Below are 57,671 nucleotides of genomic sequence, written 5' to 3' on the forward strand. Positions count from 1 at the left end.
AAAACTGGATTCACGATGATGTTCTTCATCAGCATAAGAAAGGCCAGTTGGTTTATGTGGAAAGTGGATTTCAGTACATCACCATTGAAGAAAAAATCTACCTTCTTCCTCAAAATCATGCGGTTTGGATCCCTTCAAATGTCATTCATAAAACCAATTCCCATTCTGAAAAGATCAAGCTGATGATTATGTTTGCAGAAACAGATAATAGGAATTCTTTTTACGATGAGGTGAACGTATTTTCTGTTCCTCCAGTTCTAAGGGAGATGATAAAATATGCAGAAAGATGGTCCCAGCTCCTAAAAAAAGATCCTGATGAAACGGTATTCTTAAAGGCACTCTTCAATGAACTTCCTCATTTTGTAGAACATTCTCTTAAGCTTCACATTTGTCTTCCAAAAGATAAACGTCTCACTAAGATTATTGAACATCTTCATAATCATTACAATAGAGAAGTCATCATAGAAAATTTAGGAGATATGGCCTTGCTGTCTTCTCGTACGCTGGAACGTATTTTCAAGAAAGAAACCGGGCTAACATTGAGTAAATACCAACAAATGCTTCGCATCATTAAAAGTATGGAACTTCTCAGTTCAGGGAATCTTACCATTTCAGAAATCGCCTATGAAGTAGGGTACAAGAGTGTGCAGGCATACACAAGAAGCTTTCTGTCAGTCATGCAATTCAGGCCTACAGATTTTATGAAAAATATTAATACAAACTCAGCAAAAAGGATTTATTAATTAACAAAAACTCATATATCCCTTTATAGAGAAGCATTTCCGCTATTCAAAACATGAGATATTTCCTATTCAAAAAATTTGAATTATTAATATCAAATCAATAATTATTACATTCAAGAAAACAAAAAGGTCTTCACGAATGAAGACCTTAAAAAAACACAAATGATGAAAAAAAATTATTTCGATCCACAAATATAAGCAAAATTTATATTATGCAGAACATCATATGTGCATTTTTTTTAAAAATTATTTATTTTAATTAAAAATAATTATTCTGTAACATATTTTGATTTTTATTAATATTTTGAAATTTATTAATTTTCATCATAATTCCTGCAATGAAATAATTCCTGCCGGATCTCAAACCCATAATGTAAAATATTCTTTCAACAAGTTTGAAAACATTATTTGCTTTTTGATCTAGATCAAAGTTCTAAGGACGTCAGATTTTTAATTTCGCGGCTTAATATAAAGCTATGGTAGAACTTGAAAAAATCATCTGGATATCCATTATTTTAATCATTATTATTTCCGTGAAAGACAGGTTCAAACTGGCACTTCCTCTCTTGCTTGTGATAGCAGGACTTACTTTAAGTCTCACCCAGCTTGTCCCTTCTATTGATATGAGTCCGGAAATGATTTTCTATGTGGTTCTGCCTCCAATCCTGTTCGATGCAGCCTGGAATACATCTATTCCCGATTTCAAAAAAGAACTTCCTAAAATTTCCGTTTTGGCAATAGGACTGGTCTTTCTTACAACGACCATCATTGCTTTGATTGTTCACAGTATGATACCGGGATTCACCTGGCCTCTTGCCTTTGTTGTAGGGGCTATTGTCTCTCCTCCTGATGCTGTGGCAGCCACCAGTATTACAAAAACACTTCCTCTTCCCCAAAAACTAACGACCATACTTGAAGGAGAGAGTCTATTGAATGATGCGTCTGCCCTTATTGCTTATAAATGTGCGGTTATAGCCATTACCAGTGGGGTATTTTCCTTTTGGAGTGCAGGAATACAATTTGTGAGTAACAGTTTTGGCGGGCTGGTTATTGGGATGATCATGGGCTTTGCTTTTTTACAATTACACAGATACTTTAATGGCAAAAGTAGTGTAGAAACATTTGCCGTGGTGCTTCTTCCTTTTGCAGCTTACAGCCTGGCAGAACATTTAGGGTTTTCTGGAGTACTGGCAGTGGTTATTTTAGGAATGTTCCTTTCATGGAATTCAATTTCACTGTTCAAAACCGAAAGCAGAATGCAGATGAGCCATTTTTGGGATGTTGTGATCTTTGTTTTAAACGGGTTAGTATTTCTGATCCTTGGAATGCAGCTTCCGACAATTATTTCAAATATCCCTATAACTGAAATACCTGTCCTTATTTTTTATGGACTTTTAATTTTTATGATCCTTGTAGTGATAAGGCTGGCTGTACTTTCTTTATTTCCTGTTTTTTCAAATAATGAAACCGAAAAAACAAATGGTTTTCTCACCCAATCCAAAAAAGAATATATCATCCTTTCCTGGTCCGGAATGCGTGGCGTTGTTTCGCTGGCTGCTGCACTGGCATTACCGATCAGGGATAATCATGGGGCTATTATAGAACAAAGAGATACCATACTATTTATATCTTTTGTAGTTATTATTTTCACTTTGTTAATTCAGGGATTAACATTACCCAGATTAATCCGTTTGGTAAAACCTTCTGCACCGGACAAGCAGGAAGAAAAAGACCTTAACAAACTTCTTCTAAAAGAATCTGTTTCATTTTTATATGATTTTGCGCCCGATAATAATATTACAATCAATGCTGTAGAAAGTATGATTAAAAAACTTGAAAGAGAACAGTCTCAGCTGTCAAATAATAATACAGAAAAATCATTATTGCATCACACAGAATGGAAGAAGTCTTATTTTGATCTGGAACTTAAATTGGCGGAATACCAAAGACAATCATTGATAAAAGCTTACCATATGGGAGATTTCACCCTTGAAACCATACGTAAAAAAGAGATGGAACTTGATTTCTGGACAACGACTATTTATCACGAAATAGAAACCATAAATCAGTATTCCGAATAACCATCACTTTGCTTTGCTTTTTTGATCTAAATCAAAGTTTGATGTTTACCAGAAAAGGATATTTGCACCTGAATATTTTAAACAAAATATATGAGTACAACATTAGAAAAAGAACAAATGACAACGAAAAAAATACGTTCTGTATTTACCATTAAAGATAAAAAATTTCTTACCCCTCATCTTATTCGTATTGTATTGGACATTGATGACAATCAGACAGAATTATTAGCCAATGTACAATCCGGATCCAATAATAAAATATTTATCCCGACTGTTACAGAAAAGGATCGTGAACCTATTGTAAGAACCTATACCAACCGTAAAATAGACCTCGAAAATCGTGAATTAATAATAGACTTTGTATCTCATGGAGATAATGGTCCGGCATCAGCATGGGCACTACAAGTTAATAACGGAGATACCCTGGAAGTAGGGATGAAAGAAAGCACAAGACCTTTGGTTCCGGATGCAGACTTTTATCTTCTTGTGGGAGATGCAACAGCATTACCTGTGATCTGTGCAATCCTCGAGCAATTTCCATCGTATGTAACAGCAAAAGTGTTATTGGAAGTACATGAAAAAGAAGATGAAATTATATTGTGTTCCGCTGCCGACATCTCTGTTGAATGGCTTCATAATCCTCAGCCGGAAAAAGGAAGCAGATTAGCAGAACGTGCCCAGCAGGTGGAAATTCCATCAGGTCTACTGAAAAGATATGTTTATATTTCTGCTGAATATAGTACAGTTCGGGACCTGCGCAGTTATTTTAAAGCCATTTTAAACTGGGATCCGAACGGATTGTATGCCTGCTCATACTGGAAAGCCGGACAGGCGGAAAATAGATAGCAATATAGAATAAAAGTAGTAAGCAAAGCCTTTTATCATTAATTTTGCTTACATGCAGGAACTCTTAGCTTCATATATTAAAAATAGAATATCAGTAACGGATAAAGATTTAGAAACTATTCTTTCCTATTTCAACCTTATTCAAATTAAAAAGAATGAAATGCTTCTTGCCAACGGACAAAACAGCCAGCGTACATTTTTCGTGGTGAAAGGCTGCCTCCGTATATTTTTCATCAATGAAGAGGGGCAGGACTCTACACGATATTTTGCATTTGAAAATCAGTTTGCGACAGCACTCACCAGTTTTATAACTTCTGAGCCCTCCGAAGAATTCATTGAGGCAGTGGAGGATTCAGAAGTATATTATATCACTCATAAAAATTTTTATCATCTTCTGGATATTATTCCTCAATGGGAAAAATTTTACAGGATATATCTGGAAACAGCTTATGTTAATAATACGAAAAGGCTAATGTCTTTCCTTGTTCAGGATGCTCTTGAAAAATACCGTCAGCTACTGGATGAAAATCCTGTTGTTGTAAGGAGACTTTCTAATAAAATGGTGGCTTCCTATCTTAATATTTCACAGGAAACCCTGAGCAGACTGAAATCCAGGCTTTGATCTACTATTTATAAGAACAAACTTACTGCACAATAGAGCAAGAGGATTCCCATGATGATATTCACCACTTTGTAGTGCCGGTTCAAAAATTTGTGAAGTTTCTCTCCGGCTACTGCCCAAATCCAGGTAGCCGAGTTTCCGATAAAAGAAAGGATAAAAGCAAAAATAAGAATGACCCATAGTTGCTTGAACTGAGGAAAGATGAAGCTGCTAAATGCTGTTATTCCATAAATAATAATTTTAATATTTACTAGCTGCAATAGAAATCCTTTCCAGAAATTTCCTGCAGAACTGGAAAGGGGTTCATCCTGCTTGAAATCAATCTCAGAAGGCTTTCCGGATATTACAGACCATGCAAGGTAGATAAGATAACCCGCTCCGACATATTTGAGATAATTGAGAAAGAAGCCATACGAATTCAAAAGAAATTCTGTAAAAAAAGCAGTCAATAGCATGACTACTGTAAACCCCGAGTAAATCCCAAAAAGCAATGTTTTACTCTTTTGGTATCCTAATTTCATGCTGCTGTTAAGAGCAAGGATATTATTAGGACCGGGAAGAAGTGCCGTCAGGACACTGTAAATAAAGAATGAGAACCACATATTTTTTTTGACAAAATTAATGAGGTTAAACACTTCAAACAATCGGAAATATTTATACTTTTACTTCGAAAATATTAAAGTATGGATATTCATCAGCTCAGAAGTTTCAAAACCATTGTGGAAAAAGGCAATTTTCAGGATGCTGCGAAAGAACTCAACTATTCTTTATCGGCGATCAGTTATCAGATTCAACAACTAGAAAATGAAGTAAAATTCCCTTTATTTGAGAAAATAGGTAGAAGAATGCTTCCAACAGCACAGTCTTTGAAGCTAATTCCGCACATTAAAAAAATAGAGGAAGAAATAGAGCAGATTAAACAGTTGAATTCAAAAGACAGAAAAATAGAGGGAAACCTCAATATTTCAGTTTCTGACAGTTTGCTAACTTATATTCTGCAGCCTGTCCTCAAGCAATTCATTGAAACAGCTCCTGATGTAAAACTCAAATTAAAGGTGAGAAATTGCTATGAAGTTCAGAAAGAGATTATTCGTAATGATATTGATCTTGGGATTCACTATCAGGTACATGGATATGATGATCAGATTAAAGTAACAGAGCTTTCATCTTTCACAGTAGGAGTTATGGTCTCTCCGGAATTCCTGGACCGGGAAAAAAATTTCGATAAAAAAGATCAAATAAAAGCGTGTTCAGTGATTAATAATGACCCAAATGGTGTTTATCAACAGTATTTCGAAGAATATCTTAAGAAAAAAAATATAAGAACCGGACAAAATATTGAACTCTGGAGTATTGAAGCCATTAAAAAAAGCGTCATGAATAATCTGGGAATCGCGTGTTTACCTCATTTTGTTGTTGAAGAAGAGATTCAAAAAGGGGAAATTGCAGAGATTACTATTAAAGGATTTCAGCGTACTATTACCATGATTACTGCTCATCATTCTAATAAATGGATTAGTCCTGCCATGGAGCTCTTTTTAAAAATTCTTAATCAGCAAATGACTGATACGTCCGAATAAATGGGAGAAATTAAAATAAAATTAACATCAGAGTCTTTTTAAAAAAAATTTAAGCCTTATATTTGCCCTAATGTTAAAATGGTTCTCCATATTATGCTCGATGATGTATGTGCTAGCTACCACCAATGCGGGGGAAGTAATGAAAGTGCCTATGTTTGTGGAACACTTTATGGAATACCACGGAAATTTGTCAGAATTTGTCATGGAACATTATGACAATCACAAAAAAGACTCAGACTGGGATTTAGACCAAAAGCTGCCGTTTATCAATCCACCCATTGTATTAACAGTGCATGCCCAACTTCCGGAACTTACCTTTGAAATCAAAAAACCTAAGGAAATCAAGATTCCTCAGAAAAACAGTATTTATCAGGAAAAGGACTTCTCAAACCTTTACCTTTCCAGAATTTTTCAGCCTCCACGGCTTTCATAATTGATTTTAGATTGAAAATTAATGCTTTAAGTTCTTTACTCGAAGCAGTCAATTCTTATTACTTATCAATAAATCTGTAGCGCTTTATTATTCTGCTTACATTTTGTAATCACAAAACCTTTATTTAAACCATTTACAACGCTGTAATAAGTTTAAAATAATCCAGTATGCAATTCACCTAATAAGAATCAAAGTGAGCTTCATGCGTACAAAACTTATCACTTAAATACCTTAAGTGTATCAATTTTTTTGTGATTCAAGTCCAAGGTTTAAGCAGTATTCAAAGCACTACCGTTAGCAAATAATATATTTTTCATGTTAAACAAAATCATTGAGTTTTCTGTAAAGAATAAGCTCATCATTGCTCTGTTCACCATAGGACTTGTCCTTCTCGGAGTCTATGAAACTACTAAACTTCCCATTGACGCACAGCCTGACATTACCAATAATCAGGTCCAGATTATCACTACAGCACCATCTTACGGAGCCGCAGATATAGAGCGTCTTGTCACATTCCCCATTGAGCAGTCTACCAGTAATATCAGTGGTATTACAGAACTTCGAAGTCTTTCAAGATTTGGGCTTTCATTGGTAACTGTTGTTTTTGATGATAAAACAGATGTGTATTGGGCCAGACAACAGGTTCAGGAGCGTTTACAGCTTGTACAGGACAATATTCCTGCAGGAATTGGGAAACCGGAGCTTGGACCTATTTCCACAGGACTGGGAGAGATCTTCCAATATGTGGTAAGAGCAAAAAAGGGCTATGAAAATGTGTATGACGAAACAGAACTCAGAACCATTCAGGATTGGGTGGTAAGACGTCAGTTACTAGGAACCAAGGGAGTGGCTGATGTCAGCAGCTTCGGTGGAAAACTGAAACAGTATGAAATAGCCATCAACCCAAATAAGCTTCAGGCATTCAACATCAATATCAATGATGTATTTGCCGCTCTGGAAAAAAATAACCAGAATACCGGAGGAGCTTATATTGAGAAGAAAGAAACCGTTCTTTTTATCAGAAGTGAGGGGCTTTTGGGAAGTACAGAAGATATCGGAAGCATTCAGGTTGCAGAAACTAAGGAAGGTATTCCGGTTCACATAAAAGATGTGGCATCCGTAAAGATAGGATATGCAACAAGATATGGTGCTATGACTTATAATGATACCGGAGAGGTATCGGGAGCTATTGTTTTAATGCTTAAAGGCGAAAATGCCAACGAAGTCATTACCAATATCAAGCAGAGACTGGAAAAAATTCAGGAATCCCTGCCTGAGGGTGTTGTTATTGAACCTTTCCTTGACCGTGCTAAAATGGTGAACAATACCATCAGTACTGTAAAGACAAATCTGATGGAAGGTGCATTAATTGTAGTTTTCATTTTGGTTTTATTTTTAGGAAACTTCAGAGCCGGACTATTGGTTGCCTCTGTTATTCCTTTAGCCATGCTATTTGCCATTATCATGATGAACATCTTTGGAGTTGGCGGTAACCTGATGAGTCTCGGAGCCCTGGATTTTGGTCTTATTGTGGATGGCGCAGTGATTATCGTTGAAGCCGTTCTTCATCAGCTCGCTCACAAAAAACACTTCGGAAAAGATAATATGCTGAGCAAAAATGAGATGAACGAGCAGGTTTCAAGCTCTGCTACCAAAATGGTAAACAGTGCTGTTTTCGGGCAAATCATTATCCTGATTGTATACCTTCCGATTTTTACTCTTCAGGGAATTGAGGGAAAAATGTTCAAACCTATGGCCCAAACTGTAGCTTTTGCCTTAATTGGTGCATTTATCCTTTCACTTACCTATATCCCTATGATGAGTTCTCTGGTATTGAGCCGAAAGAAAAAGGAAAAAGACAATATCTCTGACAAAGTAATGACCAAGGTGGAAATAGGACATCAAAAGTTCCTGATGAAAGCTCTTAAATACCAAAAAACAATCATCCTTGGAGTATTGATACTTTTTGCAGGAGCCGTTTTTACCCTTTCCAGAATGGGCGGAGAGTTCATACCGTCACTGGAAGAAGGTGATTTTGCAGTTGAAATGAGAATTCTTCAGGGAAGTAACATTAATGAGACCAAAAAAGTAACCACTCAGGCCTCCAGTATTCTTTTAAAACAGTTTCCTGAAGTACAGAAAATCGTTGTAAAGATAGGAAGTGCCGAAATTCCTACAGAACCAATGCCAATGGATGCTGGGGATATGATTATTGTTTTAAAACCTAAAAAAGAATGGACCTCCGCATCGTCATTTCCGGAGCTGTCTGAAAAGATGAGTAAAGCATTAAGTGTTATTCCGGGGCTAACAACCAGTTTTCAGTTTCCTGTACAGATGCGTTTCAATGAATTAATGACCGGAGCCAGACAAGATATAGTCTGTAAAATTTATGGTGAAGATCTTGACAGTCTTACGACCTACGCCAAAAAACTGGGAAGTGTTATCAATTCAGTAAAAGGAGCTCAGGACCTTTATATAGAACCTGTTGTAGGGGCTCCACAAGTGGTCATTGACTATAACCGTTCAGAATTATCAAGATACAATATTTCTGTAGCAGAAATCAACAGAGTGATCAATATGGCTTTTGCAGGCCAAACGGCAGGAGCTTTATATGAGGGAGAGAAAAAATTCGACATTGTTGTTCGTATGGATAATGAACATAAAAAAGACATTACAAGCATTCAGAATTTATTGGTTCCTACAGCTTCAGGTGAACAGGTTCCTTTATCTCAGCTGGCTAAGGTAGAACTTAAAAACAGTCCGAACCAGATCCAGAGGGAAGATACCAAAAGAAGAATCATTGTTGGTTTCAATGCAAAAGGAAGAGATGTACAGAGTATTGTGGAAGAGCTTCAGCAAAAAGTAAATAAAAATATTAAGTTCTCACCCGGATATACTGTTTCCTATGGTGGAACCTTTGAAAATTTAAATGAAGCTAAAGCAAGACTGGGAATTGCTGTTCCTATTTCTTTGGTGATGATTTTCCTGTTGCTGTTCTTTGCGTTTGGTTCTGTAAAACACAGCTTATTGATCTATACTGCAATTCCTTTATCAGCAATCGGAGGAGTATATTTTCTTGCTTTAAGAGGAATGCCTTTCAGCATCAGTGCAGGGGTTGGGTTCATTGCCCTATTTGGAGTTGCCGTATTGAATGGAATTGTTTTGATATCAGAATTTAACCGATTGAAAAACAACGGGATAACCAACACCAGCAGAATTGTACTCATGGGCACAAGAATCAGACTTCGTCCGGTCTTAATGACTGCTTTTGTAGCTTCTTTAGGCTTTCTTCCTATGGCCATAAGTAACGGAGCAGGAGCAGAAGTGCAGAGACCTTTGGCGACGGTAGTTATTGGCGGGCTGATGCTGGCAACACTTTTAACCTTATTTGTGCTTCCTATTCTCTACGTCTTATTTGAACATATTAATAAAGATAAAATGAAATTCTCTAAAAAAATAAACTATAAAAAGTTATCTGTTTTCTTGCTATTGGTTTCTTTCGGAAGTCTTCAGGCTCAGGAAAACATCACTTTTGAACAAGCTCTGGAAAAAGCAATTCAGCAAAACGGAACCCTTAAAAGTTCAAAATTAATCTCAGATTATCAGGAAAAATTAAAGGCTAGCTATCTTGATCTTCCTCAACTGGAAGTTACCGGAGCAATTGGACAGATTCAGGGAGAAGAAACCGACAACTCATTCGGAATCTCCCAGAAGTTTAGTTTTCCGACAGTTTATTCAAAAAGAAAACAGATGCTGGATGCAGAATGGACAGCAAGTGTTATTAATCAAAACCTTACAAAAACACAGCTTACAAAAGAGGTTACAGATGTTTTTTATAGAATTTTAGTACTACAGGAGAAGAAAAAAGTATTGGAATATATCAGCCAGCTGTACAGCAATTTTGCCAATAAAGCCAGTTTAAGATTAAAAAAAGGTGAAGCCAATATTTTGGAGGAATCAACTGCGGAAATTCAAAAAGAACAGATGCAGGTACAATTGAATTCTCTCGAAAATGACCTGAATATAGCCAAATTACAGCTTCAGTTACTTCTTCAATCTGAAAACACCTACCAACCCGTTGCAGATAAGGCTGTAATGGATGTAGGACTTCAGCTTTCTGAAGAAATGACCAAACAACATCCTCAGCTTCAATATTTGCAACAACAGATCAAAATAGGAGAGGCGGAAGTACAACTTGAAAAAAGCAGACTTCTTCCTGAACTTATGGTAGGGTATACCAACCAAAGCATGAAAAACATTAATAACAACCGTTTTAATTCTGTTCAGGTCGGAGTAGGTATTCCTTTATTCACAAAAGGACAAAGAGCTATGACAAAAGCAGCACAGGCAAAAATTGCCATCTCTGAAAACGAATATCATAGAAAAGAAATTGAACTTAAAAACAGATTGAGACAACAAATCAGCAACTATCTGAATCAACAGAAAATCATTGAAAATTACGAACAAAAACAGCTTCCAAAATCTGAAACCATCCTGAAAACAGCTCAAAAACAAATGGATGTAGGAGAAATTGATTATCTGAACTGGGTAATATTGGTGAATCAGGCTGTAAAAACCAAGGCCGATTACATTGACAGCCTTGAAAAGCTTAACCAGATTGGAGCAGAACTTAATTTCTTAATTTCAAAATAAACAGCATCATGCAATTCAAAAAAATATCAATATACAGCCTTTCCTTATCCCTTATTTTATCTTCATGCTCAGGAAAAAAGGAAGAGGAAAAAACTGTTTACGAGAACACAAAATTTACCAAAGGGGCCGAAAATACGGTACACCTTACAGAAAAGCAAATTCAGTCTGTAGGCTTAACTACCACTTCCATCCAAAACAGAAATATGGAAAAACTGGTACGTCTGAACGGGAAAGCAGAGATTGCCCCTTCCCACATCAGCTCGGTTTCAAGCATTATGGGCGGACATATCAAATCCATCAATGTAATCAATGGAAGCCACTTCAGTAAAGGACAGGTATTGGCCGTTGTAGAAGATCCACAATTCATACAACTTCAGCAGGATTATCTCGTAACCAAGGCACAACTTGAAGCAGCAAGACTCAATTTCAACCGTCAAAAGGACCTTAACACAAGCAAAGCAAGCAGTGACAAAACCATGCAAACTGCTCAGGCAGACTATTCTACACTGAATGCTACATTAAAAGGTCTGGAAGAAAAACTCCGAATTATAGGAATAAATGCCAAAGGATTAAACACTGGAAATATTAGGAGTAAAATCAATATTTATGCACCGTTCAGTGGTTTTGTAAGTAAGATTTTGGTGAATAACGGACAATATATCAACCCTGCAGATACCTTATTTGAGTTGATTAATCCAGCAGGATTTCTTTTAGAATTAAAGATTTTCGAAAATGATGTGAATGATATAAAAGTTGGACAGGAGATTTTAGTCTACAATAATCAGAAACCTGACTTGAAATCCAATGCTAAAATTGTAAGCGTGGTTCCAAGTATTGAAAGTGGAGGCTCTGCAACAGCTGTGGCTAAATTATCTTCCAACAATCCTGAATTTGTAAAAGGAATGTACATCAATGCAGAAGTTAATATCAGCAGTAGATACACCCAAGGACTTCCCAATGAAGCCGTGGTTTCTTTTGAAAATAAAAATTATGTTTTTGAAGATCTTGGAAAATCAAAGTACAAAATGATTCCTGTGGTTACCGGAATTTCAGATGATCAGTTTACAGAAATCGTAAAGGCAGATTTTTTAAAGGATAAAAAAATTGTACAGAAAGGAGCTTACAGCTTGTTGATGATGCTTAAGAACAAAGCAGAGTAGTTCTCCTGACAAATATTTTAAAGCAAAGGTTTTGTTTACTGTAACAGGTAAATAAAACCTTTTTTATTAGATAAGTATTTTCTTGATTCTATGATTATAGAGGAAAAACTTGTGTGTATACTTTTTCTAACAGAACCTATTAAAATTATTTTCATTCTTTTTCATTTTACAGAATAAAGTGATTTTTAGCATATTTTCAAAATTACAAGTATTATTTGATGCATAATTTATTAAAAAATGATATTTTTAGCAGTGAATAGTTTTTAGGAATTTTTAGTTGCATTAAATAAAAAACTTTTATTGAAACATAATGACAACTAAACCGTTACACAATTTTCATATTCCCGTAATGGGATTGGCTTATACTATAGACAGCCCGATCCGCGTTGCACAATATGGAATTTCTTCTGTGATTTCTATTATTGATGATGAAATCCTGGAAAAAATGAAGAACTTCTATACCAAGAAGTTTAATCTGGATTATCTGGGAATATCAACAAAAACAGAGGATTACAGAGCCAAAAGGGTTACTGCTTATCTGGACATGGTAGATGATATCGTGAATGAAAAATTCGAATCTTTCAAACAGGAAATCAGTAAAAATAAAGAAGCATTGAAAGACTTTATGACCATGCTTCCCAATACTTCAGATCTGAAAAACAGTCTTCAAAATCTTATCAGTCAAAAAGATAATTGGGGAGACAGTATTAAAAATTTCATCGAGGCCAATTTAATACCGGGTAGTATTGATGTCAATATCATGACAAAAGTTGATAAGGACAACTATAAGAAAAACGAGCAGCTTCCGGTGATGTACAATGATGCTCATGCCTCACTCCGCGGATTTGCCAATAGTAAATTATCTTCGTCCATGGTTCTTTCTGCCGGGATGAATCCTCGTTTATATAGCTATATGGAAGAATTCGAGGACTTTTTCCCCAATGAAAATGGTATTCTGAAAAAGAAAATCATTCTTAAGGTGAGTGATTTCCGTTCTGCAATGATTCAGGGAAATTTTCTGGCAAAAAAAGGGCTGTGGGTTTCAGAATACAGAATAGAATCGGGATTGAACTGTGGTGGCCACGCTTTCGCTACAGAGGGAATGCTCTTGGGACCTATCATGGAAGAATTCAAGCAGAAAAAAAATGAACTGATACAATCTGCCCATGCATTAATGATCAATGCTTTAGAACAAAAAGGAAAACATCTTGTCTCTAATCCTTTAGAAATGAAAATTACCGTACAGGGCGGCGTTGGAACCTCTGAGGAACACGATTTCTTACTGGCAACCTATGATGTAGACAGTGTAGGATGGGGATCACCGTTTTTATTGGTTCCTGAAGCAACTTCTGTAGATACAGAAACCAGAAATTTACTTTTAAAAGCCAAAGAACAAGATTTTTATCTGAGCCAGATTTCACCACTTGGCGTACCATTCAATACCGTAAAAGGAACTTCTAATGAGCTATTAAAACATCAGAAAGAAGCAAAAGGAAAACACGGAAGTTCATGTCCAAAGAAGCTTTTGGCATTATCCAAAGAATTTTCTCAGGAAGGAACATGTACTGCTTCCAAAAAATATCAGGATATCAAATTAGAAGAACTTTATACACAAAAGGAATTGTTATCTGCGGAAGAATTTGATAAAAGAAAATCTGAAATCACAGATAAGGCCTGCCTGTGTGTAGGACTTGTCAATGCTGCCTACATGGAGCAAGGACTCGAAATTAAAGGTGAAAAACAAGGTGTAGTTATCTGTCCGGGACCGAATATAGCATTCTTTGATAAAGAGGTTTCCCTTTCGGAAATGGTAAAGCACATTTATGGTAACACCAACATTCTTTCAGATATCCAGCGTCCCAATATGTTCATTAATGAACTGAAAATGTATGTTGATTATCTGAAAAAGGAAATTACAGACTCATCCATACAGATTACCCAATCTCAATCCAAAAAATGGAATGCTTTCAAAAAAAATATGCTTGAAGGGATAGAATATTATCACAATCTTTTTAAAACATCATCATTCTTCAGCCAGAAATCACAAACCATCGATCATCAACTGCAAGAATATAAACACATCCTTATAGCTATTGAAATACCTCAGGTTATAAAATAGGAGTACAATATTAAAGTATCAATTGCATTTGTGCAATAATTCAAAAAGGCAGCTTTTATTTAAAGGCTGTCTTTTGTTTATAATACAATCTGAAAAAATATTTCTGTTATAAAATAAACGAGTAAACATGGGCTTTTTCATTTATAATAACTATAGATCGTATGGTTATTTTAAATCTATATCCCGTTTAATATTCCTTACCTTAGAGGTCAGTTAGTAAAATTATTTTTATGGAAAAAAGAAAAATCAAGAACACCGATTTGGAAGTTGCCCCAGTTAATTTTGGAGGTAATGTTTTTGGATGGACCCTAGACGAAAAACAATCGTTTGATATACTGGATCAGTTTACCGAAGCAGGATTCAATTTTATAGATACTGCAGATACTTACTCGTGGTGGGTAAACGGAAAAGGCGGACAATCTGAGGAAATTATCGGAAAATGGATGAAAAGCCGTAATAACCGTAAGGACATCGTACTGGCAACCAAAGTAGGTTCCGAAACAAAGGAACATGGCTTTGATATCAGTAAAAAACATATCCTAAAATCTGTGGATGAGTCCCTGCAAAGGCTTCAGACTGATCATATTGATCTTTATTATACCCATTTTGATGATAACGTTACTCCGGTCGAAGAAACTCTTTCAGCATACGATGAAATCATCAAAGCAGGAAAAGTACGTTATATTGCAGCATCCAACCTTTCTCCGGAACGTTTAAAAGCATCATTCGAAGCTTCTGAAAAGAACAATTTACCTAAATATGTAGCCTTACAGCCTCATTACAATCTATTGGAGAGAGAAGGTTTTGAAAAAAACTATGCTCCATTAGTAGAACAGTTTGATCTGAGTGTCTTCCCATATTGGTCTTTGGCAGCAGGATTTTTAACCGGAAAATACCGTAGTGAATCAGACCTTGCAAAAAGTGCAAGAGGAGAGGGTGTAAGAAAATACTTAAATCCAAAAGGTCTGGATGTGTTAAAAGCATTAGATCAGATAAGTGAAAAATACCATAGCAATCAGGGAACTGTTGCTTTGGCCTGGTTGTTATCAAATCCTTTGATTACAGCCCCAATTGTAAGTGCTACGAGTGCATCACAGCTTGAAACACTTTTCAATGCTCCAAAGCTTATTTTAGACCAAGGAGATATTGATTTGCTTAATAAAGTAAGTCAGTAGTTTACAATTATCATTGTTAGATTAAAAAAAATCCGTTCAAGACTGAACGGATTTTTTAATAAGTATATTTTTATAATCATTATTCTGAATATTCTTTCAAAAGCTGTCTATAACTCATCAAAATAGAGGATTTAGAGATAAAGCCAATGAAATCATTATTATCACTTACTACCGGAAGATTCCAGACTCCTGTATCATCAAAGGTTTGAAGAATTTCCAGCGGTTTATTTTCAGGATGGAGTATAGCCGGCGGAGCTTTCATCACCTGAATAATGGTTTGTAAAGGATCAATTTCCTTATTGAAGAGATAGGGTCTTATATCATCCAGTGTTAGAACACCTTTTAGTTTTCTATGATCATCTACTATGGCAAAAATATTTTTGTCACCATTCTTTACCAATTCAAATAGTTCTGTAATAGACGCATTCTCATTGATTGTCTGTGAATATCGATCGATAAAATCCTCTGTTCTCAAAGCAAATAACAGGTTCTTGTCATGCTTATTTGTGAATATTTTCCCCTGGTCTGCAAGAGACTTCAATTCTGGAGAAATTGGGGAAAACCATTTGGCAATAAGATAAGATATTACCGAAGCAATCATCAAGGGAATAAACAAATCATATCCAAAGCTGGATTCTGCAATCAGGAATATAGCCGTTAAAGGAGCATACAGAACGCCACTCATTGCACCAGCCATTCCTACCAGAACAAGATTGGTTACGGGAACATCTGTAAAGCCGATATGCTGACAAACCAGAGCAAACAAATACCCCAGCGTTCCGCCTGCAAAAAGAGACGGAGCAAAGTTTCCGCCATTTCCGCCACTGAATATGGTAAAAGAAGTTGCAAAAGCTTTTAATAGCAGTACCAATACTAAAAATACAATAATCGTCCAGTCTCCAATTTCAAAGTATCTGAAAAAACTGTTTTCAATAATGGAGTGTGTATTTCCGTTTGTAAAGGCCTTCACTGTTTCATATCCCTCTCCAAATAAGGGAGGAAAGAGAACACAAAGAAGTGAAAGTACAGCCCCTCCAAACATCGCCTTACGCATTCGGGACAATTGAAGTCCTTTTATGAAATGCTCTACCTTTTGAGAAACAATTACAAAATAGCGTGCATATAATCCCGTCACAAGGCCTAAAATAAGGTAATAGGGGACATTTCTATAGTTGAATGCATCTCTTGTATAAAACCTGAAAAGAACATCTTCCTGAAGCAAAATTCTGGACAAAAGACTTCCACATACTGCTGCAACCACCAAAGGAATAAAATCTGTAAAAACCACTCCGGTCAACAGAATCTCAAAGGCAAACATAATTCCGGCAATAGGAGCATTGAATGCCGAAGCTATTCCGGCAGTTGCCCCCGCAGCAAGTAATAATGTACGTTCTTTATAATTGAGTCTGTACGTCTGGGCATAATTGGAACCTATGGCTGCTCCGGTAACGGCAATGGGGCTTTCCAGACCTGCGGAACCTCCCAATCCAACGGTAACCGCACTTTGAATCACTTGGGAATACATTTTTACAGAAGCTACAATACTTGAGTTCTGTGCAATTTCATAGAGAATCGCTCCAATTCCTTTTCTATCCTGCCCTTTAAATAAGGTCAAAACAATCATTGTGGTAAGGACAATTCCTAAAAATGGAAAAACAATGTAGAATAATATCTGATATTCAAAATGAACTTTATTGGTAATGAAATAATGAATGTTATGAACCAATGTTTTCAGGATAACTCCGGCAAGTCCTGCTGTACAGCCAACCAGAATTCCGGAAAGTACAAGAAACTGGTTACGGCTCAGCCTGTTGTTCAGCCAATGCAGAATAAGCTCATAACTGCGCGCTTTTTCCAGTCCGTATTTCTGGAAATCTCTTTTAAATTTTAGAAAGCTTAGGTACTTTTTTTTGTTGTGAATTTTCACCTGGGAAGAATTTTATACTGACCTCAATTGGATACAGTTCTGTAAATTTATGAAATATCTTTAGAAATCTTCCGTTTCTTATTTCCAAAAACTAAAGGAATTCTCTCAAAAAGCCATCAAAATGACCATGAAAAACTCTGTATCAGGCGGAAAGCACCTTGTTTCTGAGAATTTAAAATTGAGAAATATTTCTCTTACTATTTACTATATTTATGACAGGATTTAAAATTCAAAATTTCTTCAAAATTTAAATATAGATTTATCGCATGAAAATTCTAATTGTAGAAGATGAGACAGAATTGTCCAAAAGTATTTCGGAATATCTGTCTGGAGAAAATTATCTCTGTGAAATTGCCGAAACCTACACTGAAGCGATCAACAAAATAGAGATGTTTCATTATGACTGCATCCTATTGGATATCATGCTTCCTGATGGAAATGGGCTTAAGATTTTGGAGGAACTAAAAAAACAGCAAAAACAGGATGGAGTGATTATCATTTCTGCCAAAAATGCACTGGATGATAAAATCTCTGGTTTGCAAATGGGCGCTGATGATTATCTTACCAAACCATTTCATCTTTCCGAATTAATGGCAAGAGTATATTCTATTATCCGTAGAAAACAGTTCAGCAGCTCCAATGTGGTTAATCAGAATGAGCTTCAGATTGATCTTCTGGCAAAAACAGTTGCCGTAAACAATGAAACGGTTTCCTTAACTAAAAAAGAATTTGATCTTCTTATTTATTTTATCGGAAATAAAAACAAAGTTATCTCCAAAAGTACATTGGCAGAGCACCTTTCCGGTGATTTCGCAGATATGCTTGACAATCATGATTTTGTATATGCACACGTAAAAAACCTTAAGAAAAAATTATATGATGCAGGATGTGAACATTATCTTAAAACAGTATATGGAACGGGATATAAGTGGGAAAACTAGATGAATGAAACGGATCATGGTTATCATTCAAATTCCTAATTTAGATTCTGATCAATTTATCTTCATAACTCATAATTCATCATTAATTTGAAGCCTCTATTAAGCAAAACAACAAAGCCTTTTCTTATCTACGTACTCATTGTACTGATGGTAAGTATTCCTGTATACTACTTTGTGGTGGATACCATCTGGAAAAGTGAACTGGATGAACATAATCAGATTATTGTAGAAAAAACAGCATACGAATTCAATCAGTTAAAGCTATCTGACGAGGAATTAGAAAAAAGTCTTCAGCTATGGAATCAAATCCAGCCGGAAACCAATATTGAAAAAATTTCTGCAGATCACATCAAAGGAGATAGCGTATACACCAATGAAAGAGCTCTTCCATTTATATCTGAACAAAAGAAAGAACGTTACAGATGTCTTAGAAAAGTAATTTATATTCAGAATAAGCCCTACCTCTTTACCATACAAACCAATATTGAGGAATCGCATGAAACCATAGCTGTTATTGCAATGATTACAGTATTTTTCTTTGTAATGATTGTTGTAGGATTATTATACCTGAACAGAAAATTGTCAACCTCTATCTGGAAACCATTTAGAAATACATTAGACAGGCTGAAAACCTTTAATCTCAACAGCCAGAATAAAATGGAGTTTCCTAGTTCTGACACAACCGAATTTGAAGAACTTAATCAAGCCCTTCATAAATTAATAGAGCGCAACATTTCTATTTATAAAACCCAAAAGGAATTTACTGAAAATGCGTCCCACGAATTACAGACTCCGCTAGCCATTATTAAAAACAAACTGGATCTTCTGCTTCAGGATCAGGATCTCACTGAAAAGCAATACAGCATTGCCGAAGATATGAATAAGGCACTTACAAGAAGCTCCCGAATCAACAAAAACCTTTTGTTATTAGCTAAAATCGACAATAATCAGTTTGATAATTCTGAAGTTATTTCATTTGATCATTTACTTCATCAAAGTATTGATCTTCTGCAGGAACATTTTGAACAGAAAAGTATATCTTTCGAAGAGAAGATTACTCCGCATATACATGTAAATGGAAATAGCAGTTTGACAGAGATTATGATCAACAACCTTATCATCAATGCCATCCGCCATACTTCCCCAGGGGGATCCATTTTTATACAATTAACAGATTCTTCTTTTGAAGTTTCCAATTCAGGCACAGAAAAACTGGATACAGATTTATTATTTAAAAGATTTTCCAAACTATCAACAAATAATAATGGAAGTGGGCTAGGCTTATCCATTATTCAGGAAATCTGTAAATTTCATCACTGGACTATCAATTATAAGTTCGAAAATAGCTACCATATTTTTTCTGTCAATTTATAATTTCTTTAACATCTGAGCTTTTAAAATTCTAAATTAATTCTAAATCGGATTGCACCTTTGTATTGAAAATATATACATACTGAAGTGTAAATTTTATTTAGAAATGATTTTAAAAATTGCCCTTTTATTCGCAGGAACTATTCTTGCATTCTGGATCAGCGCTATTTGTGGAGGCGGTGCAAGTCTTATTTTGATTCCTATCCTGAATCTGCTGCTTCCAACTTCTTTGGTTCCCTTTTCTTTAACAGTTGGAACCCTTACAAGTTCAGCCTCTCGTATTGCCGTATTCAAACAGCATATCAACTGGAAAATATTCTTATGGTTTGTTCCGTTTTCCATTCCCGCTGTACTGCTGGGTGCTTATTTGATTAAATATGTGAATCCAAATTATCTGCAGCTCATTGTCGCTTTTTTCCTGATTGCCAATCTACCACAACTTTTCACTTCGAAAAATAAACCGGAGGTAATAGAGAAAGAATATCCAAAATCAGCACTAGCACTCATTGGTTTTTCTGCAGGTTTCATTTCAGGGATTACCGGTGCAGTTGGTCTTCTTTTTAACCGTTTTTATCTAAAATTCGGGCTTAAAAAAGAGGAAATTGTAGCAACCCGTGCTGCCAATGAGGTATTTCTTCATCTTATTAAGCTTATTATTTATATCTCATTGGGATTATATTCCAAAACAGCATTGTGGCTTGGGATTGCCATTGCAGTAGCAGCCATAGTCTCTTCTTATACTGTAAAATATATTCTTCCTCATCTTAGTGAAAATCTGTTCAAAAGAATTGGATACGGAGCAATGGTGGTATCAGGGATTACCTTATTGACAAGTACATCAGGAAGAATTATTGAACAAGACCAAATTGTAATTAATACCTCATCTACAGCAAAGAAAAACACCTATATCGTGAACTGGAAAGATACCCGTCTTGTTCTGGAGTATAAAGCTAATGGAGGGGTAGAGATTGAAAAAAGCGTAAAACCGGAGGAATTATCCGGACAGCTCAAAGAAAAATACCATGCTCTGATAGAATATTATGACGAGGTTCATATTGAAAAAGTATATGCATTAGGGAAAAATACAGCGCATGAATTTTATTGCTATAAAAATAATGTGCTTACAAAGTTCAAAGCCTAAAAAAGCATTCATAAATAAACAGATCGTTTAGAAAAACAAATAGTAAAATACAATGAGAACGGTAAACAAAGTAGCAGCTGTCACTACACTTTTCTGGTTCATGAAGATTGTAGCCACCACATTAGGAGAAACTTTAGGGGATTTTATTTCCATGACCTTAAATCTGGGATATACTGTGGGAATTCTCATCACCTTATTTTTTTTCATCCTGATATTATCCGTACAGCTTAATGTCAAAAAGTATATTCCGGCCGTGTACTGGACGGTCATTATCGGAACAACAACCTTAGGAACGGAAATTTCAGATTTCATCGACAGAACACTGAAAGCCGGGTATCTGGTAGGCAGTTTACTTCTTCTTTCCGGACTTTTGACTTCACTTTTTTTGTGGTATAAAAAGTATGGCAATCTTGAGGTGTATCCAATTTTTGAAAGAAATAAAGAATTTTATTATTGGACTGCCATATTATTTTCCAATAGTCTGGGGACAGCATTTGGAGATTTCTTGAGTGATAATCTAGGATTGGGATATATGACAGGAGCTCTCATTACCGGTTTCATTATTCTGATCGTGGTATTGCTTCATTATTTCACCAAGATTAATCATGTTGTTTTGTTTTGGATTGCATTTGTATTTACCAGACCATTTGGAGCCACGTTTGGAGATCTACTAACAAAACCTCTTGCAAAGGGTGGGCTTGATCTGGGAACGGTGAATGCCTCACTCATATCTCTTGCCTTAATGGTTCTTATGATACTTATTTCACAGAGAAAACAAAAGAAAGAATTGCCTTTTCAATCATAAAAAAGAGATAAAAAAAATAAAGACTACAATATAATGAATAGAAAGAAACTCTTACTTTTTCCAGCAGTTGCTATTTCATCCATAGTTACAGCACAAATTACTTCTGTAACCGTATCCGGAAGAGTAACCACTAAGGATAAAACAGTATTGCCTTATGCTAATATTATTTTAAAAAAGGAAAAAGACACTGCATTTATAGCCGGAACATTTACTAATGAAGAAGGAAGATTTTCCATTACAGGGATAAAACCGGACCATTATCTTTTGGAAACTTCCATGGCAGGTTATGATCTGCAAAAGCAGCCCGTTTTTATAGGAAGTCTTTCTGAGTTTTTAGAAATTCCTACTATTGAATTGATCCCCAAAAAAGAAAATGAAACAAAAATTGAAGAAGTTGTTTTATCTGCTTCCAAAAAGAATGAAATAGGAAATCAGCTTGATAAAAAAACATATTCTGTAGGAGACAACATCAGCCAAAGTGGAGGATCTGTATTGCAAAGCATGCAAAACTTACCCGGGATAACAGTACAGGACGGTAAAGTACAGCTGAGAGGAAATGATAAAGTAACGGTTCTGATTGACGGCAGGCAAACTGCACTTACCGGATTTGGAAGCCAGACAGGACTTGACAATATCCCGTCTTCTTCCATTGATAAAATTGAGATCATCAATAACCCCTCATCAAAATATGATGCAAACGGGAATGCGGGAATCATCAATATTATCATGAAAAAAAATAAGCAAAATGGCTGGAATGGTAAGATAGGCTTTACTGCTGGTTTGGGCTCATTGTGGGTAAGAAAAGAGAATCTCCCAACCATAAGGCCTCAATATACTTTAACTCCAAAAATCAATCCGTCACTTTCTCTTAATTACAGAAAAAATAAGATCAATGTATTCTTACAGGCCGATAATCTGTACACTGAGACGCTTAACAAAAACGAATTTGTAACCCGTACTTATGATGATGGAACCATCATTAATTCACAGTTGAAAAGAAACAGAAATACAAATTTCTTTACCACAAAAGCAGGAATAGACTGGAATATTGATGCGCAAAATACCTTAACAATCTCAGGGATGTATGGGAGTGAAAAAATCATAGACCGTGGAGATCAGCCTTTCTTTAATGGAGATAGGTCCCAACGTCTTCGCCTTTGGCAGTTTTTGGAAGATGAGTTGAAAACTACGGTGATGGGTACTGCTTCTTATCAACATAAATTCAAGGAGGCGGGGCATTTATTGAATGTTGGGTTCAACTATACCTTTCACAGAGAGGATGAAAAGTATTTCTATGATAATTATTTGCCAGCTTCTACAGGAACGGATGCTTTTAAGCTATTGTCTGATGAACAGGTTTATGACTTCAATGTTGATTATGTAAAGCCTTTAAAGTATGGTAGAATTGAAACAGGGATTAAATTGAGAAGCAGAAGTATCCCAACCAACATGAATTTTATTCCCGGAGCAAACTCTGTACTGGATGTTGCCGCTGGCGGAAAAGCAGATTATAAAGAATTTATTCCTGCCGTATATGGAAACTATATTTTTGAAAATGAAAAATGGGAAGCAGAACTTGGGCTACGACTGGAGTATGTAAGAATAGAATATGATGTAAATCCTAATCATCCTACTTATAAAAGTGATGGATACAATTATACGCAGCCATTTCCCAATTTTAGACTAGCCTATAAGCTCAATGATCATAATAAATTCTCCATTTTTTATAACAGGAGGGTAGACCGTCCTAATGAAGTGGATATCCGAATTTTTCCAAAATATGATGACGCAGAGATTATTAAGGTAGGAAATCCTGCCCTGAGACCTCAGTTTACCAACTCTATTGAATTGGGCTATAAGTACAACTGGGATAACGGATATTTATACTCTGCCTTGTATCATCGCTTTGCCAATGGGACCATCACCAGAATTTCCAGTACGGTTCCGGACAGTAATCTTATCTATGCCATATTCCAAAATGCGGGAAAAAGCTATAATACCGGATTGGAAGCTATATGGAACCAAAAAGTATCAGAGGTGTATTCATTCAATATCAACGGAAATATATACCGTAACCAGATTAATGCATTCTCTGTACAAAATCTGTATCCGAAGACTAATATTTTTTCTGCAGACCAACAATCTGCAGTTTCCGGAAATGTAAAGCTGAATAATATCTTTCATTTTTCAAAAGGATTAAATGCTCAGATTACGGCTGTTTATCTGGCTCCCGACATTATTCCTCAGGGAAGAATAAAGTCCAGATTTTCAATGGATATAGGATTGAAAAAAGCGATACAGAAAGGAAAAGGAGAAGTTTTTCTAAATGCTTCAGATTTACTCAACACCATGGTTATTAAGAAAAATATTCAGGGAATGGGATTCGCTTATACGAGTAATGATTATTATGAAACCCAGGTAGTAAGGCTTGGATACAGCTATAAATTTTAATTTAAAAGAGGAAAAATCTAGTAAAAAATGAAAATCTGCAAGTCAAAAACATTGATTTATCTACTCGCTTTGATTTCTGTTTTCAGCAGAGTCAACGCTCAGAGTAATAATGACACGATTTCTGTTCAGGAACCTAAACAGGATAGTATTTTAAGCATTAAGGCAAATAAATTGAATTATAAAAGCCTTATTGTTCCCGCTGTTTTAATCTCTTACGGAATAGCAGGCCTGACAATGAACAATGTGAAGCAGCTGAATGTTTCTACCCGAACAGAAATCGGCGAACATCAGCCTACACGTATGAAACTAGATAATTATACTCAGTATGCTCCTGCCGTAATGGTATACGGGCTTAATGCTGTTGGTATAAAAGGAAAACATAACCTGCGGGACCGAACCATTATTTATGCTTCTTCACAACTTATTGTAGCAGCATTTACAATGCCCTTGAAGTATCTGGTAAAAGAAGAAAGGCCCGACGGTTCAAATACATTGTCTTTTCCATCTGGGCACGCAGCTACCGCCTTTTCTTCTGCTCAATTTATGTTCAGAGAATATAAGGACACTAATTTTTGGCTAAGTCTTTCCGGATATCCGTTTGCTATCTTTACCGGAGTATACCGGATGGTAAATGATAAACATTGGCTGGGAGATGTAGTTGCAGGTGCCGGATTTGGAATCCTCTCTACAGAATTAGCATACTGGCTGTTTCCAAGGATTGATAATTTACTACGAGGAAAAGGAAAGAGTAAAAATACATTGTCTTCCTCTATGATAATGCCATTCTACCAGAATAAAACGGTAGGAATAGGATTTGTAAAGAATTTTTAATTCTGAACAATAATTCGGATAAAAAAAGTACCATTCAACTATTTGAATGGTGCTTTTCTTTTATATTTCAATTAAAAAAAATATTCTAGACTACCTTTGCTTTACGGATAATCCTTGCCAATAATGCAGGGAAAAATCTCTTTAGATAAACTGCCATAACTTCCTTTCCACCAATGGATTTTTGATTTTTCTTTTTGGCAATGGCAGACAGCATTTTTTTCGCAAAAACATCCACGGGCATTCCTTTCATGGTAGCATCGTCCATTGTTCCTTGTGTAGAACCGTCACCTGTAACAGCATGTATGGAAATATTAGTCTGTATAAAGCCCGGACAAATGATTGTAACGGCAATATTTTTATCATATAATTCTGCTCGCAAAGCATCAAAAAATCCATGTAAGGCATGTTTGGCAGCAGCATATCCACTACGCATAGGAGCCCCGAATATTCCCATGAGGCTGGAAACCACCGCAATCTGCCCGCCACCATTTTTTATCATGTGGGGAAGAATAGCTTTGGTTAAAGCCACTGTTCCGATAAAATCGATATCCATTAAGTGTTTATCCACTTCAATATCAGTTTCCATTGCCAAAGAGCGTTGGGACAGTCCTGCATTATTAATGAGAATATCTATTTTACCAAAGTGTTCAATAGCCTTTGATACAATATCTGGCATATCCTTATAATTTTTTAAATCTAAAGGAATCACTGCGTATTGGTTTACGGTGAGCCCTTCACTTTCTGCAATCTCATAGAGTTGTTCTTCTTTTCTGGATGAAAGAATGATTTTTGCATTACTGGTTTTGGCCAATTCTTTTACCAAAGCTTCACCAATTCCTGAAGATGCTCCTGTAATCCAGACCACCTTATCGTTATAATAATTGCTCATACTTTCATTTTGTCAATTGAACCTATATTATTTTAATCCGGCAATATATTTTCCGGCTTTCATTCCTGAAAAAATACATCCTCCAAGAAATGTCCCTTCCAAAGCACGGTAGCCATGCATTCCGCCACCACCAAAGCCTGCAGCTTCTCCTGCTGCATAGAGACCTTCGATAATGCTTTCATCTTCTTTTAGAACCTGTCCGTTCAGATTTGTTTTTATTCCGCCTAAGGTTTTTCGGGTTAAAATATTAAGACGTACTGCAATTAAAGGCCCATTTTCCGGGGAAAGGATTTTATGTGGAGCTGCAACACGTCCGAGTTTATCACCTAAATAATTTCTGGTATTCCGTATGTAATTAACCTGTGTATCCTTAGAGAATTTATTGTCCAATTCTCTATCTCTTGCTTCAATCTGTGCTTTTATTTTTTCATAGTTCAGGAGATGATCTCCGGAAAGTTCATTCATTTTCTCAACCAGATTTTTCAAATTATCCGATACAATAAAATCTTTTCCATGTTCTTTAAAGGCTTCTACAGGCCCAGGCGCCTTTTTACCAAAAATCCTTTTCAAAAAAAGACTATAATCTTTATTGGTGATGTCTGGATTTTGTTCTGAACCCGACAGGGCAAATTCTTTCTTAATAATTTTTTGAGTCAGAATAAACCATGAATAAGAATATCCCGTATCCTGTATGTACTTCAAGGTTCCTAATGTATCAAATCCCGGCAGGAAAGGGGCAGGAAGGCGGTTTCCCTTAGCATCAAACCATAGGGAAGAAGGTCCTGGCAATATTCGGATTCCGTGGTTGGGCCAGATTGGATCCCAGTTTTGTAACCCTTCTGTATAGTGCCACATTCTATCGCGGTTAATGATGTCTGCTCCTGCATTTTCGGCAATGCCAATCATCTTGCCATCTACGTAGGCAGGAACTCCACAAACCATATTTTCTGGTGGGCTGCCGAGTCTTTCAGGCCAATTCTTTCGTACAAGCTCATGGTTGGCACCTATTCCTCCTGAAGCAATGATGATATGAGATGCTGTATATTCAAACTGTGAGATTACATTTCTATTGGTTTCAACACCTCTTTCCTTATCATCATCTTCCAGAATATCTCCTTTAAGGCCTTTTATTTTTCCATTTTCTGTAATCAATTCAGTAACCCGATGCCTGAGTTTCATTTGTAGCAGTCCTTTTTTCTGAGCTTCATACGCTTTTTCAACAAAGGGTCTTATAACGCCGGTTCCGGTTCCCCAACTCACATGAAAACGAGGTACAGAATTTCCATGGCCAGTAGCAGATCCGTCACCACGTTCTGCCCATCCCACCATAAACATCAGCTTGATTCCCAGCTTGGAAATGTATTCATATTTTTCACCGGCTGCAAATTTGAGATAAGCTTCAGCCCACTTACGGGGCCAGTAATCTTCATTACGGTCAAAACCTGCGGTGCCTTTCCAGTCCTGTAAGGCAAGTTCATAAGAATCCTTGATTCCCATTCTTCTTTGTTGTGGAGAATTAATAAGAAAAAGACCTCCAAATGACCAGAATGCTTGTCCGCCAATGTTCTGTTCAGTTTCCTGATCCAGCAACAGAACTTTTTTCCCCGCATTGGTTATTTCCATCGCAGCAGTGAGTCCTGCCAATCCGGTTCCTATAATTATAGCATCTGGCTGAAATGTTTCTTCCATTTCAAGGGTATTTTTTTAATTAATAATACTTTATATAAATGTATAAAATATTTGTACTTCAATATATAAAACGATCAAGCTGTTTTAACTTTTTAAGTAAATTTTAAAATGCCAAAAGTAGATTCGTCTTAAATTCTATCTTTGTTAAAGTCATTATCTGAGAAAAAAATGAAAGAACTTAAACAATACACTGCATTTGCGATTGCAAAAGATGGAACACGCCATAGAATTGATGCCTCTTCCATCATCATCCAGCTTGAGGAAGAGGAAATTGAAATATCCTTACTCCCGCCACATCCTGTTTTTCAAGGGAAATTGACACTAACGACGGGGTCTGCCATCCAAGGCCGGGAGCAGGAAAGAGGATTGGGAACTTGGCTGATCATAGAACCGGGAGCTTCCAATGTAGTTCATATCACTCCGAAAAAGAACAAAGACATTTAAAATCCCTAGTAATAATCAGTAAAATAGACATATGGCTATTTAACATCCAACAAATCATTTATATCTTTGTGAAAAATAGAAGTATGAAGTATTTGTTTATTATGGTATGCTTTGTCTGCTCAATTTTTGGACAGGCACAGCAAACACAGAATCCATGGAAAGACAGCCAGTTGATGGATCCTGCATTGTTGGCTTCAAGAATTGTAAAGCACAAAACCAAGGATCTGTTAATCATTTCAGTAGGTCCTGAGGCCATCATTAAGGGTTCTGTAGATATCGGGCCGACTCATGAGCCTGAAAATCTTGAAAAATTAAGAAATTATCTTAAGGATATTCCTAAAAATAAGGAAGTTGTAATCTACTGTGGATGTTGTCCTTTTGTAAAGTGCCCGAATATCCGACCTGCCTTTAACCTTTTAATGGAAATGGGCTTTAAAAATGCAAAACTTTTGAATCTTCCCAAAAACATCAAAACGGATTGGCTAGATAAAGATTATCCAACAAATGATTAATATGAGAACTCACTTTACAGTATTATTTTTCATCATTTTTTCAGGATATGCACTGGCCCAAAACAGTAAAATAGAAATTGGGAAGAAAGCTCCTGAAATTACAATGCCCAAGGTGGATGGAAGTTCATTTTCACTTTCAACATTAAAAGGAAAATTAGTACTTATCGATTTTTGGGCAACCTGGTGTGGCCCTTGTGTAGAAGAACAGCCAGAACTGAAAACGTTGTATGACACCTACGCTGAACAGGTAAAGAGCAATAAGTTTGAAATACTTGGGGTTTCTCTGGATAAAAATAAAGACAGCTGGAAGAAAGTAATAGATCGTTTTAAGATCAATTGGTTACAAATCAGCGATCTGAAATTCTGGAAAAGTCCGGTAGCAAAATCCTATGAGGTTGATGAACTCCCTTTTAATGTCATTATTGATGGTGAAGGGACTATCATTGCAAAAAATCTTCACGGTAAAGAATTGGAGGACTTTTTAAAGAAATTCTTAAGCCAGAATTAGAGTAAAAAGATCTTATTCGATATTTTTAAGAGCAGTAATGAATTTTACTGCTCTTTTTCTATGACAAAAACTTTCATATACATTTAAAAGGAGTTGATATACAATATCTAAAAACTAATTTTCAGACATTGTACCTTGGTTCTATGAAAAAAAACTACTATCTCAGACTAGCATTATCCGTCATTTTGCTGATGCATAGTGTAATTTCTATTTTCAGCGGAGATGTCAATACCTTTGGACTTCAATATTTGAATACTATAGGATTCAGTCCAATAGGACTTTATCTTGCGTGGGCCGTCAAGTTGATCCATTTTGTTTCCGTTCCGTTACTCTGGTTTGATCGATACCTGAAACCTATAGCCATCGGCAATATTGTGATCTTTATCTTAGGGATCTATTTTGTTCATTGGCAAAACGGATGGTTTGTTGTAGGTGGCGGAACTAACGGTATTGAATTTAACGTTCTGCTGATATTCTGTTTTTTTAATCTCATTTTTCCCAAAGTACAATTTCTAAGCAGGAAAAATAATGGTAGTTTGTAGATGAATAGCTAGATTTGGTAGCTTTTATATTTTTATATTTTTATATTTGACTGAACAATATTACTTTACAATCTAAAACTATCATAAGCTTGAAATCCGACCGAAAATCTAAGCTGCACATTCATTTGCTCTTTTGGATATTGTATTATATACTTGAGGTTTATCTTGACTTTTACTGGTCCAGATATCAGTTCCCAAATTTCCAATGGCAGATAAGGCTTCAGAATACTCTCATTCTGGAATTAGGGTATCTTTTGGTTAAAATTCCTCTTGCTTACTCTTTATTATATGTTTATGAGAAAGTACATACTAAAGCATTCTTCAAGTATTTACTTTCAATTTTTATTGTAGTAATAGCTGTTTTGGTACATCGTTTTTTCACCCATTATATTATTTATCCTTATATCTATGGCGTTACAGAAATGTTGGATGGTAAGCAACCTTCAGGATATATGAATGGGTTGGTGGCATTCAATTCATTCATGGATCTTATTTTTATGGTAGGGTTAGTCTTTGGGATTGAAATTACAAGGCAGAAAAGCCTGTTAAAGGATCAGATTTCCCAATTGAAATCTGAAAAGCTTGATCAGGAATTAACAATGCTTAAAGCTCAGATCAACCCTCACTTTCTGTTCAATACATTGAATAACATCTACGGAATGGCTCTTAAAAAAGCAGATGAAACCCCAGATGTCATTCTTCAGCTGTCAAAGGTCATGCGATACAACATTTATGAGGCTGCAGAAAAAAATATTTCGATTGAAAAGGACATTGAAAATATTAAGGATTTTATACAGATCCAGAAAATACGACACCATCATTTGAGCATCAGTTTACATGAAGATATTGATAACCCTTCTCAGAAAATATCACCGCTTATCTTGATTCAATTTATAGAAAATGCTTTTAAACATGGTATTTCTGAAAGTCTTGGTGATGCATTTATCCATATTAACATTCAATTGAAAAACGGAATTCTCACTTATTTTATAGAAAACTCCAAGGAAGAAAGGTCTCATGAACATTCTACTAAAATAGGTCTGAAAAACATTCGCAGACAGCTTGAACTGCTTTATCCTAACCACAGACTCACTGTAGAAAATAAAAACGACAGGTATATTGTACAACTCATTATAGATTTCAATGATAAATTCAGCTCCTAAAAAATACAACTGCATTATTGTAGAAGACGAACCTATTGCTGCAGAAATTCTGGAAACATTTATTTCCCGGGATCCTGAACTGAACCTGATTGGCAAATGTGCCGATGCAGTGTATGCAAACAGTCTTCTGAACATTCATGAGGTAGATCTGATGTTTTTAGATCTCCATCTTCCGGTTGTTAAAGGCTTTGATTTTTTACGAAAACTTACGAATCCGCCATTGGTTATTGTAACAACAGCCTATCATCAATATGCAGTAGAAGGATATGAACTGGATATTGCAGATTATCTCCTGAAGCCTATTCCCTATGAAAGATTTGTGACCGCTATTGGGAAATTCAAATACTTAATGGAAGCAGAGGATGCCTTACTGGAGATGGCTGAACGTGATCATATTTTCATCAGCAGTGGCAAAAAACAGGTGAAGATTATTCTACAGGATATTTTTTATATTGAAAGCTTAAGAGAGTACATTAATATTCATACCAAGACAGATACTTTTACCTTCAAAATGCCGATTAGCAAAATAGAGGAGTGTCTGAACCCAAAAATGTTTACCCGTATTCACAAATCCTATATTATTTCTAAACCTAAAGTGGAAGAAAAATCTGCCAGTATTGTTCAGATTAAAGGAAAAAAACTGCCTATTGGCAGAACCTATAAACCATTTATCAATCTTTAATTTCTCTCTTTTTACCGATCATAGACCACAGTTTTCTATTGATAGATAATTTTTCCGTATCTCTATCCATTTACCCAAATTTGAAGTATCATCTTAAGCACTTTAGAAATAGAAGTCTTGTAGGAGTATTTTACAGTAAAACTTTTCTATGACAAGACGAAACGATAAGAAATATAATGAGGTTGGTTTATTATTCCAATGTTGAATAATGTTTTGGCTTAAATCTGTATTGATTTAAGCCAATTTTCTTTTTAAATTAAAAAAGCTTGAGTCCAACAATTCCGACTACAATCAGTAATGCGGACAATAGTCTTAAAACACTTGCTGAGTCCTGAAAAAACAGAATACCAACCGCCAAAGTTCCTACTGCCCCTATTCCCGTCCAAACGGCATAGGCTGTACCAATAGGAATACTTTTCTGGGCATACCAGAGAAATCCACCACTCACCGTCATACATAATATCGAAAACATGATCCAGTTCCATTTACTATTTCCCGGTTGCTGAGAGAGTTTAAGACCCAATGGCCATCCAATTTCAAAAATTCCTGCAATGATTAATGCAATCCAGTTCATATTATTTATTTTAATGACATTCCGAATGAAAATCTAATGTATTAAGAACATCGTTACGTTTAAAATGGTTCTCTACAATAGAATAATTCAACAATATTACGATCACAAAATTACCATTACCCATTCATATTCAGTATGGTAAATTACGTGACACGGCAAAAAACACTGATGAAACGTAATATACTTACTGTGAAACGGGAAGCATTTTGAAATCAAATCCAGGCTTGAATATCATTGAATATTGATACCTTTAAGCAATAAAAAAACCAATGCAGATCTATTGTATTTAATTCATTTCAGCTATGCTAACAGATATTATTACCTCCAACCTTAGTGTTATTTTTTGCGGAATTAATCCCGGTTTAAAATCATCAAATGACGGTCATCATTTTTCAGGAAAGAGTAACCGTTTTTGGAAAGTCCTTCATCAGTCAGGTTTTACTCCGTACGAAATTGAAGCTGTGAATGATACCTCTATTCTGGATTTTGGATTTGGCTTAACAACCGCTGTAGCAAGAGCAACTTCCCGTGCTGACGAACTTTCAAAGGAAGAGTTTGAAGGTGCACTTGAAAGTTTCACCAATAAAATAATGGAATTCCAACCTCAATATATAGCTTTTCTTGGTAAAGCTGCTTACAAGGCTTTTTCTAAAAAGAAAGAAATCCAATGGGGACAGCAGCCGGAGGATTTTTGTGGAGCTAAAGTATGGGTTCTACCCAATACCAGTGGGTTAAATCGTGGATTTTCTCTTGATCAACTTGTCACTTATTACAAAGAGTTTTATCAAACAATTCATGAATCGTAATATTCATATTTTATTGGGTTTACTCACATATTTGTTTCCTTTCACAAAAAAGCGCCAGGGTAGCAAAGCATCTTCCTGTGCATAAGCAACCCCTATACGAGGTCCTGCCATGATTTTGTCCGGATGATAAAAAACACCCTGATCTTCAATCCAGATTTCAGTTCCCACCAGATCTTTTTTGTTAAAAGAACGATCAATTCCTAAGGCTTTAGCCGCAGATCCGGGACCAGAGGAAATGGCAGCTTTGGAAGCAGGCATATTTCTCCTTATTTCCATGAACTCTTTACCAATTAGGGGTTCAATCGCCCTCACTAAGACAGCATGAGGATCACCTTCAACAGAGGTTACAACATTGAACAAATGATGAATCCCATAGCATAAATACACATAGGAAACACCACCATGATTGTATAACGTTTCTGTTCTGTCAGTTCGTCTGCCTCCGTAAGCATGAGATGCTTTATCCTGTACTCCAAAGTAAGCTTCTGTTTCTACAATAATTCCTGCAGTAACATGACCGTCAATTTCTGTAAACAGGACTTTACCCAACAGATCCTGAGCAAGAAAAAGGACATCCTGATTGGAATAGTAGGAAAGGGGTAATTTCACATGAATGATTTTAGAGATGTTGAATCAAAATTAATGATAATAATTTATTTTTTTGAATAGAAAATATTCTTGACAATACCATAAATGAAAAGCCTCATAATAAGATATGAGGCTTTGTTTTATCTTTCTTCCAAAGGAAAAATAGTGTATTTAAGCTAAATGCTCTGCTCTGTAATTTTCAATTTCATCAACCGACTTAATTAATCCGTTCCCCAGAAGTCTGTAACTGTCATCGGTAATCAGGAAGTCGTCTTCTACGCGTATTCCTCCAAAATTACGGTATTCATTTACTTTGTCATAATTAATGAAATCTGCATTTTTATTTTCTGACTGCCAAATATCAATCAATTCAGGGATCATATAAATACCCGGTTCAACCGTTACTACAAATCCTGATTCCAAAGATTTTCCTAAACGTAAAGATTTAAGCCCAAACGTTCTGGTATCCTTTGGTTCCTCTTCGGTATAACCAACATATTGTTCTTCAAGATCTTCCATATCATGTACATCAAGTCCCATTTGGTGCCCTAATCCACATTGGAAAAATAGGGTATGTGCATGGTTCTGTACTGCTTCCTCTGGATTACCTTTCATCAACCCCAAATCAATAAGTCCCTCTACCAGATGCTGAGATGCTTTCAGATGGATATCTTTAAATTTCGTTCCGGGTTTAAGAAGATGTTGTGCCTTATTAAAAGCATTCAGAACCACTTCATACATTTCCTTTTGTTTGGTACTAAAAGTGTTGCTTACAGGAAATGTTCTGGTTAGATCTCCTGCATATCCCATTGCTGTTTCAGCTCCGGAATCATTAAGAAAAAGATCTCCGTCTTTCAAAGTATTGAGACGATAATGATTGTGAAGGATACCTCCATTTATGGTAACAATCGGAGGATAAGACATCTGGCACTCTTTATTAGCGGCAAGGTATTGAATGGCATTTGCTATTTCATATTCTTTAATTCCGGGCTTTGCTATACGCATTGCCAAAAGGTGCATTTCATTGGATGTGTTCACCGCTTGTTCAATCTGTACTATCTCCTGAGCTTCTTTTATAGATCTTTGCTTTACAATAGCCTTAATCATCTCTACAGAAGGTTGAAGCTCTGCTATTTTAATCCCCAGAAGATCGGCCAATACAATTTTATTTGAAGACTGGTAGGGTGGAAGGTAGTGTATCTTTCTGCCTGATGCCAAGGCTTTTAAAATATATTGAGAAAGTTCTGTATACGGTAAAACTTCCTGTACTCCGGACTTTAGACATTTCTCTTTCAAGGTTTCCTGCCTGCCCATCCATACAATATCATCTATACTCAGTTCATCTCCGAAAACAATGTGCTTATTTTCATCAATATCAATAATAGCTGCAATTCTGGGCTCCTGAATTCCCCAATAGTATAAATAAGTACTGTCTTGGCGGAAATAATAAGGATTATGCTCAAAATTTACAGGATTCTCTATATTTCCTAAAAACAATAAAATTCCATTAGCTACATTATTTTGCAATGTGGCTCTTCTGTCTTGGTAGGTTTGTGCTGAAAACATATGTTATGAATACTTTTTATTTTAAAAGTTTAAAGTTACAATTTTGTACTGTTTGTACCCTTTATTATTTCCTATCTATGGAAAAAAGAATTATCCTTAATTCTTCTGGGCAGAATCTAAAACATTTCATTAATCAGATAATTTGTTATAACTTGCGTACATTATGATGTCCAAACGTTGCAAATATGCGCTAAAAGCAATGGTCAGGTTAGCAAGAAATTACAATCAAGGCTTTCTGCCCACTTCTATTATTGCACAGGATGAAAACATCCCCAAAAAATTTTTAGAGCAAATTCTTTTGGAACTTAAAAGATCCAAACTCGTGAACAGCAAACAGGGTAAAGTAGGCGGATATTATCTGGTAAAATCTCCGGATGATGTTTCATTAGCAGACATTTACCGTATTTTTGACGGACCTATTGCCTTAACTCCCTGTGTATCTTTAAACTTCTATGAAGCTTGCGATGATTGTATAGATGAAGCTTCGTGTTATCTTAGAAATGAACTTATTATTGTTCGAGAAAAAACCAGACAAAGTATGATGGAGGCCACTCTGACTACGTTTATCAACAAAAAATAATTTTTTTTCATTTAAATTCTACTAATTTGATAGGAGTAATAGAATTTTATATATATTTGCAAGAATAAATTTCAAATGGAAATGGAAAATAGTCTGAAAAATGAATTCGAAAAACTTCAGGAAGAGCTTATAGAGGGATCTTTTCAAAACAATTTTTTACAAATATTGGTAGAAAAGTTTCCGAATGAATTAGTTTTTTCTACCAGCTTCAGCTATGAAGATCAGGTGATTACCCACTTGATAAAAAATCTGAACGTAGATATTTTCACATTGGATACCGGAAGGCTCTTTGAACAAACCTATGAAACATGGGCTTCTACAAAAGCATTCTTTAAAAAAGACATCAAAGCCTATTATCCCGATACTGAAGAACTGAAAAAGTTTATCTCGGAAAATGGTCCCAATTCCTTTTACCAATCTGTAGAGCAAAGGAAAGCATGTTGTACTATCCGTAAAGTACACCCTCTGAAATCAGCTCTGAAAGGATATAAGGTATGGATAACAGGTTTAAGATCAGAACACTCTCCAAACAGGCAGAATATGCCCTCATTGGAATGGGATGAGGATAACGGGATCATTAAGTATCATCCCCTTCTTCACTGGAGTACAGAGCAGGTAACGGATTATGTTAAAGACAATCATCTGCCTTACAATTATCTGCACAAAAAAGGATTTGTAAGCATTGGATGTGAACCTTGTACAAGAGCCATTAAAGAAGGAGAAGATTTCAGAGCAGGCCGCTGGTGGTGGGAAGATGCCAATAAAAAAGAGTGCGGTCTACATATTCATCAATAAAAAAATAAAATATGTCAACATATCATTTAAACTATTTGGATCAGTTAGAAGCTGAATCTATTTACATTTTAAGGGAAGTTGCAGGGCAGTTTGAACGTCCGGCACTTTTATTCAGTGGAGGAAAAGACAGCATTGTGTTGGCTCATTTGGCTTCGAAGGCATTTCGCTACGGGAAAATACCTTTCACCTTTGTTCATGTGGATACGGGGCATAATTTCCCTGAAGTATTGAATTTCCGTGATCAGCTTGTCAATCAATTAGATGTGAATCTTGTTGTACGTAAAGTTGAAGATACAATAGAAAAGAAAGGCTTAACAGAGCCTAAGGGTAAATTCCCAAGCAGAAACTGGTTACAGACCTATACATTATTAGATACCATAGAAGAGTTTGAATTTGATGCCTGCATTGGAGGAGCTCGTAGAGATGAAGAAAAAGCCCGTGCTAAGGAAAGAATTTTCTCTGTGAGAGATGAATTTGGACAATGGGATCCAAAACTTCAACGCCCTGAATTATGGAGTATTTTCAATGGAAAAATTCAGAAAGGTGAGAATGTACGAGTCTTCCCGATTAGTAACTGGACAGAACTTGACATCTGGAACTATATTCGAAGAGAAAAAATAGATCTGCCTTCTATCTACTTTTCGCACGACAGGGAAGTGGTAGACCTTAACGGACAATGGATTGCCAACTCTCATCATGCTTCTCTGGAAACAGATGATGTAATAGCAGTAAAAAAGATAAGATACCGTACTGTGGGAGATATGACATGTACTGCAGCTGTAGAATCTAAAGCAACAACAATAGACGCTGTTATTGAAGAGATTGTAGCCACCCGAATTTCTGAACGTGGTGAAACCCGAATTGATGACCGCGTTACAGAAGCTGCGATGGAAGACCGCAAAAAAGGAGGTTATTTCTAGATAAGAAATTAACAATCCTTTGTTTATTAAACCCACTCATTACTCACATTACCCATAATTAAAACGGATGGATATTTTAAGATTTATAACAGCAGGAAGCGTAGATGACGGTAAAAGTACCCTTATCGGAAGACTGCTATACGATAGCAAAAGCATTTTACAGGATCAGTTGGAAGTCCTTGAAAAACACTCTAAAAACAAAAATGATGACGGGGTAGATCTTGCTCTGCTAACGGACGGACTTCGTGCTGAAAGGGAACAGGGGATCACCATAGATGTTGCTTACAGGTATTTTTCAACTTCAAAAAGGAAATTTATCATTGCCGACGCCCCGGGCCATGTACAATATACCCGTAACATGATCACAGGTGCCTCCAACTCTGATCTGATGGTCATTCTGATTGATGCCAGAAAAGGAGTCATTGAACAAACAAGAAGACACTCTATTATAGCATCATTACTGAAACTAAAGAAAGTAGCAGTAGCCATTAATAAAATGGACATGGTAGATTATTCACAAGAAGTATTTGAAAGCATAAAAGAAGAGTATTCAAAAATTGCAGAGAATCTTGGCTTAGATGATGTGAGCTATTTCCCGATTTCTGCCCTTAAAGGAGATAATATTGTTTCAGTATCCTCTAAGACAGACTGGTATCAGGGAAATTCTCTTTTGGAATATCTGGAAGAAGTTACGTTGAATGAAGAATTAAATAATGGCAGCCGTTTTCAGGTTCAGTATGTAATTCGGCCTCAAACTGAAGAACTGCATGATTACAGAGGCTATGCCGGACAAATATTAAGCGAAAAATTCCAAAAAGGAGATAAAATTCATATACTTCCGGCAGGAATTACAAGTGAAATCTCTAAGATTGAAATCAATGGAATTGAAGCAGAAGAAGCATTCGAGGGACAGCCTGTTGTTATTCATGTGACCGATGATTTGGATATCAGCAGAGGCGATATTTTTGCCACAGAAGAACAGCTTCCTGTTGTAGAAAAAGATCTGGAAGTTCTGCTATGCTGGCTTGATCAAAAATCACTACAACCCGGAAATAAGTATCTATTACAGCAAAACAGCAGACTGGTAAAGGCTGTGGTAAAAGAAGTAGATTACAAGATTGATGTCAATACCCTTAAACAAGAAAAAGCCAATGGTGATATCAGACTTAATGAAGTTGTGAAAGTGACCATAAGAACAGCGCAACCGTTGGTGTACGATAGTTTTATCAATAACAAAAGAACAGGTTCTGCAATTTTAGTAGATGAAACCTCTCATTCTACTGTTGCAGCCTGCATAATTCAGTAAAAAATGTCAGTTTCAAATCATTTAATTGAAAGAATTCATCAAAGTAAACAAAATAAAACTCATGGATTCTTTGACAGAGCAAGGGTAAAGGTTTTTGTAACAGATTTGTATAAAGTATTGTTTCTTCCTCAGCAAGAGAATACAACAGACCAATTGAAACAGGATTTTGAAAAACTAAAGGATCATCTTTTCAACCTGATTCATACAATAACTGGAGATAAAGATCTTACCGAAGTACAGGTAAATGCTTTTTTTGAAGGGCTTCCCAAAATATATTATCATCTTAATCAGGATGCACAAGCCATTTTAGAATTTGATCCGGCAGCAGGCTCTTTAGAAGAAATACATCTTGCTTATCCAGGGTATTTTGCATCCTATGTATATCGTATTTCGCATCAACTTTGGAATCAGGAGGTTCCGGTTTTGCCCCGCGTAATTTCAGAATATGCACATAGCAAAACAGGGATTGATATTCACCCGGGAGCAGTTATTGGAGAATATTTTTTCATCGATCACGGAACCGGAATTGTCATTGGAGAAACAACAGTCATTGGCAATCATGTTAAAATATATCAGGGAGTAACTTTAGGAGCCTTGAATGTTTCTAAAGAAAAGGCCAATCAAAAAAGACATCCCAATATTGAGGATCATGTCATTATTTATTCCGGAGCTACCATTTTGGGCGGGAATACAACAATAGGCACAGAAAGCATTATCGGAGGAAATGTATGGATTACACAGGATGTTCCTCCCAATTCTCTGGTCTATCATAAAAGTGAAATAAAAATAAAGGATAACAGTTCATTACCAGAATCTTTAACCTTTGTCATATAAAAAACAGAAAAAACAAAAAATTGTATTGGTATGAAATTTCAGAATACACTAGAAACGATTGGAAATACACCAGTCGTAAAAATTAATAAGCTATTCAATTCAGATCATGAAATCTGGATCAAACTGGAAAAAAGCAATCCGGGCGGAAGCATTAAAGACAGAATTGCTCTGGCCATGATTGAAGATGCAGAAGCTAAAGGATTACTTAATAAAGATAGCATCATTATAGAACCTACCAGTGGAAATACAGGAATAGGACTGGCATTGGTAGCGGCAGTAAAAGGATATAAGCTTATTCTGGTAATGCCGGATAGCATGAGTATAGAACGCCGTAAAATTATGGAAGCTTATGGTGCTGAATTTGTGCTTACTCCAAGAGAAAAAGGAATGAAAGGAGCCATTGAAAAAGCCAATGAACTAGCAGAAGAAACTCCCAATTCATGGATTCCGAGACAGTTTGACAATCCTGCCAACGTTCAGGTACATACCAAAACCACTGCACAGGAAATTCTACAGGATTTTCCCGACGGTCTGGATTACATCATCACAGGCGTAGGAACCGGCGGTCATATCACCGGAATTGCACAGGTAGTAAAGGAAAAATACCCCAACACAAAAGTAATTGCTGTAGAACCTGAACTATCTCCGGTACTAAGCGGAGGAAGCCCTGCACCACATCCATTACAAGGTTTGGGAGCCGGATTTGTTCCATCCATTTTGGATATCACCCTTCTGGACGGTGTCATCACAGTAGGAAAAGATGAAGCTTATGAATATGCTCTGAACGCGGCAAAAAAAGAAGGCCTTTTTGTAGGAATTTCTACCGGAGCAGCTTTGGCTGCCATTGCAAAACATTTGCCGGAAATAGAACCCGGAGCTAAAATTCTCACCATCAATTACGATACCGGCGAAAGGTATCTTTCCATTGAGGGACTCTTCTAAATCCTTTAATTAACACCGACTTCAATGAATACAAATATAAAATCACCTAAGGTTTACCTTATCGGTGCAGGGCCTGGCAACCCTGATTTGATCACAGTAAAAGCCGTAAAAGCCATTGCCAAAGCAGATGTTGTTTTATCTGACCGTTTAGTAAGCCCTGAAATTTTAGAGACCTATGTCAATAAAAATACAGAAATCATCTATGTAGGTAAAGAATGCAGCAAGAATGCATCAACCCCTCAATCCCATATCAATACTTTAATGGTGGACTATGCCCTTCAGAATAAGACCGTAGTAAGGCTTAAAGGGGGAGATGTTTCCATTTTCTCCAATGTTTTGGATGAATTACAGGCGTTGAAGCAAAATCATATTCCATATGAAATTATTCCCGGAATTACAGCTGCATTGGGTGCTGCTGCCTATGCAGGAATGCCTTTAACAGCCAGAGGATATGCTACATCAGTACGTTTTCTCACTTACTATAAATCTGAGATCCTTACCCATGAATATTGGAAAGAACTCGCTATCACCAATGATACCCTTGTATTTTATATGTCTAAAGGTAACCTTAAAGAACTTGTAGAAAAATTTATTGGATTAGAAGTTTCAAAAGAGAAAAAAATTGCAGTAATCGAACAGGCTACAACCCCTTTCCAAAAGGTTTATACAGCTTCTTTTGATGATTTCGGCAAAACTCTAGGTGATAAAAACTTTGCATCCCCATCATTAGTTATCATAGGTAAAGTAGTGAATTTGCACGAAGAGTTCTCGTGGCTTGAAAATGCAGAGGAGGAAGGTCTTTATTTTAAATCGGTGGAAAACGGAAGTCTCATCCCCAAAACTCAAAATTTCTTTGAATATGCTGTCTGAAACGAAATTAAACATACTGAAACAAATATCCAGTGATTTTTCCAGGGACGAATCTATCTGGGCAAGCGGATATCTGGCAGGTCTTGCCGGAACACCTCTTACTGCGGTACAACCACCTTTGCAAGCAGGTTTTACAGAACAAAATAGAGTTAAGAAAATTACACTTGCCTACGGAACAGAAACCGGAAACAGCAAAAAACTGGCAACAGGACTGGCAGGAATCATTAAGAAAAAAGGAGTTCAGGTTAAATTAACTGATCTGTCTCAATACAAGCCCAAGGACCTTGCAAAGGAAGAATTTTTCTTTGTCGTGATAAGTACACAGGGCGAAGGAGATCCTCCAATTCTTGCCAAGAAGTTTTATGATTATATCTATGAAAATGAAATCAATCTCAGCCACCTTAAATTTGGAGTCTTGGCTTTGGGAGACAGCAGCTACCCTCTTTTCTGCAAAACAGGAGAGGATGTAGATTCCCGCTTTGAAATTCTGGGGGCACAACGTGTTATTCCATTAAAAAAATGCGATATTGATTATGAACAGGATGCCGAAAGCTGGATAGAACATGTCTTTGAAGCTGTTAATAAAACTTCAGCAGATAGCATCAAAAATAATCCAGTTCAAAAGGCTTCAACCGGAAGAAAAAAATATCATGGAAAAATATCAACCATTATTAACCTCAATGATATTACTTCTGAAAAAGAGACTTATCATATAGAAATAGAAACTGAAGAAGACTTAGCGTATCAACCCGGTGCAGCTCTGGGAGTTATCCCATTCAATTCCAAAGAAATTATTGATGAAATTATTGCATTAACAGGAATTGATCCTACAAAGAAAATTGAAACCTCAAAAGTTACAGACACCGTAGAAGAGCTGTTGCACAAACATCTTAATATTAGTTATTTGCTAAAAACCGTGGTTATCCAATACGCAAAGATTACAGGTCATTCTATTCCGGAAGTTCGTTTAAGTCTTCTCGATCTGCTTAGAATTTATCCTGTGAAAAATGCGGAGGAATTTGAAGAAGTTATTCAGATACTTACTGGTCAGGCGCCTCGTCTGTACTCCATATCATCTTCTCTGGAAGCCCATGGTGAAAATGAAATACACATCACGGTAGCAAAATCAGAATTCTTCATAGATCATCAGAAACATAATGGCTTATGCAGTGGATTTCTCAGCGAATTCAGTGAGGAACAAGATATTGAGTTCTATATTCAGGATGCGGGGCATTTCAGATTACCGGAACCTGATAAAGATATCATCATGATTGGGCCGGGAACCGGAATTGCACCTTTCCGATCATTTCTTTGGGAGCGTGACGCCACTGGAGCAGAAGGAAAAAACTGGCTCTTTTTCGGAGACAGGAACTTTGTATCAGATTTTATTTATCAATCTGAACTTCAGGATTTTCTTAAAACAGGAAGTCTCACTCATTTAGATCTTGCCTTTTCAAGAGATACCACCGAGAAAATATATGTTCAGCACAAACTGGAACAAAAAGCACAGGAAGTCTTTTACTGGCTTGAAGGAGGAGCATCCGTGTATGTATGTGGCACCAAGGAACCTATGAGTAAGGATGTTGAAAACACTCTTTTGAATATCATTCAGCATCAGGGAAAACGAAGCAAGGAGGAAGCCTTTCATTACTTAGAAGAAATGGAGCTTAGCGGCCGATATGCCAAAGATGTTTATTAAAAAGACCAGTAGTAACATTAAAAAAACAATTATGAGCAATAAAGATAACCTTTCCCCTGTAGAAAGGATTAAAACCCAAAGTAACGGACTCCGGGGTACATTAAAAGACAGCCTTGCAGACGACTTCACAGGAGCCATAAGAGAAGATGATCAAACCGTAATCAAGTTCCACGGAATGTACCAGCAGGACGACAGAGACAGAAGAGAAGAACGCGTATCCAAAAAACTGGAATGGCTATATTCCTATATGATCAGACTTAGGCTTCCCGGCGGATTTTTAACCTCAGATCAATGGATCGGAGTGAATGAAATTGCCCAAGACCATTCTACAGGAACCATAAAAATAACAACAAGACAGACGCTTCAGCTGCATGGTATTTTAAAGTCCCATTTAAAGCCAACCATTCAGAACTTTAATCTAAATCACCTTGACTCTATTGCAGCCTGTGGTGATGTGAACAGAAATGTTACCTGTACAGCAAATCCATCAGAATCTCCGCTGCATCAGCAAACTTACGAACTGGCAGGTAAAATAAGTGAAATGTGTCTGCCAAAAACACAATCTTATTATGATATCTGGATTGATGATGAACTGATTGTTGACAGAAAAGCAGAAGAAGATCCTTTGTATCAGGACAGATATCTTCCCAGAAAACTAAAAATTGGAATCGCAGTTCCTCCCAATAATGATGTAGATGTATTTATCAATGATATTGCCCTGATTGCCATCATTGAGAATAATCAGATTGCAGGCTATAATATTGCTGCCGGAGGAGGATTGGGCGCTACACACGGAAATGAAGCCACCTATGCACGTCTTGCCTCTGTGCTTGGATTTGTAGACTCTGAAGAAAAGGCCTTACAAGCAGTGTATGAGATCATAACGGTTCAACGAGACTTCGGAAACAGAAGCGATAGAAAACTTTCAAGATTAAAATATACCATTGATAAGCTTGGAATAGATCAGTACAGAACCGAAGTAGAGAAAAGAACCGGATTCAGCTTTGAGCCAGCCAGAGAATTCAAATTTGAACAAAGAAAAGATCGCTATGGATGGACCCAAAATCATGAAGGAAAATGGTTTTACACATTATTTGTAGAGCATGGAAGAGTACTGGATATTGAAGAATATCCTTTAAAATCAGGATTATTAAAGATTGCCCAGACCGTTGAACTCAACTTCAGATTTACCTGTAACCAAAATCTAATCCTTGCAGATATCAGTGAAAGCGATAAAACAAAAGTAGAAAGCCTGTTGCAGGAGTATGGAATTTCAGAATACACTTATAAAGCAAGTGCCCTGCGTAAAAATTCTGTTGCCTGTGTTGCATTAAATACTTGTTCTCTGGCTTTAGCAGAGGCACAGCGTTATTTACCTTCATTAGTGACCAAAATAGAACCTATCCTTGAAAAACATGGTCTTATACAGGATGATATTACCATTAGAATGACAGGATGTCCCAACGGATGCGGTAGATCTCCCAATGCTGAAATTGGATTTGTAGGAACAGCTTATGGTAAATACAATCTCCATATCGGTGGAGACAGACTGGGGATGCGATTGAATACAAAATTCAGGGAAAACATTGGTGAAGAAGAAATTCTGACCACTCTTGACGAACTTTTCGGGATTTATGTGCAGAAAAGACTTACAGAAGAAACATTTGGTGATTTTTCATACCGTTACTTAAAAACTTTAAACTGAATATATGACAAGCCTTTTTGATGATCTGAAAAAACTAAAAAAAAATCAACCTCTTCTTTTAAGCGAACGAATGTGTATGTGTTGTTGATTCTCAAATAACAATACAATCAAAGCTGTTTCAACTTTTCAATAAACCACAAAAGTCACAAAAGTTTTTTTAAGAGCTAAACTTTGTGCATAATAAGTAGATCTAAGTTTTGTAAAAATCTTTGATTTTGATCTAATGTGAGCTTTTCTGCGGAATCATTTTAAACTTACTTAAGCGAACTAAAGTGTTTTAAAATGAAAACCTTTGTGCCTTTTGTGGTTAAAAATAAACGATGTCAACATTCTTCAAAGACATCAAAGTTCAAACAGCTTCATTCTTAACTTAAAAATGAAGAAAAATGAAAAACAAAAAACAGGGATATTTTCTGCCTAAAACAGGGCTTATATTAATTACATTTTTATTTTGCAATCTGGCAGAAGCACAGCAGCTTATAGAAGTAAGCGGAATCATTAAAAATACAGAAACCCAAAAAGGTATTGATGCTGTAAGGGTACAGATTGAAAATACGCAGGATACCGTTTCCACAGATCAATTGGGAAACTTTAAGATAAGAACAAGAGTTACCATTCCATTCCAATTGGTTATCAATAAAGATGGCTTTTCTCATCAAACGGTCGAAATACTTTCTCTTTCCAATAAACTAACCATTGGACTTAATCCACAAAATACTATTATTGATGATGTGGTGATCTCTGCATCACGTGTTCCTGAAAAAATATTAAGATCTCCGATTGCTATTGAAAAAATTGATATCAAAACAATCAGAGAAAGTCCGGCAGCATCTTTTTATGAGACTTTGGAAAACGTAAAAGGATTACAGTTGCTTACTTCCAGTCTTACCCTAAAAATCCCAAATTCCAGAGGGTTTAACTCTCCCAATAACTTCCGGTTTATGCAGCTGGTGGATGGGGTAGATGTACAATCTGCAACGCTAGGAGTTCCATTAGGAAATGCAATTGGTCCTACAGAATTGGATATTCAGTCCATGGAAGTTACTCCCGGAGCTGCCTCCGCATTGTATGGGATGAATGCCATCAATGGGCTGGCGAGCCTTCAAACGAAAGATCCGTTTACCTCTCAGGGATTAAGCGTATACTTTCGGGGTGGAGTTAATCATGTGGATAATTTCAACCATAAAATAAGTTCTCTGGGAGAGAGTGCCATTAGATTTGCAAAAGCATTCAATAAAAATTTCGCGATCAAGATAAACGCTTCTTACTTTACAGGAACAGACTGGATCTCAAACAACCAGACAGATCAGAATCCGAATTCATTCATCACAGCCAATCCTAATTTTTCATTGGCCAATAATCCGGCAGAAGATCTCTGGAACAAATACGGTGATGAAAGAAATAACCGTGTTGCCGTAAAAGTAGATTACAACGGAAAACCTACAACATTCAATGTTTCAAGAACCGGATATTTTGAAAAGGATCTTGTAAGTCCGGAGGTAAAGAATATAAAATTTGATGCCGGATTATACTATCGTTTTGGAGACCAGTGGAAAGCATCCTACGTTTATCGATATGGCTTGCTGGACGGGACTTTTCAAAGAGGAAACAAAATTCGTTTACAAAATGCTACGGTTCAAAATCATAAGGTGGAACTTACCGGTAAAGAACTTACTTTCAGGGCCTATGTTTCCATAGAAAATACAGGAGATTCTTATAATCTGAAGCCTTTGGCAGATAATCTTGATCTAAAGAACTTGTCCAACAACAACTGGAAGAATATTTTCCAGACAACGTTACAAAATAATATCAATGCCGGAAGAAGCCTTAACGAATCCTTTATTATTGCCCGACAGGAAGCAGACAAAAATAGAGTAGTACCCGGAACTTCTGCTTTTGAACAATTAAAAAATACCATTATTGGAATTAATAACTGGGACTCTGCCAACGCAGGAGTTGCAAATGCTCCGGCAACAGGAGGCGCCAAACTTGAACAGAAATCCCGTTTTTATCAGGGAGAACTTACCTATGATCTCAGCAGATTTGTGAAAATATTCAACCTTCTTGCCGGTATAGATTATCGTTTGTACAGCATAACCCCTGACGGAAATAACTTTGTAGACTTCAACAGACCTGTTACAGAAAGAAATATCCCTTTATCCAACGGAACATTCGGAAAAGATGTTATCTATCAAAAGTATGGAGCCTTTGCTCAGATTACCAAGCTTTTCCTTGATGATAAACTAAAGCTTAATGCTGCATTACGGATCGACAGAAATCCTGAATTTGAAGCCAAACTTAATCCAAGAATCAGCATTGTCTATTCTCCTGTTAATCAACATAATTTTAGGGCATCCTTTCAAAATGGATACCGTTTTCCATCATTGTTTGAAGCCCTTTCCTTTGTCAATAACGGAAATGTAAGAAGAGTAGGAGGACTTTCTAAAGTGAATGATGGACTAGGGTATCTGGAAAATTCCTACACACTGGCATCCATAGATAGGTTTACTTCTGCGGTAAATGCTGATGTAGATGGAGGAAAAAGCCAATCCCAAGCTGCTCAGGATAATAAACAGCTTTTAACCGTTGCCAATCTGCAGAAATTACAACCAGAAAAAATCAATTCCTTTGAAGTAGGCTATAAATCTGTTTTCTTTAATAATAAGTTGGTATTGGATTGGGATTTTTACTACAATATCTATGAAGGCTTTCTTGGGCAGGTAGAAGTTGCAGTTCCTAAAAACAGTCAGGTAGGAAGCAATACGGCCATTCTAGCCATGCTTGACCGAAGCAAACAAGACCGATACAGAGTATATACCAATAGTAATAATACATACAAAAGTTACGGATCTTCACTAGGTATTCGATATAATGTCGTTCGAAATTATAACCTTAATGCGAATGTATCTTATAATGATCTTGCTTCCAACAATACTTCAGATCTGTTTATTACAGCCTTCAATACCCCAAAATGGATGGTGAATGTAAGTGTAGGAAACAGGGAAATCATCAGAAATATAGGATTTACGATTGTAGCAAGATGGCAGGATAGCTTTGCGTGGGAAAGCCCTTTAGCTTCAGGAGGTATTCCCGCTTATTATACCATTGATGCCCAAGCTACCTGGAAGCTTCCTGAGATACATGCTAATGTGAAAATTGGGGCAACCAATTTACTGAACAGACGTTACTTTCAATATGCAGCAGGGCCTGAAATTGGAGGTTTATATTATCTCGCTTTTACGTATGATTTAAAACTGTAATCATGATGAGTAATTCTTTATATCCCGTATTTTTAAAACTTGAAAATTTATCATTATTGATCATTGGCGGGGGAAAAATTGCCCTCGAGAAGCTAGAATCTGTACTTGGTAATTCTCCCGAAACATCCATCAAATTGGTAGCCAAGGAAATCATTCCTGAAGTAAGGTCCTTACAGGATCAGTTTGTCAATATAACATTGCATGAAAGAGCTTACAATGATGATGATTTTAATGATACAGATCTGGCAATTATAGCTGTAAACGACATTGTACTTGCTGAACAGATCCGCAATGATGCCCATCAAAAGAATGTATTGGTTAATATTGCTGATAAACCCGATCTATGTGATTTCTATCTGGGTTCAATCGTCAAAAAAGGCAGCCTTAAAATTGCCATTTCAACCAATGGAAAATCTCCTACTATTGCAAAGAGATTAAGGGAAACATTCACAGAAACAATTCCTGATGAAATGGATCTTGTATTGGACAATATGCAGAGTATTCGTAATCAGTTAAAAGGTGATTTTAACTATAAAGTAACAGAACTCAACAAAATAACAACTCAATATTTATCTGACGGAACAATTTCTTCTCCCAAACCAGATCTTGAAATTGAAAAACTAATCAATATTACCAAAATAGCCCAGAGAAAAGCCAATATTTATCTGGCCATCATAGGAGTTATGCTTCTTTTCGGAATATTTGGCCTTGTGGTATATCAATTTAATCTTTCTGGTGATATTCAGAATTTCCTTAATCAGGATAACCATATCTTTTACTGGATGCTTTTTGCCGGTTTCATGGCAGAAATCGTTGCCGGATCAATGGGAATGGGATATGGCGTAATATGTACAACCATATTGCTTTTATTGAATGTTCCGCCGCCTGTCGTAAGTGCCAGCATTCATTCTGCAGAGTCTTTTACAACCGCTGCCGGAGGATTCAGTCATTATAAATTGGGAAATGTCAATAAGAAAATGGTTTGGGTACTATTTCCTTTAGCCATCGTAGGTTCTGTCATTGGTGCGTTAACTTTATCTCATTATGGTGAACATTATGCCCATATTGTAAAACCCATCATTGCATGCTATACCCTGTATTTGGGAGCTAATATATTGAAAAACGCCTTTAAGGACAGTAAGAAAAACCGAATCAAGCCGAAGCGAAGAACCAATCTCAGAGTATTAGGACTTGTAGGTGGTTTCATAGACTCCTTTGCCGGAGGGGGCTGGGGGCCGTTAGTAACCGGAACATTGATCAAGGAAGGAAGAATTCCCCGCTATGTGGTTGGAAGCTCAACCGTCGCTAAGTTTTTACTGACAATAACCAGTGCCATTACGTTTATTTTTACCATTGGTATTCATCATTGGAACATTGTACTGGGACTTCTGTTGGGTGGAGTTTTTACAGCTCCCTTTTCAGCTATGCTTACTTCAAAACTGCCTACAAAGAAAATGTTTGTTGTAGTAGGGGTAGTAGTCATTATCATGAGTTCAATAACCATCATAAAATCAGTATTATAGCAATAAAAAAAAATGGATTAGTAGTATATAAATACTCTTGTCAGGATAAAACGATTAAAAAGCCCCTTATCAGAGTTTGATAAGGGGCTTTTAATTATTGTATAATCAAAAATTATGATTTATTTTTTATTCCAATTAAATTTAAAGCATTAGAAGTCAAAAAGATATCATCAAAAACAGTCAGTGATTCCACATCATTGAATCCTGTTGGTAACAAATCATTTTTATTGAAAGACAGTTCTATAGACTCATCATAGGAAGCAATAATTCTAACCTTTGAATATCCGTTATAGCCCACCTTAAAGCCCTCAAACATGCATTTCCGTTCTGCTTTCTGATACTCGCCGTATTCTTCAAACCCAACAATATCTGTTCTTTCTTCCTCATTATGCTCAAGTGATTTCCATGAAGTATAGTTTTTAGGTTCCTTCAGTACATTTCCTTGTGGATCTACAGGAACAAACATTCCCAAAGTAAGGGATTGTTTTAGGAAATTAGCATAATTATTCATCAAATTTAAAATTTGAAGATCAGCATACCCTTCGTTGGCATAATATTCAAGCACGAAGGTTGTCATCGGAATCAGCTTGTGAGAAGCATCAGTCGGCATAATTGTTTTTTCTTTATCGGGCGATAAAAATAGTATTTTTATTTACTCTACCCAACGAAACGATAATAACTAGATGGAATTTATACCCATTCTGAATAACGATAATAAGCGGGGGATCCGTTCTTTTTCAGTATTTTTGGGGACAAGAACGGTAATAATGACAATGAACACTTCTCCACAGGATATTGATGAGATCCTTGACTTGTATAAAATGGCTTCTGACTTTAAGAAAAAAGTATCCGGTGTACAATGGCCGGAGTTTGGACGAAGCATGATAGAAACCGAAATCCAGGAAAACCGCCTCTTTAAAATCACCGTAGATCAGAAAGTTGCATGCGTTTGGAGCATTACTTTTGATGATCAGCAGGTTTGGGAGGAAAAAAATGCAGATCCAGCCATATACATTCATAGAATCGCTACTAATCCTAACTTTCGGGGGCAAAAATTTGTAGAACAAATCGTGGAATGGTCCAAGCAATTTGCCAAAGAGCATCATAAATTATATGTAAGAATGGATACTACTGCAGGCAATCAAAGACTTACAGATTATTACGTGAAATGCGGATTTTCTTATTTGGGCGACAAAAAGATTGCTGATACTGAGGGACGCCCTGCTCATTACCACAATGCCACCATGGGACTTTTCCAATTGGAAGCTTAATATTGTATTATTTACAGACAGGCTGAACGTCATTTAATAACGTTACCAGCATTTTTCCAGGCTCTTCAATAGGAATTAAGTGTGCTGAATTTTCAAACCATATTCCCTTTTTAAAAGGAGCTTTTACATTCTGAAGCCATTGAGCAGTAGGTTCTGATGGCGTGGTATAGTCATGTCTGCCCATGAACATAAAAACCGGTATTGGAAATGTTTTAATTTTCTTAAAATCCGTATCAAGAAATTCCGAAAGAACCTTTGAAAGGGTAAATAAACTTCCTTTACCAATGGCTTCCGCATCCTGATAGGAATATTCCGGAGACAATAAAGGAGCCTGAAAGAAATATCTGGAATTGTTTCGATAGGCAGTTAAACCACCATAATATTGAGGCCATTTTCTTGCAATAATGATTCTTGGTCTTGTAATGGGAGTATTTCCCGGATAAGGTGCAATGGATGCCAATTCCTTTAATGCAACATCATTTTTGAGCCGCGTAGCTTCTTTTACAGCAAAATCTACACTCAACCTTTCATTATCTCTGGTATTAATGATTTGTCCGATTCCTACATAAGCATAAAACAGATCCGGCCTTTTCAAAGCTGCTTTCATAGAAATTATAGTTCCCCAACTATGCCCTATGAGAATAACTTTTTTCTTTTTATACTTTTCCTTAATCAATTCAGCCATTTGTATAGCATCATCCACATACTGATTGATATTGATGGTATTCTTTAGCTTTAAGGTATCATTGGCATTATAGGTTTTTCCGGATGCCCTCTGATCATAATTTACCACCGTAAAATATTCTTCAATCGGTCTTTGAAACATCCACATCACCGGAGCAATAGGAGAGGCGGGACCACCATGTACAAATAGTATTACCGGATTTTCCTTGTTCTGTCCACGTACATACACCCATTGTTGAACTCCTCCCACAGTTGCTTTGTACCTTTCCTGAACTCCATTGGGACTCACAATAGAGTCCAAATCCTTGATAATTTCCCTGGCTTCTCCATATTGATCACATGGCTTCTTATCTTGCCCAAACAGGACAAATGAAAACAATAAAGCAATGACTGACAGAATATTATATTTCATAGTATTTTGTATAAAGATCTGATTATTAAAACCAAGTTAAACAGATATTTCTAATAAAAGCATACTTTATTTATTGTTCAATGCTTTTTTCTCAGCATCCAGAAATTCATATACCGGAAAAGCATCTCCCTGATTGGTTAATGCAATAATGCAGGTATTACTCCTCAAATCCCGCCAGATAATGCTTCTGAAACCATCCACACCGCCAGTATGCATTGCAGCATGATCAGAAACAAACCAGCCAAAACCATATCCACTTGCTTTCCCGTCTTTTAAAATGGGTAATTCATACATTAGCTTAGAATTTTCATTGTTCAATAACTGATGTTTTCTCAAAGCCTGATCAAATTTGTACAAATCCCGCGCAGTAGAATAAAGGCTGCCATCTCCGGTAGTCAGCAAAGAATAATTGTCCGGCTTCTTATTAATATCATAGGCCTTAATCATGTCAGAGGTTGGAATGATCTCAGCATCATAAACAAATGAATGATTCATCTTCAAAAGAGCGAACACTCTGCTATTCATAAATTCTCTGTATGTCTGACCTGATAAAGCCTCTATAATCTGACCCAGCACAATATAACCACTATTACTATATTCAAACCGGCTTCCTGAGGGAAATCTAAGCCCCGATTGCTTTTTCAGAAAATTCATAACATCCATGTTTGTAATCTTATCATGGTCTGAAACCAAAACATTTTCATAATCTGCCAGTCCAGAAGTATGAGTAAGCAATTGACGTATAGTCACATTTTGAGCATAAACAGGAAGATCAGGAATATAACGACTTGCTTTATCATCATATGACAAAAGATTCTCCTGTTGTAATAACATAATGCCGACAGCTGTAAAGGGTTTGGTTAGAGAAGCAATACAGAATGGAGTGTCTCTTGTTAAAAGACTCTTTTCTTCAAAATTTTTATACCCCAAAGCGGTATCACAAATTACTTTTCCCTCTTTTATAATGAGAACAGTACCATTAAATTTTCCTTTTTCATAAAAATCAACAAGAACCTCTTTTTCAGATTTTCCTTTGCAAGAAAATAAGGTTAGTAAAATAATGCTTAAAATAAAAGATATTCGAATCATGACCTGGAATATAATATTCAATATGTCAATCACATACATTAAAAAGTTACAAAGTATTTGAATGATATGAAAATAACTTCCATGAATGTCTTTGTAGGAGCTTTCGTAGCCGAAAACATTAAAAATATTCTGCTTTATTTTTATAATTCACTACAGTAAATCATTGATTTTCAATTCAAAATATTGATTAATTTAAAAAATGTTATCTTTACGAGAACCAAACAAAATAGTAATAATATGTCAGTTACACCAGAAGGAGCCAGGAAGGCTCAGTTATCCCTATCTGAAAGGGCACCCGTTGCCCATGCCGTTCTTTCGGGAGCAGAAAATATTTCAAAGTACAGCAATGGAGTATGTCATGACGTTGTAGCTTATGCCCTGTACATGAGAGGAGCAAGCATTAATCCAGACGAACTGGCTGGATCATCAGGCCAAAAATGGTTAAGTAAATTCAATTATCCTGCAGGAGAAAAATGGGATGGATATTCCCCAATTCCTAAAGGAAAAGCCATTGGTTTTTATAGATTAATAGACAAAACATGGTTTCACTCTGCCATTACAACAGGAAACGGAAATGAAATTAGATCAGTGAACGGATTCTCTCTGGGATCAGCATGGTCTGTTCCCGTAGATATGAAATGGGTTTTAGGAAAAATGAATTCCGATGGAACATTTAATTATGACGGAACCAAAATAGAAGTGTATATCTCTTCTTTATAACAAGATTTCAATATCATCAATTAGGAACCTCTCTAAGCTTTTACTTGGAGAGGTTTTTACGTTTTAAAATAGCTGTAAAAAATTTATGTATTCATACATTTCGGGCAAATTCCACTGATTACAAAGTTGTATTCCTCAGCCACAAAATGGTCAGGCAGGCTAATTTCAGGAATAGCATTCTCAATGCAGGTTACAGAGTGACATTTTTTACAGTTAAAATGAACATGATTATGAAAATGCTGTTCATGCGTACATTTCCCACTGCATTTTGCAAAATTCACAACACCATCCACATTGACAATTTTGTGAATAGACCCCTCATTTTCAAGCCTTTCCAATACCCTGTAAATCGTAACCCTGTTGCACAAATCCCCAAGTTTTTTCTGAATATCAGAATGGGTCAGAGCTATATCAGAGTGATTAATAAGGTTTAAAATCTCTGTTTTTGCGTGCGTATTTCTTACCTGTTTCATATTTTAATGCAACAAAGTTGCGTTATTTAAGTTTTTATATTTACATTTGCAACAAAGTTACGATAAGAAATTTAAATCCTATGTTTTATGAAATCAAAAATTCTTGATGCTGTTGGAATTTCAGCTGCCGTTTTATGTCTGATTCATTGTATTGTCTTCCCATTATTACTCATCATTCCTTTGGGAATATCGCATAACCCTTATGTTGATTTGGCTTTTCTTGTGATTGGAGCCTTGGTGGTTTTTAGAATAACAAGGCATATGACTAATTATTGGTTAAAATTTTTGTTTTGGGCATCTATTCTTATGATTTCAATTTCAGTATTAACAGATTTACTATTTGAAATCCATCTTCCATTGATATATGTTGGAGCTATTGGTTTAATAGTGGGTCATATCATCAATTTTAAAAATCATAAACATTAAGAATACATGACGAAAAAACTCCCTGTAACGGTACTCAGTGGTTTTCTTGGAGCCGGAAAGACAACTTTATTGAATCATATTCTGCATAATAAACAAGGCTTAAAAGTCGCAGTAATTGTTAATGATATGAGTGAAGTCAATATTGATGCACGTCTTGTGGAAAACCAAAATACTCTTTCTAGAACAGAAGAAAAACTGGTAGAAATGAGTAACGGATGCATCTGCTGTACGCTAAGAGAAGATCTGATGGTAGAAGTAGAACGTTTAGCTCACGAAAATCGCTTCGACTATCTTCTGATTGAAAGTACCGGAATTAGTGAGCCTATTCCTGTAGCCCAAACCTTTACCTATATTGATGAAGAAAGTGGTATCGATCTTTCGCGTTTCAGTTATATTGATACCATGGTGACTGTTGTAGATGCTTTCAATTTCATGAAAGATTTTGCATCTAATGAACGATTACTGGATCGTGACCTTACCGATATGGAGGGAGATTATCGAACCATTGTAAACCTTCTTACTGATCAGATTGAGTTTGCTAATATCATTATTCTGAATAAAACAGATCTCGTAGATCCGGAAACACTTGGATTTTTAACATCAGCCATAAAAAAACTGAATCCTGAAGCGACAATTCTTCAGTCAGAATTTAGTAAAGTGGATCCACAGCATATTTTAAATACACAACTTTTCGATTTTGATAAAGCACAGGCTTCTGCTGGGTGGCAAAAAGAGCTGCAGTCTGATCATCATACCCCGGAAACTGAAGAATATGGAATCAGTTCCTTAGTATTCAGAGATAAAAGACCATTTCATCCTATGAGACTTTGGGAATATCTCAATAATTATCCTGAGGGAATACTAAGAGCCAAGGGTTTATTCTGGCTGGCTTCCAGACCTGATGACGCCCTCAATTTTTCTCAGGCAGGAGGTTCCTTTCGCTTGGAAAAAGCAGGAGTGTGGTGGGGAAGTATGCCTATGAATCATAGAGTACAATATGCCTCATTTGTGGAAAATCAGGAGTTTATAGAAAGTAGATGGGATAAAAACTGGGGTGACAGAATCAATGAGCTTGTCTTTATCGGACAAAACCTGAATAAAGATCAAATGTTACAGGACCTTAAGAATTGTCTCATCAATGATCAGGAAAAAGAATTATTAGATCAAAAGCGGGATTTTGAAGATCCTTTTCCACAAAACATTTAAAATTAACCATTTATTAATGCAACTAGGTTACGATAGATTAATATATGCAATAACTTAGTACATTATTTTTACAGCTATGGACAGAAGAAAATTTCTAAAAGGTTCGGTATTGCTTTCAGGGTTGTTGTCTCTCTCGCCCTCAGAACTTTGGGCTTCCAAAAGAAATGCAGACCAGCCTAAAATTGGAAAAGCAAAAAACATCATATTTATGGTCAGTGACGGAATGAGTCTTGGAACTCTTTCAATGGCTGATCTTTATTCAAGGAATATTTTAGGAAAAGGAAGCCATTGGCTCAACCTGTATCACGAGAAAAAAGTTTCGCGTGCCTTAATGGACACTGCTTCAGCCAGCTCAATTGTTACGGACTCTGCAGCGGCAAGTTCTGCTTTCGGAGGAGGAATAAGAGTGAAAAATGGGGTATTGAATATGGGAGCCAATGGAGAAAAGCATATTCCTATATGGCAAAAATTCAAAAAGGTAGGAAAGAAAGTAGGTTGTGTGACAACGGTTACTGCTACCCATGCCACTCCTGCAGGATTTTGTGTTAACTCCGCGAAAAGAAATGCAGAACCTCAAATTGCTGAAATGTATGCAGATTTGGGAATAGATGTTCTAATGGGAGGTGGAGATGAATTCTTCAGCTCTGATAAAAGAGAAGATAAGAAAGACCTTTATTCCGTATACAGAGAAAAGAAATATCAAATTTTTAAAAACCGTACTGACCTTAAATCCATTAAAAAAGGAGAAAAAGTGCTAGGAATTTTCAGTACGGGAGCATTGCCTTATACCATCGATAAAAATCATCTTTCTGAATTTAAAGATACGCCGACTTTAGCAGAAATGGCGAGTGTGGCTATTGATCAGATGAAAGAACATCCGGAAGGCTTCGTTCTCCAGATAGAGGGAGGAAAAGTGGACTGGGCAGCTCACGCTAATGATGTGTCAGCACTCATTCACGACCAGCTTGCTTTTGATGAAGCCGTAAAAGCCGTAATGGATTTCGCAGAAAAGGATGGAAATACCTTGGTCATCATTACTACAGATCACGGAAATGCCAACCCCGGAACTATTTACGGTTCAGATGCGACCGCCAATTTCAACAGTATTTCAGCTTATCAGTATAGTAATGAATATATTCTGAATAAAATTCACAAGGACTTTTCCATTAAAGATATCAAAGAATGGATATATGAGGGTAACAAACTTACTTTGAATGACGATGAAGCCAAGCACTTATTGAGCTTTTACAACGGACTTGAAAAGGAAGAGGGACTTTATAATTATAAGAAATTACCATTTAAACTTTATTCAGAAATTCAGAAAAGCAGAAACTCGGTAGGGTGGATCAGTATGGATCATTCGGGAGACTATGTAGAAGTAGCAGCCTATGGTCCCGGAAGTGAGCTTTTGCTGCCATTTATTAAAAATACAGATCTACATTATTTAATGCTGAAAGCATCTTCCATATAAACAGAAGACATTTTTAAACACATATTTTACATTTTTAACAAGTTTTTAAAAACAGGCTATTCAAAATATTGAATAGCCTGTTTATTTTATCAGGACAAATACCTGTTAATCATATAATTTATGAAGATTTTTTGCGACGCCCGGAAACTTTTTTATCAAGATCTTTAATATCTTGTCTCAATTCACGGAACATTTCCTTAAAGTTATAGCTTTCGTAATCTCCAGGTTCAAAATCCTCAGGGAAAATTCCCGAAGCATACTGCCAGATTTCCACAACATCCTCAAACGGGATATCATAGGGTTCGTAGAAAGAGTTATCTGCACTTACAGAAATAGAATTCCCTTTCTTTTCTTTGAAACGCTTGTAAGTAATCCCATCATTTAAGGTGATAAAAACATAAGTTTTCCCAGGTTTCAGTTCATCAATTCCCTCTACATATTTTCCTACAATATAGGAACCATTTCTAAATGGCGGCATAGAATCTCCGTCTGCCGGAAAAGCTCTGTATTTCCCATTCGTTAAAAAAGGAAGAGCAATCCTTTGAAGACTTTCTATATATTCTACGTCACTATACCCTTCCAGATATCCCATAGATGCTTTCTGCGGAATAATTTCTATAGTATCATTACCAAGGTCATCAAC

The 57,671-nt window shown here is 36.3% G+C and carries 51 protein-coding genes (2 of these 51 cut by a window edge); 39 read left to right on the top strand and 12 right to left on the bottom strand.

Annotation, left to right across the window (positions count from 1 at the left end):
• The 4 genes from C1638_RS00545 to C1638_RS00560 all read left to right on the top strand — a co-directional run.
• Positions 1 to 743, top strand: the 3' portion of a protein-coding gene (locus C1638_RS00545; RefSeq protein WP_109617239.1) for a helix-turn-helix domain-containing protein. The gene continues 64 nt to the left of window position 1, outside the view; the window shows 743 of its 807 coding nt (coding positions 65-807); the start codon falls outside the window, past its left edge; it ends in the stop codon at positions 741 to 743.
• Between the two features lie 476 nt (positions 744 to 1,219).
• Entirely contained in the window at positions 1,220 to 2,824 is a 1,605-nt protein-coding gene (locus tag C1638_RS00550) for a Na+/H+ antiporter (protein WP_109617241.1), read from the top strand.
• 90 nt (positions 2,825 to 2,914) lie between these two features.
• Complete coding sequence (locus C1638_RS00555; protein ID WP_228427959.1) at positions 2,915 to 3,670, top strand: siderophore-interacting protein; 756 nt, start codon at positions 2,915 to 2,917, stop codon at positions 3,668 to 3,670.
• 52 nt (positions 3,671 to 3,722) lie between these two features.
• A complete protein-coding gene (locus C1638_RS00560) occupies positions 3,723 to 4,292 on the top strand; it encodes a Crp/Fnr family transcriptional regulator (RefSeq protein ID WP_109617244.1) in 570 nt (189 codons plus the stop codon).
• Between the two features lie 8 nt (positions 4,293 to 4,300).
• On the opposite strand, the gene C1638_RS00565 is transcribed toward C1638_RS00560, so the two are convergent.
• The gene (locus tag C1638_RS00565) at positions 4,301 to 4,894 is read right to left on the bottom strand and encodes a LysE family transporter (protein WP_109617246.1); all 594 of its coding nucleotides are present in this window, start codon (positions 4,892 to 4,894) and stop codon (positions 4,301 to 4,303) included.
• A gap of 81 nt (positions 4,895 to 4,975) precedes the next feature.
• Here C1638_RS00565 and C1638_RS00570 point away from each other — a divergent pair, with 81 nt between their 5' ends.
• From C1638_RS00570 to C1638_RS00595, 6 genes are all read left to right on the top strand, one after another.
• Positions 4,976 to 5,872, top strand: coding sequence for a LysR family transcriptional regulator (locus tag C1638_RS00570; protein ID WP_109617248.1), 897 nt, complete (start codon positions 4,976 to 4,978; stop codon positions 5,870 to 5,872).
• Between the two features lie 100 nt (positions 5,873 to 5,972).
• A complete protein-coding gene (locus tag C1638_RS00575) occupies positions 5,973 to 6,305 on the top strand; it encodes a hypothetical protein (protein ID WP_106915643.1) in 333 nt (110 codons plus the stop codon).
• A gap of 315 nt (positions 6,306 to 6,620) precedes the next feature.
• Positions 6,621 to 10,958, top strand: coding sequence for a CusA/CzcA family heavy metal efflux RND transporter (locus C1638_RS00580; protein ID WP_109617250.1), 4,338 nt, complete (start codon positions 6,621 to 6,623; stop codon positions 10,956 to 10,958).
• An 8-nt stretch (positions 10,959 to 10,966) separates the two neighbouring features.
• Complete coding sequence (locus tag C1638_RS00585; protein WP_109617252.1) at positions 10,967 to 12,118, top strand: efflux RND transporter periplasmic adaptor subunit; 1,152 nt, start codon at positions 10,967 to 10,969, stop codon at positions 12,116 to 12,118.
• Positions 12,119 to 12,428: 310 nt separating this feature from the next.
• Positions 12,429 to 14,237 carry a hypothetical protein gene (locus C1638_RS00590; RefSeq protein WP_109617254.1) on the top strand — a complete coding sequence of 603 codons (1,809 nt, stop codon included), beginning with the start codon at positions 12,429 to 12,431 and terminating at the stop codon, positions 14,235 to 14,237.
• 230 nt (positions 14,238 to 14,467) lie between these two features.
• Positions 14,468 to 15,412: an aldo/keto reductase gene (locus tag C1638_RS00595; protein WP_109617256.1), complete on the top strand. Its 945-nt coding sequence runs from the start codon at positions 14,468 to 14,470 to the stop codon at positions 15,410 to 15,412.
• Positions 15,413 to 15,491: 79 nt separating this feature from the next.
• Here C1638_RS00595 and C1638_RS00600 read toward each other — a convergent pair whose 3' ends face one another.
• The gene (locus C1638_RS00600) at positions 15,492 to 17,339 is read right to left on the bottom strand and encodes a chloride channel protein (protein ID WP_109617258.1); all 1,848 of its coding nucleotides are present in this window, start codon (positions 17,337 to 17,339) and stop codon (positions 15,492 to 15,494) included.
• Positions 17,340 to 17,605: 266 nt separating this feature from the next.
• On the opposite strand from C1638_RS00600, the gene C1638_RS00605 reads away from it, so the two are divergent.
• The 6 genes from C1638_RS00605 (at position 17,606) to C1638_RS00630 (ending at position 24,879) form a co-directional block, all read left to right on the top strand.
• Positions 17,606 to 18,280 (top strand): response regulator transcription factor, encoded by a 675-nt coding sequence (locus tag C1638_RS00605; protein ID WP_109617259.1) that lies wholly within the window; start codon positions 17,606 to 17,608, stop codon positions 18,278 to 18,280.
• An 87-nt stretch (positions 18,281 to 18,367) separates the two neighbouring features.
• Complete coding sequence (gene porY / locus C1638_RS00610) at positions 18,368 to 19,654, top strand: sensor histidine kinase (protein ID WP_109617261.1); 1,287 nt, start codon at positions 18,368 to 18,370, stop codon at positions 19,652 to 19,654.
• 103 nt (positions 19,655 to 19,757) lie between these two features.
• The gene (locus C1638_RS00615; RefSeq protein ID WP_109617263.1) at positions 19,758 to 20,792 is read left to right on the top strand and encodes a sulfite exporter TauE/SafE family protein; all 1,035 of its coding nucleotides are present in this window, start codon (positions 19,758 to 19,760) and stop codon (positions 20,790 to 20,792) included.
• A 52-nt stretch (positions 20,793 to 20,844) separates the two neighbouring features.
• Positions 20,845 to 21,597 (top strand): COG4705 family protein, encoded by a 753-nt coding sequence (locus tag C1638_RS00620; protein WP_109617265.1) that lies wholly within the window; start codon positions 20,845 to 20,847, stop codon positions 21,595 to 21,597.
• A gap of 33 nt (positions 21,598 to 21,630) precedes the next feature.
• Positions 21,631 to 24,048, top strand: a complete 2,418-nt coding sequence (locus tag C1638_RS00625; protein WP_109617267.1) for a TonB-dependent receptor — start codon at positions 21,631 to 21,633, stop codon at positions 24,046 to 24,048.
• Positions 24,049 to 24,075: 27 nt separating this feature from the next.
• Complete coding sequence (locus C1638_RS00630; protein WP_109617269.1) at positions 24,076 to 24,879, top strand: phosphatase PAP2 family protein; 804 nt, start codon at positions 24,076 to 24,078, stop codon at positions 24,877 to 24,879.
• A gap of 85 nt (positions 24,880 to 24,964) precedes the next feature.
• On the opposite strand, the gene C1638_RS00635 is transcribed toward C1638_RS00630, so the two are convergent.
• Positions 24,965 to 25,768 carry an SDR family oxidoreductase gene (locus tag C1638_RS00635; RefSeq protein WP_109617271.1) on the bottom strand — a complete coding sequence of 268 codons (804 nt, stop codon included), beginning with the start codon at positions 25,766 to 25,768 and terminating at the stop codon, positions 24,965 to 24,967.
• A 27-nt stretch (positions 25,769 to 25,795) separates the two neighbouring features.
• The gene (locus C1638_RS00640) at positions 25,796 to 27,457 is read right to left on the bottom strand and encodes an FAD-binding dehydrogenase (protein WP_109617273.1); all 1,662 of its coding nucleotides are present in this window, start codon (positions 27,455 to 27,457) and stop codon (positions 25,796 to 25,798) included.
• Between the two features lie 168 nt (positions 27,458 to 27,625).
• Here C1638_RS00640 and C1638_RS00645 point away from each other — a divergent pair, with 168 nt between their 5' ends.
• The 6 genes from C1638_RS00645 (at position 27,626) to C1638_RS00670 (ending at position 31,308) form a co-directional block, all read left to right on the top strand.
• Positions 27,626 to 27,901, top strand: coding sequence for a hypothetical protein (locus tag C1638_RS00645; protein ID WP_109617275.1), 276 nt, complete (start codon positions 27,626 to 27,628; stop codon positions 27,899 to 27,901).
• An 83-nt stretch (positions 27,902 to 27,984) separates the two neighbouring features.
• Positions 27,985 to 28,413 carry a rhodanese-like domain-containing protein gene (locus C1638_RS00650; protein ID WP_109617277.1) on the top strand — a complete coding sequence of 143 codons (429 nt, stop codon included), beginning with the start codon at positions 27,985 to 27,987 and terminating at the stop codon, positions 28,411 to 28,413.
• A 1-nt stretch (position 28,414) separates the two neighbouring features.
• Positions 28,415 to 28,921 (top strand): TlpA family protein disulfide reductase, encoded by a 507-nt coding sequence (locus C1638_RS00655; RefSeq protein WP_228427961.1) that lies wholly within the window; start codon positions 28,415 to 28,417, stop codon positions 28,919 to 28,921.
• A 143-nt stretch (positions 28,922 to 29,064) separates the two neighbouring features.
• Positions 29,065 to 29,463, top strand: a complete 399-nt coding sequence (locus C1638_RS00660) for a DoxX family protein (protein ID WP_109617280.1) — start codon at positions 29,065 to 29,067, stop codon at positions 29,461 to 29,463.
• 89 nt (positions 29,464 to 29,552) lie between these two features.
• On the top strand, positions 29,553 to 30,626 hold the full coding sequence (locus tag C1638_RS00665; RefSeq protein WP_109617282.1) for a sensor histidine kinase: 1,074 nt from the start codon (positions 29,553 to 29,555) through the stop codon (positions 30,624 to 30,626).
• On the top strand, positions 30,607 to 31,308 hold the full coding sequence (locus tag C1638_RS00670; protein WP_185140403.1) for a LytR/AlgR family response regulator transcription factor: 702 nt from the start codon (positions 30,607 to 30,609) through the stop codon (positions 31,306 to 31,308). Before C1638_RS00665 ends, C1638_RS00670 begins: the two co-directional genes overlap by 20 nt.
• Positions 31,309 to 31,564: 256 nt before the next feature.
• Here the strand turns inward: C1638_RS00670 and C1638_RS00675 are convergent, their stop codons facing one another.
• A complete protein-coding gene (locus C1638_RS00675) occupies positions 31,565 to 31,882 on the bottom strand; it encodes a DMT family transporter (RefSeq protein WP_109617284.1) in 318 nt (105 codons plus the stop codon).
• 302 nt (positions 31,883 to 32,184) lie between these two features.
• Between C1638_RS00675 and mug the strand changes: the two genes are divergently transcribed.
• On the top strand, positions 32,185 to 32,688 hold the full coding sequence (gene mug, locus C1638_RS00680; RefSeq protein WP_109617286.1) for a G/U mismatch-specific DNA glycosylase: 504 nt from the start codon (positions 32,185 to 32,187) through the stop codon (positions 32,686 to 32,688).
• Positions 32,689 to 32,691: 3 nt separating this feature from the next.
• Here the strand turns inward: mug and C1638_RS00685 are convergent, their stop codons facing one another.
• On the bottom strand, positions 32,692 to 33,297 hold the full coding sequence (locus C1638_RS00685) for a DNA-3-methyladenine glycosylase (protein WP_109617287.1): 606 nt from the start codon (positions 33,295 to 33,297) through the stop codon (positions 32,692 to 32,694).
• Positions 33,298 to 33,447: 150 nt separating this feature from the next.
• Positions 33,448 to 34,842: an aminopeptidase P family protein gene (locus C1638_RS00690; RefSeq protein WP_109617289.1), complete on the bottom strand. Its 1,395-nt coding sequence runs from the start codon at positions 34,840 to 34,842 to the stop codon at positions 33,448 to 33,450.
• Positions 34,843 to 35,005: 163 nt separating this feature from the next.
• Between C1638_RS00690 and C1638_RS00695 the strand changes: the two genes are divergently transcribed.
• From C1638_RS00695 to C1638_RS00745, 11 genes are all read left to right on the top strand, one after another.
• Positions 35,006 to 35,422 carry an RrF2 family transcriptional regulator gene (locus C1638_RS00695; protein WP_109617291.1) on the top strand — a complete coding sequence of 139 codons (417 nt, stop codon included), beginning with the start codon at positions 35,006 to 35,008 and terminating at the stop codon, positions 35,420 to 35,422.
• An 81-nt stretch (positions 35,423 to 35,503) separates the two neighbouring features.
• Positions 35,504 to 36,217 (top strand): phosphoadenylyl-sulfate reductase, encoded by a 714-nt coding sequence (locus C1638_RS00700; RefSeq protein ID WP_109618995.1) that lies wholly within the window; start codon positions 35,504 to 35,506, stop codon positions 36,215 to 36,217.
• A gap of 11 nt (positions 36,218 to 36,228) precedes the next feature.
• Positions 36,229 to 37,137, top strand: coding sequence for a sulfate adenylyltransferase subunit CysD (cysD, locus tag C1638_RS00705; protein ID WP_076351908.1), 909 nt, complete (start codon positions 36,229 to 36,231; stop codon positions 37,135 to 37,137).
• Between the two features lie 67 nt (positions 37,138 to 37,204).
• Complete coding sequence (locus tag C1638_RS00710; protein ID WP_109617293.1) at positions 37,205 to 38,443, top strand: sulfate adenylyltransferase subunit 1; 1,239 nt, start codon at positions 37,205 to 37,207, stop codon at positions 38,441 to 38,443.
• A gap of 3 nt (positions 38,444 to 38,446) precedes the next feature.
• Positions 38,447 to 39,277, top strand: a complete 831-nt coding sequence (gene epsC, locus C1638_RS00715) for a serine O-acetyltransferase EpsC (RefSeq protein WP_109617295.1) — start codon at positions 38,447 to 38,449, stop codon at positions 39,275 to 39,277.
• A 30-nt stretch (positions 39,278 to 39,307) separates the two neighbouring features.
• Positions 39,308 to 40,219 carry a cysteine synthase A gene (gene cysK, locus C1638_RS00720; RefSeq protein ID WP_109617296.1) on the top strand — a complete coding sequence of 304 codons (912 nt, stop codon included), beginning with the start codon at positions 39,308 to 39,310 and terminating at the stop codon, positions 40,217 to 40,219.
• Between the two features lie 24 nt (positions 40,220 to 40,243).
• Positions 40,244 to 41,089 (top strand): uroporphyrinogen-III C-methyltransferase, encoded by an 846-nt coding sequence (cobA, locus tag C1638_RS00725; RefSeq protein WP_109617298.1) that lies wholly within the window; start codon positions 40,244 to 40,246, stop codon positions 41,087 to 41,089.
• On the top strand, positions 41,079 to 42,788 hold the full coding sequence (locus C1638_RS00730) for a diflavin oxidoreductase (protein ID WP_109617300.1): 1,710 nt from the start codon (positions 41,079 to 41,081) through the stop codon (positions 42,786 to 42,788). The genes cobA and C1638_RS00730 overlap by 11 nt, the downstream gene beginning before the upstream one ends.
• 31 nt (positions 42,789 to 42,819) lie before the next feature.
• On the top strand, positions 42,820 to 44,493 hold the full coding sequence (locus C1638_RS00735; RefSeq protein WP_109618997.1) for an NADPH-dependent assimilatory sulfite reductase hemoprotein subunit: 1,674 nt from the start codon (positions 42,820 to 42,822) through the stop codon (positions 44,491 to 44,493).
• Positions 44,494 to 44,879: 386 nt separating this feature from the next.
• A complete protein-coding gene (locus tag C1638_RS00740; RefSeq protein ID WP_109617302.1) occupies positions 44,880 to 47,753 on the top strand; it encodes a TonB-dependent receptor in 2,874 nt (957 codons plus the stop codon).
• 5 nt (positions 47,754 to 47,758) lie between these two features.
• Complete coding sequence (locus C1638_RS00745; RefSeq protein WP_109618999.1) at positions 47,759 to 49,276, top strand: TSUP family transporter; 1,518 nt, start codon at positions 47,759 to 47,761, stop codon at positions 49,274 to 49,276.
• 112 nt (positions 49,277 to 49,388) lie between these two features.
• Here the strand turns inward: C1638_RS00745 and C1638_RS00750 are convergent, their stop codons facing one another.
• A complete protein-coding gene (locus C1638_RS00750) occupies positions 49,389 to 49,886 on the bottom strand; it encodes a hypothetical protein (RefSeq protein WP_109617304.1) in 498 nt (165 codons plus the stop codon).
• 157 nt (positions 49,887 to 50,043) lie between these two features.
• Between C1638_RS00750 and C1638_RS00755 the strand changes: the two genes are divergently transcribed.
• Positions 50,044 to 50,547: a GNAT family N-acetyltransferase gene (locus tag C1638_RS00755; protein ID WP_109619002.1), complete on the top strand. Its 504-nt coding sequence runs from the start codon at positions 50,044 to 50,046 to the stop codon at positions 50,545 to 50,547.
• 7 nt (positions 50,548 to 50,554) lie between these two features.
• Here the strand turns inward: C1638_RS00755 and C1638_RS00760 are convergent, their stop codons facing one another.
• A complete protein-coding gene (locus C1638_RS00760) occupies positions 50,555 to 51,643 on the bottom strand; it encodes an alpha/beta fold hydrolase (protein WP_109617306.1) in 1,089 nt (362 codons plus the stop codon).
• 66 nt (positions 51,644 to 51,709) lie between these two features.
• Positions 51,710 to 52,732: a serine hydrolase domain-containing protein gene (locus C1638_RS00765; protein WP_109619004.1), complete on the bottom strand. Its 1,023-nt coding sequence runs from the start codon at positions 52,730 to 52,732 to the stop codon at positions 51,710 to 51,712.
• A gap of 237 nt (positions 52,733 to 52,969) precedes the next feature.
• On the opposite strand from C1638_RS00765, the gene C1638_RS00770 reads away from it, so the two are divergent.
• Complete coding sequence (locus tag C1638_RS00770; RefSeq protein ID WP_076351898.1) at positions 52,970 to 53,452, top strand: hypothetical protein; 483 nt, start codon at positions 52,970 to 52,972, stop codon at positions 53,450 to 53,452.
• A gap of 83 nt (positions 53,453 to 53,535) precedes the next feature.
• Here the strand turns inward: C1638_RS00770 and C1638_RS00775 are convergent, their stop codons facing one another.
• The gene (locus C1638_RS00775) at positions 53,536 to 53,925 is read right to left on the bottom strand and encodes a Fur family transcriptional regulator (protein ID WP_109617308.1); all 390 of its coding nucleotides are present in this window, start codon (positions 53,923 to 53,925) and stop codon (positions 53,536 to 53,538) included.
• Positions 53,926 to 54,012: 87 nt separating this feature from the next.
• Here C1638_RS00775 and C1638_RS00780 point away from each other — a divergent pair, with 87 nt between their 5' ends.
• From C1638_RS00780 to C1638_RS00790, 3 genes are all read left to right on the top strand, one after another.
• Positions 54,013 to 54,351 (top strand): MerC domain-containing protein, encoded by a 339-nt coding sequence (locus tag C1638_RS00780; RefSeq protein ID WP_109617309.1) that lies wholly within the window; start codon positions 54,013 to 54,015, stop codon positions 54,349 to 54,351.
• A gap of 6 nt (positions 54,352 to 54,357) precedes the next feature.
• The gene (locus tag C1638_RS00785; RefSeq protein ID WP_109617310.1) at positions 54,358 to 55,557 is read left to right on the top strand and encodes a GTP-binding protein; all 1,200 of its coding nucleotides are present in this window, start codon (positions 54,358 to 54,360) and stop codon (positions 55,555 to 55,557) included.
• Positions 55,558 to 55,633: 76 nt separating this feature from the next.
• The gene (locus C1638_RS00790) at positions 55,634 to 57,028 is read left to right on the top strand and encodes an alkaline phosphatase (RefSeq protein ID WP_109617312.1); all 1,395 of its coding nucleotides are present in this window, start codon (positions 55,634 to 55,636) and stop codon (positions 57,026 to 57,028) included.
• A gap of 118 nt (positions 57,029 to 57,146) precedes the next feature.
• On the opposite strand, the gene C1638_RS00795 is transcribed toward C1638_RS00790, so the two are convergent.
• Positions 57,147 to 57,671 carry the 3' portion of an XRE family transcriptional regulator gene (locus C1638_RS00795; protein ID WP_076351893.1) on the bottom strand. It continues 264 nt past the right edge of the window, so 525 of the gene's 789 nt are visible here — the last part of the coding sequence; its start codon lies beyond the right edge, outside the window; the stop codon is at positions 57,147 to 57,149.

Source organism: Chryseobacterium oncorhynchi (assembly GCF_002899895.1).
Lineage (GTDB): Bacteria > Bacteroidota > Bacteroidia > Flavobacteriales > Weeksellaceae > Chryseobacterium > Chryseobacterium oncorhynchi.

Bases quoted from the DNA above. Each gene is read 5' to 3' on its own strand.
- C1638_RS00550 (WP_109617241.1), top strand. From the start codon at position 1,220: ATGGTAGAACTTGAAAAAATCATCTGGATATCCATTATTTTAATCATT.
- C1638_RS00555 (WP_228427959.1), top strand. From the start codon at position 2,915: ATGAGTACAACATTAGAAAAAGAACAAATGACAACGAAAAAAATACGT.
- C1638_RS00560 (WP_109617244.1), top strand. From the start codon at position 3,723: ATGCAGGAACTCTTAGCTTCATATATTAAAAATAGAATATCAGTAACG.
- C1638_RS00565 (WP_109617246.1), bottom strand. From the start codon at position 4,894: ATGTGGTTCTCATTCTTTATTTACAGTGTCCTGACGGCACTTCTTCCC.
- C1638_RS00570 (WP_109617248.1), top strand. From the start codon at position 4,976: ATGGATATTCATCAGCTCAGAAGTTTCAAAACCATTGTGGAAAAAGGC.
- C1638_RS00575 (WP_106915643.1), top strand. From the start codon at position 5,973: ATGATGTATGTGCTAGCTACCACCAATGCGGGGGAAGTAATGAAAGTG.
- C1638_RS00580 (WP_109617250.1), top strand. From the start codon at position 6,621: ATGTTAAACAAAATCATTGAGTTTTCTGTAAAGAATAAGCTCATCATT.
- C1638_RS00585 (WP_109617252.1), top strand. From the start codon at position 10,967: ATGCAATTCAAAAAAATATCAATATACAGCCTTTCCTTATCCCTTATT.
- C1638_RS00590 (WP_109617254.1), top strand. From the start codon at position 12,429: ATGACAACTAAACCGTTACACAATTTTCATATTCCCGTAATGGGATTG.
- C1638_RS00595 (WP_109617256.1), top strand. From the start codon at position 14,468: ATGGAAAAAAGAAAAATCAAGAACACCGATTTGGAAGTTGCCCCAGTT.
- C1638_RS00605 (WP_109617259.1), top strand. From the start codon at position 17,606: ATGAAAATTCTAATTGTAGAAGATGAGACAGAATTGTCCAAAAGTATT.
- C1638_RS00615 (WP_109617263.1), top strand. From the start codon at position 19,758: ATGATTTTAAAAATTGCCCTTTTATTCGCAGGAACTATTCTTGCATTC.
- C1638_RS00620 (WP_109617265.1), top strand. From the start codon at position 20,845: ATGAGAACGGTAAACAAAGTAGCAGCTGTCACTACACTTTTCTGGTTC.
- C1638_RS00625 (WP_109617267.1), top strand. From the start codon at position 21,631: ATGAATAGAAAGAAACTCTTACTTTTTCCAGCAGTTGCTATTTCATCC.
- C1638_RS00630 (WP_109617269.1), top strand. From the start codon at position 24,076: ATGAAAATCTGCAAGTCAAAAACATTGATTTATCTACTCGCTTTGATT.
- C1638_RS00635 (WP_109617271.1), bottom strand. From the start codon at position 25,768: ATGAGCAATTATTATAACGATAAGGTGGTCTGGATTACAGGAGCATCT.
- C1638_RS00640 (WP_109617273.1), bottom strand. From the start codon at position 27,457: ATGGAAGAAACATTTCAGCCAGATGCTATAATTATAGGAACCGGATTG.
- C1638_RS00645 (WP_109617275.1), top strand. From the start codon at position 27,626: ATGAAAGAACTTAAACAATACACTGCATTTGCGATTGCAAAAGATGGA.
- C1638_RS00650 (WP_109617277.1), top strand. From the start codon at position 27,985: ATGAAGTATTTGTTTATTATGGTATGCTTTGTCTGCTCAATTTTTGGA.
- C1638_RS00655 (WP_228427961.1), top strand. From the start codon at position 28,415: ATGAGAACTCACTTTACAGTATTATTTTTCATCATTTTTTCAGGATAT.
- C1638_RS00660 (WP_109617280.1), top strand. From the start codon at position 29,065: ATGAAAAAAAACTACTATCTCAGACTAGCATTATCCGTCATTTTGCTG.
- C1638_RS00670 (WP_185140403.1), top strand. From the start codon at position 30,607: ATGATAAATTCAGCTCCTAAAAAATACAACTGCATTATTGTAGAAGAC.
- C1638_RS00675 (WP_109617284.1), bottom strand. From the start codon at position 31,882: ATGAACTGGATTGCATTAATCATTGCAGGAATTTTTGAAATTGGATGG.
- mug (WP_109617286.1), top strand. From the start codon at position 32,185: ATGCTAACAGATATTATTACCTCCAACCTTAGTGTTATTTTTTGCGGA.
- C1638_RS00690 (WP_109617289.1), bottom strand. From the start codon at position 34,842: ATGTTTTCAGCACAAACCTACCAAGACAGAAGAGCCACATTGCAAAAT.
- C1638_RS00695 (WP_109617291.1), top strand. From the start codon at position 35,006: ATGATGTCCAAACGTTGCAAATATGCGCTAAAAGCAATGGTCAGGTTA.
- C1638_RS00700 (WP_109618995.1), top strand. From the start codon at position 35,504: ATGGAAAATAGTCTGAAAAATGAATTCGAAAAACTTCAGGAAGAGCTT.
- cysD (WP_076351908.1), top strand. From the start codon at position 36,229: ATGTCAACATATCATTTAAACTATTTGGATCAGTTAGAAGCTGAATCT.
- C1638_RS00710 (WP_109617293.1), top strand. From the start codon at position 37,205: ATGGATATTTTAAGATTTATAACAGCAGGAAGCGTAGATGACGGTAAA.
- epsC (WP_109617295.1), top strand. From the start codon at position 38,447: ATGTCAGTTTCAAATCATTTAATTGAAAGAATTCATCAAAGTAAACAA.
- cysK (WP_109617296.1), top strand. From the start codon at position 39,308: ATGAAATTTCAGAATACACTAGAAACGATTGGAAATACACCAGTCGTA.
- cobA (WP_109617298.1), top strand. From the start codon at position 40,244: ATGAATACAAATATAAAATCACCTAAGGTTTACCTTATCGGTGCAGGG.
- C1638_RS00730 (WP_109617300.1), top strand. From the start codon at position 41,079: ATGCTGTCTGAAACGAAATTAAACATACTGAAACAAATATCCAGTGAT.
- C1638_RS00735 (WP_109618997.1), top strand. From the start codon at position 42,820: ATGAGCAATAAAGATAACCTTTCCCCTGTAGAAAGGATTAAAACCCAA.
- C1638_RS00740 (WP_109617302.1), top strand. From the start codon at position 44,880: ATGAAAAACAAAAAACAGGGATATTTTCTGCCTAAAACAGGGCTTATA.
- C1638_RS00745 (WP_109618999.1), top strand. From the start codon at position 47,759: ATGAGTAATTCTTTATATCCCGTATTTTTAAAACTTGAAAATTTATCA.
- C1638_RS00750 (WP_109617304.1), bottom strand. From the start codon at position 49,886: ATGCCGACTGATGCTTCTCACAAGCTGATTCCGATGACAACCTTCGTG.
- C1638_RS00755 (WP_109619002.1), top strand. From the start codon at position 50,044: ATGACAATGAACACTTCTCCACAGGATATTGATGAGATCCTTGACTTG.
- C1638_RS00760 (WP_109617306.1), bottom strand. From the start codon at position 51,643: ATGAAATATAATATTCTGTCAGTCATTGCTTTATTGTTTTCATTTGTC.
- C1638_RS00765 (WP_109619004.1), bottom strand. From the start codon at position 52,732: ATGATTCGAATATCTTTTATTTTAAGCATTATTTTACTAACCTTATTT.
- C1638_RS00770 (WP_076351898.1), top strand. From the start codon at position 52,970: ATGTCAGTTACACCAGAAGGAGCCAGGAAGGCTCAGTTATCCCTATCT.
- C1638_RS00775 (WP_109617308.1), bottom strand. From the start codon at position 53,925: ATGAAACAGGTAAGAAATACGCACGCAAAAACAGAGATTTTAAACCTT.
- C1638_RS00780 (WP_109617309.1), top strand. From the start codon at position 54,013: ATGAAATCAAAAATTCTTGATGCTGTTGGAATTTCAGCTGCCGTTTTA.
- C1638_RS00785 (WP_109617310.1), top strand. From the start codon at position 54,358: ATGACGAAAAAACTCCCTGTAACGGTACTCAGTGGTTTTCTTGGAGCC.
- C1638_RS00790 (WP_109617312.1), top strand. From the start codon at position 55,634: ATGGACAGAAGAAAATTTCTAAAAGGTTCGGTATTGCTTTCAGGGTTG.